Annotated in this window: 49 protein-coding genes, 1 tRNA gene and 1 pseudogene; 21 read left to right on the top strand and 30 right to left on the bottom strand. The window is 47.5% G+C overall.

Translation table 11 applies throughout. The features are described 5' to 3' along the window. Positions 1–25: 25 nt before the first annotated feature. From DSZ37_RS04275 to DSZ37_RS04265, 3 genes are all read right to left on the bottom strand, one after another. Positions 26–214, bottom strand: a complete 189-nt coding sequence (locus tag DSZ37_RS04275) for a ribbon-helix-helix protein, CopG family (protein ID WP_109725716.1) — start codon at positions 212–214, stop codon at positions 26–28. A 15-nt stretch (positions 215–229) separates the two neighbouring features. After that, positions 230–406, bottom strand: coding sequence for a transcriptional regulator (locus tag DSZ37_RS04270; protein WP_109725715.1), 177 nt, complete (start codon positions 404–406; stop codon positions 230–232). A 125-nt stretch (positions 407–531) separates the two neighbouring features. Further along, positions 532–744, bottom strand: a complete 213-nt coding sequence (locus DSZ37_RS04265; RefSeq protein WP_109725714.1) for a phage repressor protein — start codon at positions 742–744, stop codon at positions 532–534. A 187-nt stretch (positions 745–931) separates the two neighbouring features. Between DSZ37_RS04265 and DSZ37_RS04260 the strand changes: the two genes are divergently transcribed. The 5 genes from DSZ37_RS04260 to DSZ37_RS04240 all read left to right on the top strand — a co-directional run bounded on the left by DSZ37_RS04260 (position 932) and on the right by DSZ37_RS04240 (position 4,203). Beyond that, positions 932–1,564, top strand: coding sequence for a LexA family protein (locus DSZ37_RS04260; RefSeq protein WP_109725713.1), 633 nt, complete (start codon positions 932–934; stop codon positions 1,562–1,564). 15 nt (positions 1,565–1,579) lie between these two features. Further along, the gene (locus DSZ37_RS04255) at positions 1,580–1,984 is read left to right on the top strand and encodes a hypothetical protein (protein WP_109725712.1); all 405 of its coding nucleotides are present in this window, start codon (positions 1,580–1,582) and stop codon (positions 1,982–1,984) included. Positions 1,985–2,091: 107 nt separating this feature from the next. After that, on the top strand, positions 2,092–2,349 hold the full coding sequence (locus tag DSZ37_RS04250) for a hypothetical protein (RefSeq protein ID WP_109725711.1): 258 nt from the start codon (positions 2,092–2,094) through the stop codon (positions 2,347–2,349). Between the two features lie 44 nt (positions 2,350–2,393). Further along, a complete protein-coding gene (locus DSZ37_RS04245; RefSeq protein ID WP_173328453.1) occupies positions 2,394–2,720 on the top strand; it encodes a DUF2085 domain-containing protein in 327 nt (108 codons plus the stop codon). Positions 2,721–2,766: 46 nt separating this feature from the next. Then, entirely contained in the window at positions 2,767–4,203 is a 1,437-nt protein-coding gene (locus tag DSZ37_RS04240; RefSeq protein WP_181380234.1) for a recombinase family protein, read from the top strand. A gap of 23 nt (positions 4,204–4,226) precedes the next feature. On the opposite strand, the pseudogene DSZ37_RS04235 reads toward DSZ37_RS04240, so the two are convergent. The 4 genes and pseudogenes from DSZ37_RS04235 to DSZ37_RS04220 form a co-directional block, all read right to left on the bottom strand. Next, a pseudogene (locus DSZ37_RS04235) lies at positions 4,227–4,319 on the bottom strand (manganese catalase family protein); the annotation flags it as partial. A gap of 3 nt (positions 4,320–4,322) precedes the next feature. Continuing rightward, a complete protein-coding gene (locus DSZ37_RS04230) occupies positions 4,323–4,571 on the bottom strand; it encodes a spore coat protein CotJB (RefSeq protein WP_109725708.1) in 249 nt (82 codons plus the stop codon). Beyond that, positions 4,568–4,819 (bottom strand): spore coat associated protein CotJA, encoded by a 252-nt coding sequence (locus tag DSZ37_RS04225; RefSeq protein ID WP_242978566.1) that lies wholly within the window; start codon positions 4,817–4,819, stop codon positions 4,568–4,570. Before DSZ37_RS04225 ends, DSZ37_RS04230 begins: the two co-directional genes overlap by 4 nt. A 134-nt stretch (positions 4,820–4,953) precedes the next feature. Next, positions 4,954–5,430: a COG2426 family protein gene (locus DSZ37_RS04220; protein ID WP_109725707.1), complete on the bottom strand. Its 477-nt coding sequence runs from the start codon at positions 5,428–5,430 to the stop codon at positions 4,954–4,956. A gap of 202 nt (positions 5,431–5,632) precedes the next feature. Between DSZ37_RS04220 and thrH the strand changes: the two genes are divergently transcribed. After that, entirely contained in the window at positions 5,633–6,238 is a 606-nt protein-coding gene (gene thrH, locus DSZ37_RS04215) for a bifunctional phosphoserine phosphatase/homoserine phosphotransferase ThrH (protein ID WP_109725706.1), read from the top strand. A gap of 38 nt (positions 6,239–6,276) precedes the next feature. Then, positions 6,277–7,026 carry an NAD(+) synthase gene (nadE, locus tag DSZ37_RS04210; RefSeq protein WP_109725705.1) on the top strand — a complete coding sequence of 250 codons (750 nt, stop codon included), beginning with the start codon at positions 6,277–6,279 and terminating at the stop codon, positions 7,024–7,026. A gap of 45 nt (positions 7,027–7,071) precedes the next feature. Here the strand turns inward: nadE and DSZ37_RS04205 are convergent, their stop codons facing one another. The 11 genes from DSZ37_RS04205 to DSZ37_RS04155 all read right to left on the bottom strand — a co-directional run bounded on the left by DSZ37_RS04205 (position 7,072) and on the right by DSZ37_RS04155 (position 20,029). Then, a complete protein-coding gene (locus DSZ37_RS04205) occupies positions 7,072–8,238 on the bottom strand; it encodes a pyridoxal phosphate-dependent aminotransferase (RefSeq protein ID WP_109725704.1) in 1,167 nt (388 codons plus the stop codon). Positions 8,239–8,394: 156 nt separating this feature from the next. Next, a complete protein-coding gene (locus tag DSZ37_RS04200) occupies positions 8,395–9,735 on the bottom strand; it encodes a phenylacetate--CoA ligase family protein (RefSeq protein ID WP_028521344.1) in 1,341 nt (446 codons plus the stop codon). A 164-nt stretch (positions 9,736–9,899) separates the two neighbouring features. Next, the gene (locus DSZ37_RS04195) at positions 9,900–10,802 is read right to left on the bottom strand and encodes a thiamine pyrophosphate-dependent enzyme (protein ID WP_109725703.1); all 903 of its coding nucleotides are present in this window, start codon (positions 10,800–10,802) and stop codon (positions 9,900–9,902) included. After that, the gene (locus tag DSZ37_RS04190) at positions 10,795–11,964 is read right to left on the bottom strand and encodes a transketolase C-terminal domain-containing protein (protein WP_109725702.1); all 1,170 of its coding nucleotides are present in this window, start codon (positions 11,962–11,964) and stop codon (positions 10,795–10,797) included. Before DSZ37_RS04190 ends, DSZ37_RS04195 begins: the two co-directional genes overlap by 8 nt. Beyond that, a complete protein-coding gene (locus DSZ37_RS04185; protein WP_109725701.1) occupies positions 11,964–12,254 on the bottom strand; it encodes a 4Fe-4S binding protein in 291 nt (96 codons plus the stop codon). Before DSZ37_RS04185 ends, DSZ37_RS04190 begins: the two co-directional genes overlap by 1 nt. Continuing rightward, positions 12,251–12,766 (bottom strand): 2-oxoacid:acceptor oxidoreductase family protein, encoded by a 516-nt coding sequence (locus tag DSZ37_RS04180; RefSeq protein ID WP_109725700.1) that lies wholly within the window; start codon positions 12,764–12,766, stop codon positions 12,251–12,253. Before DSZ37_RS04180 ends, DSZ37_RS04185 begins: the two co-directional genes overlap by 4 nt. 94 nt (positions 12,767–12,860) lie before the next feature. Then, positions 12,861–13,772, bottom strand: a complete 912-nt coding sequence (locus DSZ37_RS04175; protein ID WP_109725699.1) for a LysR family transcriptional regulator — start codon at positions 13,770–13,772, stop codon at positions 12,861–12,863. 24 nt (positions 13,773–13,796) lie between these two features. Beyond that, positions 13,797–14,708 carry a PLP-dependent cysteine synthase family protein gene (locus DSZ37_RS04170; protein WP_109725698.1) on the bottom strand — a complete coding sequence of 304 codons (912 nt, stop codon included), beginning with the start codon at positions 14,706–14,708 and terminating at the stop codon, positions 13,797–13,799. A gap of 8 nt (positions 14,709–14,716) precedes the next feature. Further along, positions 14,717–15,877, bottom strand: a complete 1,161-nt coding sequence (locus tag DSZ37_RS04165) for a trans-sulfuration enzyme family protein (RefSeq protein ID WP_109725697.1) — start codon at positions 15,875–15,877, stop codon at positions 14,717–14,719. Between the two features lie 24 nt (positions 15,878–15,901). Further along, a complete protein-coding gene (locus tag DSZ37_RS04160; protein ID WP_109725696.1) occupies positions 15,902–16,801 on the bottom strand; it encodes a class I SAM-dependent methyltransferase in 900 nt (299 codons plus the stop codon). 387 nt (positions 16,802–17,188) lie between these two features. Further along, a complete protein-coding gene (locus tag DSZ37_RS04155) occupies positions 17,189–20,029 on the bottom strand; it encodes a carbohydrate-binding protein (protein ID WP_242978565.1) in 2,841 nt (946 codons plus the stop codon). 205 nt (positions 20,030–20,234) lie between these two features. On the opposite strand from DSZ37_RS04155, the gene DSZ37_RS04150 reads away from it, so the two are divergent. Next, positions 20,235–21,632, top strand: coding sequence for an MATE family efflux transporter (locus DSZ37_RS04150; protein WP_109725695.1), 1,398 nt, complete (start codon positions 20,235–20,237; stop codon positions 21,630–21,632). Positions 21,633–21,705: 73 nt separating this feature from the next. Here DSZ37_RS04150 and DSZ37_RS04145 read toward each other — a convergent pair whose 3' ends face one another. After that, complete coding sequence (locus DSZ37_RS04145) at positions 21,706–24,921, bottom strand: family 43 glycosylhydrolase (protein WP_109725694.1); 3,216 nt, start codon at positions 24,919–24,921, stop codon at positions 21,706–21,708. A 306-nt stretch (positions 24,922–25,227) separates the two neighbouring features. Here DSZ37_RS04145 and DSZ37_RS17590 point away from each other — a divergent pair, with 306 nt between their 5' ends. Continuing rightward, positions 25,228–27,681 carry a hypothetical protein gene (locus DSZ37_RS17590; RefSeq protein WP_181380233.1) on the top strand — a complete coding sequence of 818 codons (2,454 nt, stop codon included), beginning with the start codon at positions 25,228–25,230 and terminating at the stop codon, positions 27,679–27,681. Positions 27,682–27,743: 62 nt separating this feature from the next. On the opposite strand, the gene DSZ37_RS04135 is transcribed toward DSZ37_RS17590, so the two are convergent. Then, entirely contained in the window at positions 27,744–28,187 is a 444-nt protein-coding gene (locus DSZ37_RS04135) for a hypothetical protein (RefSeq protein ID WP_109725693.1), read from the bottom strand. A gap of 345 nt (positions 28,188–28,532) precedes the next feature. Between DSZ37_RS04135 and smpB the strand changes: the two genes are divergently transcribed. The 5 genes from smpB to DSZ37_RS04110 all read left to right on the top strand — a co-directional run bounded on the left by smpB (position 28,533) and on the right by DSZ37_RS04110 (position 33,870). Continuing rightward, positions 28,533–28,997, top strand: a complete 465-nt coding sequence (gene smpB / locus DSZ37_RS04130) for an SsrA-binding protein SmpB (protein WP_028521329.1) — start codon at positions 28,533–28,535, stop codon at positions 28,995–28,997. Positions 28,998–29,010: 13 nt separating this feature from the next. Beyond that, positions 29,011–30,132, top strand: coding sequence for a S66 family peptidase (locus DSZ37_RS04125; protein WP_109725692.1), 1,122 nt, complete (start codon positions 29,011–29,013; stop codon positions 30,130–30,132). Between the two features lie 470 nt (positions 30,133–30,602). Then, positions 30,603–31,235, top strand: coding sequence for a TetR/AcrR family transcriptional regulator (locus DSZ37_RS04120; RefSeq protein ID WP_109725691.1), 633 nt, complete (start codon positions 30,603–30,605; stop codon positions 31,233–31,235). Between the two features lie 65 nt (positions 31,236–31,300). Continuing rightward, positions 31,301–33,232 carry a GLUG motif-containing protein gene (locus tag DSZ37_RS04115; RefSeq protein WP_109725690.1) on the top strand — a complete coding sequence of 644 codons (1,932 nt, stop codon included), beginning with the start codon at positions 31,301–31,303 and terminating at the stop codon, positions 33,230–33,232. A gap of 14 nt (positions 33,233–33,246) precedes the next feature. Continuing rightward, entirely contained in the window at positions 33,247–33,870 is a 624-nt protein-coding gene (locus tag DSZ37_RS04110; RefSeq protein ID WP_109725689.1) for a class I SAM-dependent methyltransferase, read from the top strand. Positions 33,871–34,058: 188 nt separating this feature from the next. Here DSZ37_RS04110 and DSZ37_RS04105 read toward each other — a convergent pair whose 3' ends face one another. The 5 genes from DSZ37_RS04105 to DSZ37_RS04085 all read right to left on the bottom strand — a co-directional run bounded on the left by DSZ37_RS04105 (position 34,059) and on the right by DSZ37_RS04085 (position 39,635). Next, on the bottom strand, positions 34,059–35,021 hold the full coding sequence (locus DSZ37_RS04105; RefSeq protein WP_109725688.1) for a glycosyltransferase family 2 protein: 963 nt from the start codon (positions 35,019–35,021) through the stop codon (positions 34,059–34,061). A gap of 230 nt (positions 35,022–35,251) precedes the next feature. Next, a complete protein-coding gene (locus tag DSZ37_RS04100; protein ID WP_109725687.1) occupies positions 35,252–36,295 on the bottom strand; it encodes an asparagine synthase-related protein in 1,044 nt (347 codons plus the stop codon). Between the two features lie 135 nt (positions 36,296–36,430). Continuing rightward, positions 36,431–36,913: an adenylyltransferase/cytidyltransferase family protein gene (locus DSZ37_RS04095; protein ID WP_109725686.1), complete on the bottom strand. Its 483-nt coding sequence runs from the start codon at positions 36,911–36,913 to the stop codon at positions 36,431–36,433. A 33-nt stretch (positions 36,914–36,946) separates the two neighbouring features. After that, positions 36,947–38,164: a CDP-glycerol glycerophosphotransferase family protein gene (locus DSZ37_RS04090; RefSeq protein ID WP_109725685.1), complete on the bottom strand. Its 1,218-nt coding sequence runs from the start codon at positions 38,162–38,164 to the stop codon at positions 36,947–36,949. Positions 38,165–38,180: 16 nt separating this feature from the next. Next, positions 38,181–39,635: a lipopolysaccharide biosynthesis protein gene (locus DSZ37_RS04085; protein ID WP_109725684.1), complete on the bottom strand. Its 1,455-nt coding sequence runs from the start codon at positions 39,633–39,635 to the stop codon at positions 38,181–38,183. Between the two features lie 487 nt (positions 39,636–40,122). Here DSZ37_RS04085 and DSZ37_RS04080 point away from each other — a divergent pair, with 487 nt between their 5' ends. From DSZ37_RS04080 to DSZ37_RS04060, 5 genes are all read left to right on the top strand, one after another. Further along, on the top strand, positions 40,123–41,610 hold the full coding sequence (locus tag DSZ37_RS04080; RefSeq protein ID WP_109725683.1) for a nucleotide sugar dehydrogenase: 1,488 nt from the start codon (positions 40,123–40,125) through the stop codon (positions 41,608–41,610). Between the two features lie 685 nt (positions 41,611–42,295). Beyond that, a complete protein-coding gene (locus DSZ37_RS04075; RefSeq protein WP_109725682.1) occupies positions 42,296–44,335 on the top strand; it encodes a carbohydrate binding domain-containing protein in 2,040 nt (679 codons plus the stop codon). 151 nt (positions 44,336–44,486) lie between these two features. Beyond that, on the top strand, positions 44,487–47,429 hold the full coding sequence (locus DSZ37_RS04070; RefSeq protein WP_109725681.1) for a carbohydrate-binding domain-containing protein: 2,943 nt from the start codon (positions 44,487–44,489) through the stop codon (positions 47,427–47,429). A 152-nt stretch (positions 47,430–47,581) separates the two neighbouring features. Beyond that, a complete protein-coding gene (locus DSZ37_RS04065; protein ID WP_109725680.1) occupies positions 47,582–49,747 on the top strand; it encodes a leucine-rich repeat protein in 2,166 nt (721 codons plus the stop codon). Positions 49,748–49,881: 134 nt separating this feature from the next. Next, a tRNA-Trp gene (locus DSZ37_RS04060) sits at positions 49,882–49,957 on the top strand. Positions 49,958–50,089: 132 nt separating this feature from the next. On the opposite strand, the gene DSZ37_RS04055 is transcribed toward DSZ37_RS04060, so the two are convergent. The 5 genes from DSZ37_RS04055 to DSZ37_RS04035 all read right to left on the bottom strand — a co-directional run bounded on the left by DSZ37_RS04055 (position 50,090) and on the right by DSZ37_RS04035 (position 54,472). Next, positions 50,090–51,310, bottom strand: a complete 1,221-nt coding sequence (locus tag DSZ37_RS04055) for a tyrosine-type recombinase/integrase (protein WP_109725679.1) — start codon at positions 51,308–51,310, stop codon at positions 50,090–50,092. Positions 51,311–51,479: 169 nt separating this feature from the next. After that, complete coding sequence (locus DSZ37_RS04050) at positions 51,480–52,427, bottom strand: alpha/beta fold hydrolase (RefSeq protein ID WP_109725678.1); 948 nt, start codon at positions 52,425–52,427, stop codon at positions 51,480–51,482. Between the two features lie 178 nt (positions 52,428–52,605). Continuing rightward, complete coding sequence (locus DSZ37_RS04045; protein WP_109725677.1) at positions 52,606–53,820, bottom strand: tyrosine-type recombinase/integrase; 1,215 nt, start codon at positions 53,818–53,820, stop codon at positions 52,606–52,608. Next, a complete protein-coding gene (locus DSZ37_RS04040; protein WP_081348295.1) occupies positions 53,817–54,035 on the bottom strand; it encodes a helix-turn-helix domain-containing protein in 219 nt (72 codons plus the stop codon). The genes DSZ37_RS04045 and DSZ37_RS04040 overlap by 4 nt, the downstream gene beginning before the upstream one ends. Positions 54,036–54,163: 128 nt before the next feature. Further along, positions 54,164–54,472 carry a DUF6809 family protein gene (locus DSZ37_RS04035; protein WP_242978564.1) on the bottom strand — a complete coding sequence of 103 codons (309 nt, stop codon included), beginning with the start codon at positions 54,470–54,472 and terminating at the stop codon, positions 54,164–54,166. Between the two features lie 198 nt (positions 54,473–54,670). On the opposite strand from DSZ37_RS04035, the gene DSZ37_RS04030 reads away from it, so the two are divergent. Both DSZ37_RS04030 and DSZ37_RS17480 read left to right on the top strand, forming a co-directional pair. After that, entirely contained in the window at positions 54,671–56,008 is a 1,338-nt protein-coding gene (locus DSZ37_RS04030; RefSeq protein WP_109725675.1) for a transposase, read from the top strand. Between the two features lie 265 nt (positions 56,009–56,273). After that, on the top strand, positions 56,274–57,671 hold a 1,398-nt coding region (locus DSZ37_RS17480; protein WP_109727682.1), incomplete at its 3' end, for a transposase.

The following is a 57,671-nucleotide window of genomic DNA, read 5'->3' as shown; positions in this document are numbered from 1 at the left end:
TGTATGCGGTATGGGTTGTACTGGTTTACTCGTCTTCTTCGTCCTCGATGACTACGCGCTCATAAGCGAACTCTATCATCTTATTAATGATGACGTACTGGCTGCGACCAGAGCGCTTTGCTATCTCGTCAACGAGCTCCTTCATCTTTTTGCTTACGCGGATATGTGTGCCGTCCTCAAGCTCATTCCTTGAGGGAATTATAAGCTTGTCCATGTTCTACTTCCCCTTTCAATTGATTTTCAGGTAAGAGCAGATTTTCTGCTTAACGCTCTCACGAATAACGGAACCGTTCAGCACAGCGCACATCACAGAATAGTTCACGCCGATGATTTCGGCAAGCTGTCTGCGGTTCATATTCAGATCGATAAGCTTTTTCCGAGCTCTTACATTCCATGGTTCTGACATATTCTCACCTCCGAGTTGAGTATATCATGCTCGGTGTATGGCGCCTTGCGTCATACTCGGGAAGAAATGTCAACACTTTTTTGCAAATTTCTTTGCAGAATTTTATGTTTCTTGCGTTGTTGCATTTATGCGACACAGTCGCTAAAAAAAATAGCCGAAGCCTCTTCACCAGTAAGAGCAAGAATTTCTATAAGCTTGTCCGCTTCTCTAATCTCAAAAGAATTGTTCTTGAGCTTACGATAAAAAGTAGCAGGATTTATGCCTAAATCGGCAGATACTGTCTCTACGCTCTTGCCTTTCTCGACTATTTTCCCTTTTAGCTTCTGGACATCAAGCATTTTATCACCTCACTTACATTATGTCGCATTTGTGCGACTTTTTGCATTTTTATAATACCATACAGCCTATGGTTTGTCAATACCTTTTTCGCATTTTTTTAGAATTTTTTTGAATTTTTCAAAATTACTATTGCATTTTTGCGAAAAGCGTGATATAATACAATAAAAAGCAAAGAAGGTGAACACAATGACTATTGGAGAACGTATCAAAGAACGTCGAAAAGAACTTGGTTTGACTGTCGATGAACTTGCGGAGCGTCTTGGAAAGAACCGTGCAACAATATACAGATATGAAAGTAATGATATAGAAAAGCTTCCTACAACTGTATTAGAACCGCTTGCAAAGGTTTTGAACGTTACACCTGCATATCTCATGGGCTGGAAGACAAATGACACCCCTATCAAGAAAATCCCCTACAGCGAAGCCAACTGTGTTCGTGTCCCTCTTATCGGCAGAGTAGCCGCAGGCTATAACTGCCATGCAGAGGAGAATATATCCGAATATATCATGACCGACAGCGATATACTAAAGGACGGCTATCAGCACTTCTGGCTGGAAGTCAAAGGTGACAGCATGGAGCCTGAGCTCCACGAGAAGGACCTTGTCCTCGTCCGCGAACAGGAAGTGCTTGATAAAGAATGCTACGCTGTCGTAAATGTCGACGCTGAAGACGGGCTCGTCAAGCTCGTTGATATAGAAAATACCCGTATAACTCTCAGCTCTGTCAATCCTTACTATCCCCCGAGAGTTTTCGAATTTGAAGAAATGAACCGCGTGAAGGTCATCGGTCCTGTCATCGAAGTCAAACGCAGGTTCTGAGAGGAGGTCATTCCGATGAATATAATAAAATATCCCTCCGAGGAAGACGTAAACAAGGCTATGGCGAATGATGAACCGCTCCTCATACTCATATCCTTCGACGGTAAGACTGCCATTATGAGCCATATCGATGAAGGCGTTGAGCACCACATACTTCTCATGAATGTGGGCTACAAAGACACCGATGTGGATAGGTTCTTCCGTATCGTTCTGGACAGGAGCGGAGCTGACTGGACTTTCGTTTGTCCGCCCGATTACAAGAATATCCCCTTCAAGGATAAGCGCATCGAAGCCTTCTACAAGGACGGATTTGCCGTTATTTCCGACTTCCTGCACTCCATAGGGTATCTTGTAGGCATAAACATTCCCAAGCGCTACAGCCGCCATCTGAACGTCCTCGGAGACGATGGGAGCTTGTAAGCGACAAAATGCGACAACATTCGATATTTTGGACATATTATATTATAGATTTAGTGGATAAGTGTATGATATTATATAAATACAATCTTTCTTCAGGAGGTATTTATATGAATTGTCCAAAATGCGGAAGTTCAAACATTCAAGCGGTCAATCAGCAAGTTGTTAAAGGAAAAGTCACAGATACAAGGAAAACAAAGGGCTTTGGCTGGTGCAAAGCTTGCATTGGCACCTGCCTTACAGGCGGTATCGGTTTTTTCTGCGGATTATGCGGCATGGGAAAAACTAAAGGTAAATTCAAGGATAACAGAAAAGTTTCAAATGAAATTACCTATTGCTGTCTTGACTGCGGCTATCAATTCAAGTAATGCGTAATATCTGGTATTACACACGGCTCTTATGGGTCAGGTCTATGAAAGCAGGAGCAGCTACCGGGTGTCATCAATTACCTGAGCGAAGTTTTTTCTTTCGACAGTATCAATTTCCTGTCTGCGCTCGCTGCTGCGGAGTACTTGTCGGCGAGAGCTTAGCAATTATCACAGCTGCCAAAAAGGTTACAATAAGACCTGAAATAAGCCTTTTAGCTGCCGAAACAATGTTTCTTGATTGGTTCATGCAAAATACCGGAAAACTTGAATCGACCAATGCTCGCCGATTTGTAAGCGGAATATTAGGCGGTTTTGGCTGTTGGTCTCTCGAAATCGCAGCCGTAAAAAGAATACTGAAACATAATAAATAAATAATCCCCTGCTCCAATGCAGGGGATATCACTAAGGAGGGATAATATGAAAACAGCGGCAGCATACATAAGAGTATCTACCGATGACCAGATAGAATACTCCCCCGACAGTCAGCTGAAAGCTATACGCAAGTACGCCAAGGAACATGAGCTGATACTTCCCGAGGAGTTTATTTTCATCGATGAGGGCATAAGCGGCAGGAAAGCCGACAAGCGCCCGTCCTTTCAGCGCATGATCGGCACGGCAAAGCTGAAGCCAAAGCCTTTCGATGTGATCCTGCTCTGGAAATTCAGCCGTTTTGCCCGAAACCGTCAGGACTCTATCGTGTACAAGTCAATGCTCCGTAAGCAGTGCGGCATAGACGTTGTGTCCATCTCCGAGCAGCTGGGTGAGGACAACACTTCTATCCTCATAGAAGCTCTGATAGAGGCTATGGACGAATACTACAGCCTGAACCTTGCAGAAGAGGTCAAGCGCGGAATGAATGAGAAGTTCAGCCGCGGCGGAGTAGTCTCACAGCCGCCCTTCGGCTACAAAATGGATAATGGCATATTCGCTCCCGATAAAGCCAATGCGTCTGTTGTGCAGATGATCTATGATGATTACCTCTCGGGAATGGGAGCCCGTCAGATTGCCGCGAAGCTCAATGATATGGGAATACGCTCCACAAAGGGCAACAAGTTCGAGAACAGGACCGTTGAATATATCCTCACAAATCCCACTTACATCGGCAAGCTCCGCCGAAGCAGGAACGGAAGGGACAGCCTTGACCGCTTCCACCAGAACGCTGAAAACACTCTGATAATAGACGGCAAACATCAACCGATCATCTCAAAGGAGATATATGAAGCCGTTCAGAAGCGTCTGGCAGACAACAAAAAGCTGTATACTCGATATTCTCGCCATGAGCCTGTGGAATTCATGCTGAAAGGTCTTGTTAAGTGCGATAACTGCGGAGCTACACTGACTATGATAGCTTCTCACAAATCTCTGCAATGTCACCAGTACGCAAAAGGAGTGTGCAAGGTATCACACTGCATCAAGATAGACAAGATCAACACATCAGTCATCGAAAAGCTGAAAAGCGATTTTGAACATCAGAGCTTTGAAGTTTCTGTGGAAAGCAGATCTCCTGTCAGAACGTCCCCCGATGTCGCGGTCATGATCGAGCGCGAAAAGAAAAAGCTCTCCCGTATCCGCGAAGCCTACGAAGCCGGTATAGACTCGCTGGAAGAATACCGGGAGAACAAGCAGAAAATACAGTCCCGAATAGACGAGCTGACTGCTCAGGCTGAGGTCTCCGCGCCAAGATCGGAAGCTGATATAAAAGAGCTGATCTCAGGCAGGATAAAAGCAGGACTCGACATACTCGAAAGTGACGAAACCAGCGAAACACTGAAAAACATGACTCTCAGAAGCTTTGTCGACCGTATCATCTTCATGAAACCCAAGGGAATAGTGGAGATTTTTTATAAGCTATAAAATTATAACTTTCTGGAACTCAGACCGCCTAGCTGAGATATGATTATCTTCGCAAGCTTCGCATTGGGCGTCTTGATCTTAACAGGATACTGTAATTTCTTTTCATATTGCCACATAGCTTATCTCCTTTCCCACGGCCACGGATCTTCCACCCATGTCCAGTTCTGCGTATCGCTGACCTGTTCGGGAGTAATGGGACCGAACCTTTTTGTGAACTCCTCAACGGCGTCGCTGCGGAGTTCTTTATACTTTCTGAACATAGCCAGAGCGCGGCGGCAGTTGGGGTGAGTATCAAGATAGAGGTTCAGCTCCTTCAGTGTGAAGTCGTACTTCTTTATCCGACTGAGAAGCATATTGCGTTCATTCACCTGTCAGCGCCTCCTTTCGAGAATGGAAGGTCGAGTTCGGGAAAGAGCGTTCCCCTGCTGAGCGCCTCATCATCACCGTAGGTCTCTCCCCACTGCTGAAACGGCACATATGCCATAGCGAGAGGAGTATTCTTCGGAAACCGCGTCATACTGCCGTTTCCGTTATTATTCTTCATATCGGATACAAGAGAGGCTTCACGCTCATGGAGAATGATTCCCTCCATATCGTCAAAGAGATCGAGATTCATAACATAAGTCCTCCTTTCCTGCGCGGAGAACCTGTGCGAAAGAGCTCTCCGCACGTTTTATATTATGAGTTTGCGGAAAGCTTTGTTACAATAAAAAACGGCACCTGATATCCATCAGATGCCGCGTAATATTTTTAGCCTTTGACAGCTATGAATGCTTCTACGCCAAGGAGCGAGGCTATTGTCATGATAGTGGCTGCAAGGGCTACTCCCAGAGTAACTGCAAGAATGCTCTTCTTGAAGTCAAGGTCAAGCAGACTTGCTGCAAGAGTGCCTGTCCATGCGCCTGTGCCGGGAAGCGGGATGCCCACAAAGAGAAGAAGTGCCCAGAACATTCCCTTTCCTGCCTTAGCCTTGAGCTTTTCGCCGCCGCTGTGTCCCTTTTTAAGGCACCATGAAAAGAACTTGCCGATCACGGGCTTGTCCGAGCCCCATTCAAGTATCTTTCTCGCAAAGAAGAAGATAAAGGGTACGGGCAGCATATTTCCTATCATGCATATAGGAACTGCGTAATACCATTTTATGCCCATGCTCACACCAAATGGGATACCGCATCTCAGCTCTACGATGGGAACCATTGATATAAGAAATGTAAGAATATACTTTAACATAACAAAACTCACTTTCATAAAAAATCACATACAGCTTATTATCTCATATTCTTCGGAAATAGTCAAGCCTTTTCCGAAGTTTTTTTTATAAATTCTCAGGAAATATAATAATTCACACCGACTGCCCTTTTTGGTGCTTTACAAAAAGGATAAAACGTAGTATAATAGTAGAGTAAGAAATCAATTCAATGGAGGAATTCATATGTATATAACTTGTCTTGACCTTGAAGGCGTACTCGTTCCCGAGATCTGGATAGCTTTTGCGGAAGCAAGCGGCATTCCCGAGCTGAAGAAGACCACCCGTGACGAGCCCGATTACGATAAGCTCATGAACTGGCGTCTCGGCGTTCTCAAGGAGCACGGTCTCGGACTCAAGGAGATACAGGACACCATCGCAAAGATCGATCCCATGCCCGGTGCAAAGGAGTTCCTTGACTCTCTCCGCGAGCTGGGTCAGGTCATCATCATCAGCGATACATTCACACAGTTTGCTGCTCCCCTTATGAAGAAGCTGGGCTGGCCCACTATCTTCTGCAACTCACTTGAGGTTGCCGAAAACGGCGAGATAACAGGCTTTAAGATGCGCTGTGAGAAGTCAAAGCTCACCACAGTAAAGGCTCTCCAGTCCATCGGCTATGACACTATCGCAAGCGGAGACAGCTACAACGATCTCGGCATGATAGAGGCAAGCAAGGCAGGCTTCTTATTCAGAAGCACGGAACAGATCAAGAAGGATCACCCCGAGCTTCCCGCATTCGAGACTTACGATGAGCTTCTTGGCGCTATAAAGAAAGCAATGGCAGACTGAGCACACGCTCGGCAGTCACACTGAACGGAGGTAAAGTTATGAGCTACAGCTTCAACGCAGAAAAAGTGACAAATGAAGTAGTTGAATGGGTAAGAGACCTGTTCGAGAGAACAGCTTCTCCCACAACAAACGCCGTTATCGGCATATCAGGCGGCAAGGACAGCTCCGTAGCCGCAGCGGTATGCGTAAAGGCTCTCGGCAAGGACAGAGTCATCGGAGTCCTCATGCCTCAGGGTGAGCAGGCAGATATCGCCTACAGCCGCCTTCTGGTGGACACCCTCGGCATAAAGAGCTACACTATCAACATCGGCGATACGGTAAGCACATTCATGAACGAGCTCAGCAAGCACATGGAGCCCTCGGAACAGGCAAGGGTTAATACTCCCGCCCGTGTCCGCATGACCACACTTTACGCCGTGGCAGCCTGCCACAACGGCAGAGTTGTCAACACCTGCAACCTCTCTGAGGACTGGGTGGGATATTCCACCAAGTTCGGCGACGCAGCAGGCGACTTCTCTCCCCTTTCCGACCTTACGGTAACAGAGGTATTACAGGTGGGCGATCTTCTCGGACTTCCCCATGAGCTGGTACACAAGGTGCCTATCGACGGACTCTGCGGCAAGACTGACGAGGAGAACTTAGGCTTTACTTACGCTATGCTGGACAAGTATATCCGCGGCGAGGACGACCTTAGCTCGGTCCCCGAGATAAAGGAGAAGATAGACCGTCTCCACAGGGCTAATCTGCACAAGCTGCAGCTCATGCCCAAATACGAAATGAAGTTATGATACAGAAAGCCCCTGAAAGACCGCTTGATCTTTCAGGGGCATTTTTTATGCTCTCGGCATTTTCTTTCTGATATCCGCAAGGCGCTCCAGCGCATTGTTCAGAGTATCGTTCTTCTTTGCAAAATGGAACCTTATGTACCTGTTCTCGGGCTCCTTGAAGAAGCTTGATCCGGGAACGGCTCCGACTCCCACATATTCGGCAAGCTTTTCGCAGAAATCAAGGTCGCTCTCATAGCCGAACTCCGAGATATCCAGCAGTATGTAGTAAGCTCCCTGCGGCACCGTATGGCTGAGACCTATGCGGTCAAGCCCGTCGAGGAAAAGCTGTCTCTTTTCGGTGTATTTATCCTGAAGCCACTGATAGTAGTCCGCACCGAAGCGCAGTCCCGTAACTGCCGCTTCCTGCAGGGGTGCCGCAGCTCCCACGGTAAGGAAGTCGTGAACCTTCTTCACGGTGTCGATTATCTCTGGCGGAGCTATAACATAGCCCAGTCTCCAGCCTGTGATGGAGTAGGTCTTGGACAGTGATGAGCAAGAGATGGTCCTCTCCCACATATCGGGCAGAGAAGCAAAGTAAATATGCTTATGGGGTGCATATACGATGTGCTCGTAAACCTCGTCGGTGATGACGAATGTGTCGTACTTCTTTGCAAGATCGGCTATTGTCTGAAGCTCCTCCAGTGTGAACACCTTTCCGCAGGGATTGGAGGGATTGCAGAGGATTATTGCCTTAGGGCGCTGCTTGAAAGCCGCCTCGAGAACGTCCGCGTCAAAGCTGAACTCGGGAGGGATAAGGGGAACGTAAATTGGCTCGGCTCCCGAAAGAATGGTATCTGCGCCGTAATTCTCGTAGAAAGGCGAGAACACTATGACCTTGTCCCCGGGGTCTGTAACAGTCATCATGGCTGCCATCATAGCTTCGGTGCTTCCGCAGGTAACGACTATCTCGCCATTGGGGTCTATTTTCCTGCCCATGAGAGCGGACTGCTTGTCCGCAAGAGCTTCACGGAAATTCTGAGCTCCCCATGTTATGGAGTACTGGTGGAAGTCCTCGTTTGTGACCTGTGCAAGGCGGTCAAGTATCTCACGGGGCGGCTCGAAATCGGGGAAGCCCTGAGAGAGGTTAACTGCGCCGTATTTATTTGATATCCTCGTCATACGCCTTATGACTGAATCTGTAAATGTCTCTGTTCTGCTTGAAAGCTTTGGCATATTTTTCCTCCTGAATCATATAAAATGTAGGGGCTGGCGTCCTCGACAGCCCACTCAGTTTACCGTTGGGACGTCGGGGACGCCGTCCCCTACAAGAACAATTCGCATGGGGCGATGCTCACATCGCCCCTGCATACATCTTTTATTATACTACGATCAGATGTTATAGTCAATATTTCTCTCATCGATAACTCGTCTGGACTTGTGCTCTGAACGTGTATCAAGTCCGCCGTCGGGGTGAACTACCACCTTTGCAGGCTTAACACCGATACGAGCCTTCAGTGCTGCGCTTATCTCAGCTGCAACCGTATCATCGTCCTTGGGATTATCTGCGTTCTTCTCGATCTCAACAGCATACTTGGCTGTGAAGTCCTTCTCGAAGATACGGATAAGGTACTCGCCTGTGATACCGCTCTGCTCACGGATAACAGCCTCGATATCGCTGGGGAATACATTTACAGCGGAAACGATGAACATATCATCCTTTCTGCCGAGGATGCTGATCCTGCCGTGTGTACGTCCGCACTTGCACTTTGTGGTGTCGATGCGTCCGATATCACCTGTCTTGAAACGGATGAGGGGACGGGCGTGCTTGCGGAGAGTTGTGAATACAAGCTCGCCTACCTCACCGGGCTTGAGAACTTCGCCTGTGTGGATATCAACTGTCTCCACAAGGATGTGGTTCTCAGCGATATGGAGTCCGTCATGGTACTCGCACTGTGCAGCGCAGGCACCGAAGATATCGGACAGTCCGTAGAAGTCATAGACCTCAGCGCCCCACAGGTCCTCGATAGCCTTTCTTGTGGCGTCGATTGAGCCGCCAAGCTCGCCTGCAACGATGATCTTCTTGATATTGAGGTCCTTCTTGGGATCGATACCTGCTTTGAGAGCCTTTTCACCAAGCTGCCATGCGTATGAAGGGGAGGTCCATATTACAGTGGGCTGATAGGTCTTGAGTATGAAAAGAAGTCTCTCGCTGGGGAGTGTACCGCCCCAGATGCACAGTGCGCCTAAGTTCTGAGCGCCGATAACATCAGGACCGCCAACGTAAAGTGAGAAGTTGAGAGCGTGAACGTAGCGGTCATTGGGTCTCATTCCGACCTGCCAGAACCAGCGGCTCTCTGTCTCCTGAAACTCGTCGAAGTCCTTCTTTGTGAAGGGGCTCATTGTGGGAACTCCGGTAGAGCCCGACGATGTGGATATAAATACAACGTCCTCCTCGGGAACTGCACACAGCTCACCAAGGAATGAGCCGACGCCCTGAGTGTCACGCTGGGTCTTCTTGTTGATGAAGGGGAACTTTTCGATGTCCTTGAGGGTCTTGATATCCTCGGGCTTTACGCCTGCTTCATCGAATGAACGCTTGTAGTAGGGAGCGTTGTCGTATGCGAACTTAACGATCTCCTTCAGGTCTTCAAGCTGTCTCTTTTCCAGTTCCTCGCGGGGGAGGGTTTCCAGCTCCTCGTCCCAGAATTTGTTGTTTACATCTCTGCTCATGTCTTTATCCTCCGATTTCTATTATTACAATTTCGATATATCCTATCGGCTTTCTATGCTTTTATTATACACCCTTTATGCTTATCTGTCCAATACGAAAGGCTTATCATTTGTTATAGGCATTCCCTATAACTGTTATACAGTATTATAAGCCCTCTCGGGGACTATTTCCCCGAGTATTCAAATGTGCTGTTTATATGCTCCCACTTCTTGTCGCGGGACTCCGTTATGACTCTTATATCATCATCATCAAGATGCCTGAAGCGTCCCTGCTTTTTAAGGTAAACCTCAACGCTTGTGAACTCCCTCGGCTTGTGATTGAGAGTAAATCTGCCGTTCTCGTACTCCGCAAGATACCACAGACCGCTGTCCACCACTTCTTTCGCTATCTCAACGGTCTCATCGGGAGCGACTCCCCAGCCCGTGGGACATGGAGCGATAACGTGGATATACTTGGTGCCCTGTATCTGCGAAGCCTTTTTCACCTTTGCAATGAAGTCGGGCAGATAGCCCACGCTTGCAGTAGCTGCATACGGAATATCATGGGCGGCAGCTATCTCGAACATATTCTTCTTGGGACGGATATTTCCGTGGATATTCCTGCCTGCGGGAGTGGTAGTTGTCTTTGCGCCGAATGGTGTAAGACCGCTTTTCTGTATGCCCGTGTTCATGTAGGCTTCGTTGTCATAGCAGATGTAGATAATATTGTCGTTGCGGTCGATAGCTCCGGAAAGAGCCTGTATACCGATATCTGCGGTGCCGCCGTCACCTGCAAATCCGACTGCGGTGAAGTCCTTGTATCCCTTGGCTCTGAGACCTGCCTCAACGCCTGTGAGCATGGAGGCTGTTCCTGCAAAGGTGGAGATTATGGAGTTGTTGGAGAAGCACAGCTGCGGGAAATTAAATCCGACTGCCGACATACAGCCGGCAGGCAGCACTGATACTGCGTTTTTGCCCAGAACTTTGAGTGCAGCTCTTACTGCAAGGCTTCCGCCGCAGCCTGCACACGCCTTGTGGCCGTAGAAAAACTCCTCACGGGAAATGCTTTCCGCCGTTTTATTAGCCATTGTCCGAACCTCCTATGCCAAGGAAATGAACGCCGTCCTTACCGTCGGCGATGTCGGCAAATATACCCTCGATATCGGCAGCGGAGATATTTCTTCCGCCAAGACCGCCGATGAAGTTGCCGCCCTTTATGGTGAGCCCTGCTTTTTTCAGAGCCGAATTTACATTGGTATATACCGCGCCCTCATTGCCGAAGCTGATGTCCTTTTCCAGAACTCCGTAGCCCTTGGCATTTTTCAGCTCGCGGGCTATCTCCTCATTTGGGAAGGGACGCATATAGCGAATCCTCAGCACTCCTGCCTTCACTCCCCTGCTGCGGAGCTTGTCTGCTGTCTCGCGGCAGAGTCCTGCAATGCTTCCGAGGGTGATGAGTATGTAGTCGGCATCCTCGGTGAGGTAGCTCTCTGTGAGTCCCGTATACTGTCTGCCAAATATCTCCGCGAACTCCTTCTCGGTCTCGGTGATGACGGATTTAGCTGCCAGAACTCCCTCATGCTCTCTGTACTTGAAGATGTAGTTGGTATCGGGACCTGCGGAGAACGCCATATTCTTCGGATTATCGAAATCGATGCGGTTATCGGTCTCGTAGGGTGGCAGGAACCTGTCTGCCTGCTCCCTGTCGGGAATTTCCACGGTCTCATATGTATGTGTCAGCACGAAACCGTCAAGATTTGCCATGTAGGGAGTTGAAACAGCCTTGTTCTCGGCTATCTTATAGCTCATGAGTGCGAGGTCCAGAGCTTCCTGTGCATTCTCTGCGTAAGCCTGTATCCAGCCGCTGTCAAGCTGTGAAAGACTGTCGCGCTGGTCGCCGTAAATGTTCCATGGAAGTGCTGTTGATCTGTCCGCATTCATCATAACTATGGGGAACCTGCCTCCTGCGGCATAGTAAAGACATTCCGCCATGTAGAGAAGTCCCTGTGAGGAGGTAGCCGTGAAGGCTCTCGCTCCTGCTGCACTTGCACCTATTGCACATGAGAGTGCTGAGTGCTCCGACTCCACATGGACGTACTCAGCCTTGAGGCTGCCGTCCTCCACCATCTCGGAAAGGCGCTCCACAACGATGGTCTGGGGAGTTATGGGGTATGCCGATATGACCTCTGGGCGTGCAAGTCTTATGCCCTCGGCAAAAGCCTCGTTGCCCGAAAGAAATTTTCTGCTCATCAGCGCTCCGCCTCCATTCCTATGGCACCTATCCTGCATATTTTCGCGCATATTCCGCAGCCCTTGCAGAAGTCGTAGTCGATCTGTGCCTTGCCGTCTTTTATTGAGATAACTCCGTCGGGACAGTACAGATAACACTGCTCGCAGCCCACACATTTCGCGCTTTCCACCACGGGGCGTATACTTCTCCAGCCGCTGTTGACAGTGACCAGATAGCCTGCCTCGAATGAGGTGTTCACAGGCAACTCGTCAAAGCCGAAGGCGGTCTTTTCTCTGATATATGGTCTCATGAAAGCACCTCCTCAACAGCTCTGCTGAGAGCGCCGATGTTGCGCTCCTGAATTTTCTCGGGCATATATCCCTTTATGGAGCCTATGGCATCCTCTGCGGAAACGACTCCCGAAAGTCCCACAAGCAGACCGTACATGACCGTATTCACCGTAGGCAGCCTGAACTCCGCGGATATCTTCTCGCCGTCAAAGGTGAGAGCTCCGTCAATGCTGCTCTTTGAGTTGACGATTATCCTGCCGTCGTCCTTTAAGAGCTTCTTCAGCTGAGGACTGTACAGCGTATCGTCAAGAATAACAATGTAGTCAGCCTTTTCGGTCTGGCTCCTGTCGGTGACAGGCTTGGTATCGAGCTTTGTGAAGGCTCTCACGGGAGCACCTCGTCTTTCGGGGCCGAATGACGGGAACGCAAGAGCGTATTTATCGCTGTTTTCGGCAGTATAGGCAGCTCCGAGTAGCTTTGCGGCGGTGAATGCGCCCTGTCCGCCTCTGCCCAGCCAGATTATCTCTTTCATGGGAAATCTCCTATCGTTTTGGTATGTTTTAATTATACACCCACAGCGCTTCTCTGTCCAATACCGAAACGCTATGATGTGTTATAGGATGAGCTTATAACCCGAGATAACTCTTTATCTCACTGATGTATATTTCCGCCATCTCGCTGAGTATCACGTTTTTCAGCGTGATATAGCCTATCTCCATTATCTCGTCGGCAGAACCTCCGTCAAAGGGAACTGCTATATAGTCGCTGCCGTTGAGCTCCTCGCAGATAATGCCCGAGCAGAGAGTATAGCCGTCCAGACCTATCATGAGATTAAGCATGGTGGCACGGTCGTTTGCCTTGATGATGCGCTGGTACTCGTTTGTGCTGAGTATCTCCTCCGCAAGATAGAAGGAGCTCTTGTCCCCCTGTTCAAATGAAAGGCAGGGATAGTCGGCAAGCTGCTCAAAGTTTATGGACTTTTCTCCTGCCAGCGGATGTCCCTTCCAGAGATAGACAAATGGACTGCACTTGGTAAGGGTATGGAACTCCAGACCGTTGGAGCTGAGCAGCTTGGTCAGGGACTTGCGGTTGAAGTCGTTGAGGTAGATTATGCCTATCTCGCTTCTGAGAGTCGCAACATCGCTGATTATCTCCGCAGTCTTGGTCTCGCGGACAGCAAATTCATATTCCGAGGTGTCAAAATGCTTTACCATCTCCACGAAAGCCTTTACCGCAAAGGAGTAGTGCTGGGTGGAAACGCCGAATTTCTTCTTTATGCCGCCCTTGCTGATGTATTTCTCTGCCAGAACATCGAACTGTCCCACTACCTGTCTTGCGTACTGGATAAACTCGGCACCGTCATTGGTGAGAGTAACTCCCCTGCCGCTCCTGTGGAATATCTTTATTCCTATTTCCTTTTCAAGCTCCTGCACTGATGAGGTCAGTGAGGGCTGGGACACATAGAGCTGCTCCGAAGCCTTGTTCATAGAACCTGTTTCGGATATGGCAAGAATGTATTTTAGCTGCTGTAAAGTCATTATAACACCTCATTATTTATTATATCAGTCGTAAAGCCCCGTACTGAAATATCTGTCTCCGCGGTCGGGGAATACCGTTACTATGTTGCCCTTTGCACCGCTGTCGATGAGCTTCAGCACCGCCGCCATAGCCGCTCCGGAAGATGAGCCTGCGATAATGCCCTCCTTTGCGGCAAGAAGCCTTGCGGTGTCGAATGCTTCGCTGTCATTTATCTTTATGACCTTGTCCACAAGTGACATATCCATGGTGTCGGCAATAAAGTCGTTGCCTATGCCCTCAATGTTGTAGTCGCTGTGCTCACCGCCGCCCATGGTGGAGCCTACGGGGTCAGCCAGAACGCCCTGTGCTGAGGGTACTCTCTCCTTGATATACCTGAGTATGCCCGTATAGGTGCCGCCGCTTCCTGCGCCTGCCACAACGTAGTCGATCCTGCCGTCCAGTCCCTCGAATATCTCCCTGCCCGTGGTCTCGTAATGAGCGAGTGGGTTGCTCTGGTTCTTGAACTGCTCCAGTGAGATAGAGCCCTTTATCTGCGACTTTATCTCCTCTGCCTTTCTGACAGCTCCCAGCATTCCCTCCTCGCGGGGAGTATTGATGACCTCAGCTCCCAGTGCGCGGAGCAGCGACTGCTTCTCCGCCGAGAACTTGGTGGGGACTACGAAGATGATACGGTAGCCGCGGTTCAGAGCGGCAAAGGCTATGCCCAGACCCGTATTGCCTGCGGTAGCCTCAACGATGGTGCCGCCATCTCCGAGGAGTCCTTTTTTCTCAGCGTCGTTTATCATGTAGAGACCTGTGCGGTCCTTGACGCTTCCCGAGGGGTTGTAAAGCTCCAGCTTGGCAAAGACGTTAACGCCCTCTGCCCTGACTATATTGCCCAGTCTCACCAGCGGAGTATTTCCGATGAGTGCCTGCATTGAATCATAGTACTTCATATATTATCTCACTTTCTTTCGGATTTTGCAATAGCCTGAGCCACATCTTCAAGAATATCGTCGATCTGCTCAATACCTACCGAGAGACGGATAAGTCCGTCGGTTATGCCAACTTTTTTGCGTATATCTGCCGGAATTGATGCGTGAGTCATTGACGAGGGGTGGCATACGAGGGACTCAACTCCGCCGAGGCTCTCCGCAAGAGATACAAGCTGAAGGCTCTCAAAGAATGTGTTGATATCATAATTGTCCTTCAGCTCAAATGAGATCATAGCACCGCCGTTCTTTGCCTGTCTGCGGTTCACCTCATAACCCTGACTGTCGGAAAGACCCGGATAGTAGACATTCTTCACGGCGTCGTGCTTTGACAGGAAGTCTGCGACCTTTTCCGCGTTGTAAACGTGTCTGTCCATGCGGACCGCAAGTGTCTTGATGCCTCTTATGAGCAGGAACGAGTCAAAGGGTCCGAGAACTCCGCCTGTTGAATTCTGTATGAATGCTATCTTCTCCGCAAGCTCCTTGGAGTTGACCACTGCAAGTCCCGACACCACATCGCTGTGACCGCCGAGGTACTTTGTTGCGCTGTGTACCACTATATCCGCCCCCAGTTCAAGGGGCTTCTGGAGGTAGGGAGTCATGAAAGTATTGTCCACGATAACGAGGAGACCGTGTCTGTGTGCAGCCTCTGCAACTGCCCGTATATCGGTAACAGTCATGAGAGGATTTGCGGGACTCTCGATGATGACAGCCTTTACGTCCTCTGCGATATCACTTTCAAAGCTTGCGATATCGGTGGTATCGGAGATGGTATAGGTGATGTCGAAGTGATCGAATACCTTGCTGAGAAGTCTGAACGTACCACCGTAAACATTGCTGGAAATGAGAACTCTGTCTCCGCTGTGAAGCAGGCTGAGGACAGCTGTCAGAGCTGCCATTCCCGAGCCGAAGGCAAATCCCGCATAGCCGCCCTCCAGCTCGGCGATGAGGGCTTCGAGAGCCTCTCTTGTGGGATTTCCCGTGCGCGAATACTCATATCCGCGCATTTTTCCGAGACCGTCCTGCTTGTAGGTGGAGGTCTGGTATATGGGTATATTCACAGCGCCTGTGCGCTCGTCAATGGAGATACCTCCATGTATAAGTGCTGTTTCTGTATTCTTGAAATTACTCATGATAATTCTCCTTTATAAATATGTTTATTCGTAATCATAGCCTGCGGTATAGGTAGCCGATATCAGGCTGACATTTTCAAATGCTCTCAATCCGTCCTGCCTTCCGCCGAAGTACAGCTTCTGCACCTTTTCGGGGGGCATATATGTGTCTATCTGAAATCCCAGCGCATAGAGGGCACGGGATACCTCGTTATAATCAAAACCGCCGCGCATGACCTCTCCGAGTGACTCTGTTATCTGTTCAAGTCTCTGCACTCGCCTTGGAAATGTGCCCGTTTTTATGGGATAATCAAAGGCGACCGCACTTCCGAGGGCTGACAGCTCAGCTATCTGGGAAAGTGTATCCGAGAAAACGTCCAGCGTAAGATAGTAGGAAACGCCGAGTATACTGAAAAACGCCTTTTTCTCGGGATCAAAGCCTGCTTCTATTAGCTTGTCGCACATTCGCTCCTTCTCGAAGTCCACGGGAACGAACCTGACGTTTTTCGGGATATTCCACTGGAGCTGCTGTATCTTTTCAAGCTTATAGCGCTGGGTGTCGGGGTGATCCACCTCGAAGACGGTGATGTTCTCATTGGCGTTGCGGAATGAGAATGTATCCGAACCGGCTCCACAGATGACGTACTGTATCTCACCGTTCTCCTCCGCAAATCGTTCCAGCCTGCTCTCGGAGAAATGTATCCTCGAAAGAGGTATGGGAGCTATATACTCATTGATGATCTGCTCCGTGTCCTCCCTTGAAAACTGCGGTATATTGCCGCCGAAACCGCGGCTTATCATGTCGTATACTGCGTCATACTCCTCCTTGCCCATAAGATCATAGGCAAGATAATCGTCATATATCTTCTCGCGTGATCTGTTTGAGTGCCAAGCTCTTGCAAATGCGCAAAGCTTAGCGGTCACGCTTTCTCTTTCATCAACCATAGCGACCTCCAAAAATAAAGCGCGGAACGCATTCCGCATTCCGCGCAGTTACAGACCCTCAGGTCCGGTTATATGCCGTAAATGTTTCAGAAAGAGCAACATCGCTGAGCATAAGTGCGCACTATACGGAACATATAATTGCTATTCATGCAACAGCAGCAACACATTGAAAAATGTCTCATGTTCAGCTCTCCTTTCTCATTTCCTTGTATTCCTATCGGAACTATATGTATTATATCACTCATACCATACTTTGTCAATAGGTAAAATCTATATTCGGCAATAATCACAAAAATTCAGCATATTATTAAAAACTACACACAACAGCACACAAAAATCGCCGCAGTACCCTTTCGGATACTGCGGCTGCTTACTTATATAAATGTATCAGAAGCTTTTCAGTTCACCTGAGATGAACTGTTTCAGCAGCTTCAGATCGTTCTCGTCGATCACATCGTCACCGTTGATATCGGCAGCTCCGAAGCGCTCCGCATCTCCCTCCACAGCAGCTCTGCGCATACTGCACAGGTCGAATACATCCACTGCTCCGTCACCGTTGAGGTCACCAAGGAGGTACTCCTCATCGGGACGGTCGGGTCTCCACCAGTTGACGTTGAAGAGGTAGCCCTCTCCGCCTTTAAAGACAAAATATACATCATGCTTTCCGCTTACAGCTTCGATGGAACAGCTCTGGGTATTCCATGTCTGCCAGCCACCTGTGCTCTTCACGTCCATTTTGCCTATGAGCTTACCGTCGGGAGCGTCAAGCCTTACCTCAAGGGCAGCTTCTGCGCCGTTGGAGCCCATACGGAAATCAACAGTGCTGACATCGGTAAGGTCAATGTCCTTAAAGCCGATATAGTCGCCGTTTTCGATGTACGCAACATCGCTTCCGCCCTCCGAGCAGTTTTCCACGTCGATACCCGACTTATAGTCACAGCTCTCCGCCTCTATAACATCTCCGCTGCTGTTTCCGCTTAGTCTGAGAATGTGTGAGGACTTGCTCTGCACCTTGCCGTCAGCATCGAGGACGTATATTCTGTACTCGCCCTCCTCCGAGGGAGTCTTTATGCTTCCTGCTGAGCCTCTTGCCTTTGTCATGTCCGAGCCTGCCCTGAAGCTGTCTGTGCCGTCGGGAGCTATCCATACAGTACCGTCCACCTTTCTGACAGGAAGCTTGTCACCGCAGGCTGCCGCACAGCTTGCAGGGAATGCATAGTCCGCAGCGGACTTCAGCCACAGTGGCATGAGACTGCGGTACTCGTCGGATATTCCCGAATTGAGACATATCCTGTACTGCGGCATTGCCCATACATTGTCAGACACCACTATTGGGTCGTCAATGCGGCTGTCGGGAGGGTTCTTGCCCATTTTCCTTACAGTGGCATAGGTCCTGAGGATAGTCAGGTGGTGCTTCTGACCGTAGTCCTCGCAGTTGATAGTATAGGTAACATTGGGGCTTATCTCGAGAACATTGTCGTTCTCCTCGATATATGCGGTTCCCTCGTCATTGTGCAGTCCGTAGGTGGGCTGGAATGAACCCGCTGCAGGGATGCCCTGAATGTAGTTTTCATTTATTACTGTCCCCGGCATCTGACCTATGGTATAGATACCGCCGCTGTCGTGGAGTCGGTTAAGAGAGTTTATGACTCTGTTATAGCATATCATGTTGTCGCGGCAGGTGGTGCTGTCCTTGAAGTTGCACCAGCCCCAGCCCAGATGTATGCCGTTATAGGCGGTCTTTTCGATGGTGTTGCTGAGTATCTTCACTGAGTCGGCATAGTAAGCGGTAATGGCTGCACAGCCGCCGAAGCCGTGTACCACGCTGATATCGTAGAGAAGATTCTGTGTGATAAGGTCGTTCTTGCATATGCCCTCTACTCCCACTGGGAACTTCTCATGATTATTGGGAGCAGCGTCACCGATGTAGATATGCTGGGGATGACCCACGGTAATTCCGCTGGAGGTGATATCCGTGACAAAGTTGCCGCTGACCTCCGAGTTGATAACGTCATTGGTCATGGAGATACCGTCAGCTCCCGTATGCTTAACCACATTTCCCGTGAGCTTTATGCCGTCGCTGTTGGTGATATGGACCGCCGCAGGAAGTGTATCCGCCATCTCGTACTTTTTCGAGTGCCAGTTGGAGTCTGCAAAGGCAGTATAGCTCTGTGCAGCCTGACAGGTGGTCTTGCCATGGGAGCCAGCAACGTTTGTGAGCTGATAATCCGTATTGGCAAAGGTCAGACCGCTGAATGTGATATTCTCCACGCGGTCGGAGGTGGAGCTTCCCGAGATATTTATAAGTCCCTCAGCTATGGGAGCTTCAACGTCGGCGGTGGTCATATCCTCGCCGCTCCTCGGGTAGTAGTACAGAATCTTGGCAGTCTTGTCAAAGTAGAACTCGCCCTCGCTGTCCACAAAGGAAAAGGCATTGTATATGGTATGCGTGCCTCCTGTGGAGAACCCTGCTCCCCAGCCCGGAGTCTGGGCAATAGCACCGTAGGGCTGCTGCATGAGGAGTATCATGCTGCCGCCGTCATATTTTATATCACGGGAACAAACTATATTCTCGTTCCATGTGGTGCCGTTGACAACTTCAAGGTCGTCGAAATTGGAGGTAATACGGGGCATATCGCCTGCTCCGTAGACTATGCCGTCGCTCTTTTTTCCCGAGTCCCACGCCCAGTCTGCCTGACCTGCGGTGATGTTATAGTCTCCGTAGCCGCCCTTAGCCTGCACGGTAACACTGCCCATATTAGCGCGGCGGTCATTGACATAGAGGTTCCTGAGCTTTATATCACGGTCGAGAGGAGCCGCCCAGAGCTTGTCGTTATATTTTGTCCAGCCTGTGACCTTTACCGCTCCGTTGATGACGGGAGACTCTCCTTCGCAAGCCTCATATCTTACGGTAAATCCGCCTTTTCCCGAGTCCCTTGTGTCGAAGTCCACAGGCTTGGTGATACGGTAGTCTCCGCCTCTGAGCCTTACCACGATATCACCTGTCATGCTGCCGTTTATGGCTCTGACAGCATCCCTCGCCCTTTCGAGGGTGGCGAATGGAGCGCCCTCCGAGCCGTCCGCGCTGTCGTCTCCGTCGGGAGATACATAGAAAACAGCCTGTATCCCGTCAGCTGCGGTAACTCTCCCCACAAATGCTCCCGTATCCGCAGCAGAGAGCATTGCAGCCGCCGCAGTGAGCATTGCGGCAGTTTTTTTCAGTGTCATAAGTATTCCTCCTTTAATTATTATTCCCCTTATTTTTGCTGTCGATTTGTGCATGACAGCTATTTTTATTTATCATATTCTTATTATAATCCCACAAGCTGCACAATAATACAATTATCATAGCTTTTTTGGTAATATAGCCGCTTTTCGCTTGATTTTTTCCCGAAGCTGTGTTATAATATTCCCTATTCAACAGGAGGTAATTATGTCATCACAGTTCAGAAAAAAGTATATCGGCTCCAGAGGCTTCTACAAGTCCGTCATGGTCATGGTAATACCCATGATATTACAGATGATGGTGACCAATCTGGTAAGCCTTATCGACAATATAATGGTAGGCAGGCTGGGCACCGAGCCCATGAGCGGTGTCTCCATAATCAATCAGTTCGTATTCGTATTCAATGTCACTATATTCGGTGCCGTTGCAGGTCCCAGCATATTCGGCGCCCAGTTCTTCGGCAAGGGCGACCACGAAGGTCAGAAGCACACATTCCGCTTCCGCCTGCTGGTCTGCACGGGCATCATAGCCATCGCCGCACTTATATGCAGCATTTTCGGCTCCTCACTCATCTCCCTTTTCATCAGCAAGGAGAGCACTCCACAGCAGAGGGACGCCATAATGACAAGCGGTATGGACTATCTGAAGATAATCATGCTGGGCTTCATACCATTCGGCATTGGTCAGGCTTACTCCAGCGTGGTCAGGGAATGCGGCTTCACCAAGGCGCCTATGGCAGCTGCCATGTCGGCAGTTGGCATAAACGTACTTCTCGACTGGTGTCTCATCTTCGGTAAGCTGGGACTGCCCGAAATGGGCGTAAGAGGTGCCGCGTGGGCTACTGTCATCGCCAAGACCATCGAAGCACTGGTGGTCATAGTCTGGGCACACACTCACCCCGACAAGAACAAGTACATCAGGGGACTTTTCCGCGGCTTCCGCATACCTGCCTCACTTATGGCGGACATCACCAAAAAGGGTATCCCCATGCTGGCAAACGAGTTTCTCTGGTCATTCGGAATGTCCGTGGTAATGCAGTGCTATTCCGTAAGGAGCACCGAGGTCGTTGCCGCGCGAAATATATCAAGCACTATGACAAACCTTTTCAGCTCGGTATATCTACAGATGGGAGCCTGCATCGCAATAATTGTCGGCGCAAGGCTCGGTGCCAACAAGCTTGAGGAAGCCCGTGACACAGACAACAAGCTGCTTTTCTTCGCAGTTGCGGCTGCTGCGGCAGTGGGACTGGTCACACTGCCGTTCGCGCCAATTTTCCCCCACATCTACAACACCGAGCCTTCGGTCAGGAGCCTTGCCGCATACATGATAGTTATACAGGCAATGGCAATGCCGCTGTGGGGCTACACCAACGCCTGCTACTTCACACTGAGGAGCGGCGGAAAAACAGGAATCACTTTCCTTTTCGACTTCGGCTTCACATGGGTAATAATGATACCTCTTGCCGCCGTCCTCGCCTACTTCACAGACCTTGATATCCGCATTATATTCGCAGCCGTGACCTTCTCGGAGATAATAAAGGTAGTCATCGGCTATTTCATGGTAAAAAGCGACATCTGGGTCAACAACATAGTAAAAGATATCTGACGGTACGAAATACCGCAGCTCCCCTATACGGAAGCTGCGGTATTTCTTTTTAAGAGGAAAGAATGTGTTGACCTCATGCTTTGAACAATGTTCTTACGAAGTTGTAAAGGTGGGCGTGGATGGAGTTGTCTCCGTGATAGCCGCCCTCTACATAGTGCCAGATATGGGGCACACCGTTCTTTGTGAAGCTGTCGTTATATCCGCTGGGGATATTGTATACGGTCTTGTCGTTGCTGCCTGCGGTGATGAACAGGAGATGGGGCTCCTCGCCGCTCTTCCAGCTGAAGCTGCCGGTTACTCCCGGTGCAGGGCAGATAGCTCCCACATAGCCGAAGAGATCGGGGCGCTGAAGTCCGATGAGAAGTGACTCTCGTCCGCCCATGGAGAAGCCTGTGATGGCAGTATTGTCCCTGCCGGTCTTAACGCTGTAATTCTTCTCGATATAGGGCATCAGGTCCTTGGTCAGGTCGTTGATGAAGTTGTCATAGGCGGCATTGTTGGCATCATCCATAGCTGAGCAGTCAGCCTGTGTAGCGCTGGAATAGATGTACGGGAACACCACTATCATATCCTCAGCCTCGCCCTCAGCAACAGCATTTCCGATTATCTGACGGGTGTACATGGTGCCGTTGCCCTTGATTATCATTCTGTCCTGATTTTCCCAGTAGCCGTGCATACAGTACAGCACGGGATACTTCCTGTTCTCGTCATAGTTTGCGGGAAGCAGGATATTATAGGGCTTATTGCGCTTGCAGGTGGTGGAGTAGTAAGTACCGCTCTTGACAGTGCCGTACTTTACTCCCGACTTCTCCTGATGGGAGCTGTCGGGCTCTCTGTTGACCACCTTTTCCTCCACCAGCTTTGTGTACTCAGCCATGGAGTAGCGGACCGAGGGTCCCTCGGTAACGATCTCCTCAACGGGGAACTCGCTTATCTTGCCGAGAACATACTGCTGAATGAGGATAAGATCTGCAACATCGCAGGTGCCGCTCTTATTGACGTCGAAGGACTTTTTCAGCCTTGCGTCGTCGAACTTGCCGGCGAGGAGAGCCTTTCTTGCGGCTGTCATGTCGAAGCTGTCAATGACCTCATCGCCGTTGACATCGCCAAGGATAACAGGAACTGCCTTAGGACCGTCAATGACTGTGCCTGCAGGAGCGCCGATGGCTTCGTCCACGCGGAAATCGTACTCGTCTTTAGCTGTTTCAACATAGAACTGGAGGTTTGAAGCGCCCTCGGGTATCTTGTAGTTTGTATTGCTGAGCTGGACCCACTCGCCCTTGGGGACGAAGTCCACAATGGCTATCTTGTCGTAAATAGTATCATCGTCCTTGTCGTACTGTAGTGTCAGATAGAAGGTCTGTGAATCCGGACCCTCGTCGTACTTCACCACAGTGCTGAAGCTGTACTCCTCACCTGCCTTGAAGGTACCTGCTGACAGTGAGCGCACAGCGCCGTTCCAGTTGGCTTCTCTGCCGCTGCAGAGAAGTGAAGCTCCGCCTGCATAGCTGTCCTTGCTGTCGGAGACAACGGAAGCCGAGCCTCTGCCGCTCCACTTTTCGGTGCCGCTCTCAAAGGTATTGTGGAAGAAATATCCGTCGGGGTCGGGCTCCACGATATTGGGAGCGTTCCACTCCTCACGCTCATAGTCGAAGAAGTCAAAGTCGGCATAGCCGCCCGTGGTCTTGGTGGGGTAGCTGTAAATGGCGTTTCTGTAGCCTGTGAACAGCTTCAGATCGTAGGTCATGCCTATCTCCTTGCCTATCTTTGTCCAGCTGCTTCCGTCATAGGAGTAATAGAAATTGACCTTGTCGATGTTGTTGGAGGAGCTTCCGTCGGATGTGACATTTGCAAAGCGGTAATCCGCCTTGAGGTATATCTCGTTTCCGCTGAGCTTGGTCTCCTCCACTATACTGTTGCGGCTGTCGGTGACATTGGCATCATTGGAGTAGCCGCCGTTGTTCGCCATGTAAATGCGCTTCTCGCCGTTGTCTGCAACGTAGACTCCCACATTTCCGTAATTGAACTGGAATGCGGAAAGTCCTGCGTAGTCTCCCACCTTCATGTTTGAAGCGTCAAGCTTGACAACTCCAGAGCAGGCAGGACCCTCTGTACGCATGGTGAGGGTATTTCTCGCCCTGAGCAGCTCAGAAGCGATGTTTTTGTTCTTGAGTCTCAGCCAGCCCTCACGCTCTGTGACCGACCATGCCGAGTTATCGGGATTATGGTTCCACTGCCATTCCAGCTTCAGCTTGTTCTCGCTGTAGCTGAAATCGTCGTCCTTGGCAAGCTGAGTTCCCGCAAAGCCGCCGTCTATCTCAAAGGTCACGGGAGCCTTGCCGTTCACGCCCATCATGGGCCAGCCGTTCTGCCATGTTACGGGCACGAGTACGGGTATTCTTCCCACCGAGCCGTGATCCTGAAACAGCATTCCGTACCACTTTCCGTCGGGAGTATCAACGATGCCGCCCTGTGCAGCGCCGCTTCCGTAGGAGCCTACACCCGAGCTGAGCACAGCCTTGCTCTCGTATGTTCCCAGCAGATCCTTTGAACGGTAGCAGTACTCTGTACGTCCGCTGCCGCTGGGCCATGCGATGATGAATATGTAATAGTAATCCCCTATTTTCTGGATATGTGAGCCCTCACCCGAGACGTAGCCCTGAATATTTGTCTTGAACAGGGTCTTGTCCACGCCGCCCTGCTTGAAGCCTGTCATCTCGGAGTTGAGCTCCTTTATCTTTATTTCTCCGCCGCCGTAAACAAGGTAGTTCCTGCCGTCGTCATCGAACAATATCGAAGCGTCGTGGTACATACCGTTGATCTCGCTTCTTGTCCACGTTCCGTTCTCGATGTCATCGGTCTTGAAGATGTAGGATTTGCCCGTGCCGTAGCTTCCGAAGAACACATAGTACATTCCGTCATGATATCGGAGACTTGCTGCCCACTGTCCGTGGGAGTAGTCGTGCTTGCCGTTTTTCAGGCTCTGTACATCGCCGTCAGCAAGGGTATCGTAGACGTAGTTGCATATCTCCCACGATACAAGGTCCTTGGACTTCATAATGGGAGCGCCGGGGCTGAAGAACATGGTGGTGCTGACCATATAGTATGTATCGCCCACTCTTATAACGTCCTCATCGGGTACGTCCGCCCATATGACAGGGTTGGACACCGTGGACGTCTGTTCCGCAGCGGTGCTGTCAAAACGCAGGGAAGGCACTACCGCTCCCGTCGTAAGGGCAGCCGAAAGGAGCAGCGAAAGTGCTGCTCTTTTTGCTTTTGTGTGTTTCATTTCCAATTCCTCCTTCTATAAATATCCCCTTTATTTCTATTTTAAGTTTGAAGGCAGTTACCGTCAACTGTTTATCGTGCACGGCATATAACATTTTGACGATTTCTTTCGCCTTGTTGATTATTATTTTATCATATTGACGAACTTAACGCAACCGACATTTTGCAGATTTGGTGGACAAAATATATAAAAACTCAGCTATTTTAACAAATTACAGCAATATTTTTCTATAAAATCGCTTATATTGACATCTCTATATAATTATGCTATAATAAATTATGAACATTTTGTGAAAGGAGCTTTGCTATGGCTCACTCCGATAATATCATCCGCAGAGCAGCCGCTCTGCTCGTATCTTTAATTATGATCTTTTCCTGCTGCTTCTTTGCCGACAGCGGTCTCCGCGCAAAGGCAGCAGTTCTCAATAACCCCAACGGGGTATTTCTCAGCGAGGCATTCAATATCGCAGGCGGCAACCGCTACCACGAGCCCCGCTCTCAGTGGATAAACTTCCTCGACCGCTACACCAAGTCCGATTACTACCTCGGCACCTCCTTCGATTACTGGCTGTATTCCGCTTCTCCGAGAGGTGATGTGTGGCAGGTGGACGAGGGCTACGGCAGCTACCTCGTTGATGGCGGCGGCTCCTATACGGACGGCGGTCTCAACAGCACAGGCTTCATCTGGCACGCCGCCGCAAAGAGCCTTTCAGAGGGCTCGGGACTGGATATCTCCGTAACGGGCAAATGGGTACCTATGCTCAACGGCTTCAACAATGCAGGCTTTTCAAGGCAGTGCTGGACAGGGGGCAACAATCGCTGGTACGACTTCATAAAGACCTATAATGTAAAGTACTATGAGTTCAGCACCAAGTCTGAAATGCTGTCCAGCGGAGTCCTAACAAAGGGCGACATCATCTGGACCGTTGACGGCGCAGTTGGCACCCTCATGAACGGTCTCAGCATTCCTGCCGACAACCATCATGTGGGTATCTACATGGGTGACGGCTCCACCGACAGCTGGTGGCAGACAGGTCCCACTACCGGCGACGGAGACTACTCCGCTCAGTATAACAGCATCAATCCTATTTACGGCTGTGCCGCACGAAACACCTACATCGTCCTGCCGTGGGACGGCGTAAGCGGCTGGCAGCCTGCTGTGACCACCACCACCACATCTGCTCCGCAGCAGCCCGTAACAACGACATCCACCTCAACCGTGTACCGCGAGAGGAGCACAAGGACTGCAACTCTGGGGCTGAAAAATCCAAGCGGCGGTTACTTCAATGACGCCATTAAGGCAGCCTCGGGCGGTCAGACAAGCATCTCTCTCAGCCAGTGGCAGAGCTTCATAACGGAGTACGCCTCCAATGATTACTATATCGGCACCCCCTACTCCACATGGCTCTATGCCACATCCCCAAGGGGCGACAAGTGGCAGTACGCAGAGGGGTGCAGGGACACTATCGTAAGCACGGGCGGCTCCGATACCGACGGCGGTCTCAACTGTATGGCTTTCGTATGGCACGCACTCGCCAAAGGAATATCCGTAAAAACAGGCTGTACTATCAATTATGCAGGTACACTGGTGCCTTTCAACAGCACCTTCAATACACTGTTCACCAGAAGGTCATGGAACGGCGGAAACGGTTGGCTCTCCTACCTGAGCACCTACAACATCAGGTACTATGAGTTCTCCACAAAAGCCGAAATGCTGGGCAGCGGCGCTCTCAGAAAGGGTGACATCATCTGGTGCGTGGACGGCTACTACGGAACGGGTCTTAACGGTCTCAGGCAGCTCTCCGATAACCACCACATAGGAATATATACGGGCAACGGCTACACCGACTGGTGGTGGCAGTCAGGTCCCACTCTGGGCGATGCAGTATTCACCGACCAGAAAAACAGCGTAAATCCCATTTACGGCTGCTCCGACAGAAATACATATGTAGTTATCCCCTTTGGTGACGAGATAGTAAGGGATATCGTGATAACGACTCCCAAGACAACGACAACGACAACAACAACAACAACTACTACTACTACGACAACTACCACGACAACGACAACTACTACCACTACAACTACAACGACGACAACCACAACCACGACAACTACCACGACGACAACCACAACTACAACAACTACCACTACTACAACGACATCTACTACCACAACAACTACATCGACAACTTCAACTACAACCACAACAGAAGCAGCTCAGTCCGCAGAGACTACCACCTGCCCCGTGGTCCTCAACTCCTCAGCCCCTCAGGTCATCTTGCGGAAAGGAATAGCTCCCAAGGACATAGTATCCTCCGCAGAGATAGACGGCGAAGAGCTGGAGCCCACAGATCTCAGCTTCGGAAGCTCAGGTGAACCCGAACTGGAGTTCCGCAGAGTTGACGATACATTTATATGCACGGTAAGTCTGTACCTCGGCGACGAGCTGCTGGCTTCACCGTCAGTTGCCACCATCCTCAAGGGCGATGTCAACATGGACGGACAGGTCAACGCTTTAGATGCAAGCGTGGTTTTAAGCTGCTATGCACAGCTGTCGGTAGGCAACAGCTTCAGCTTCACCGACTCCGACGACGAGGGCGATATAATGGAGCGGCTCGCTTATCTTGCCGCCGATATCGACACCGAGTCAGCCACCATGTGCAGCGAGCCCGACAGCAAAATAGACAGCGCGGACGCTTCACAGATACTTGCTTATTACTCACTGCTTTCAGTAGACAAGAAACCACAGTGGGATTGAAACAGAGATACCCCTGAACGATAATAACATCGCTCAGGGGTAGTTTTCTGTGTATAAGATTTTTAGTCGCTCCAGAAGCCGTGAGAGTTATTTCCGCCTATGCCGCCTCCACTGCCTTTTGGCTCCGTCTGAGGAGAGCCGCCAAGCTCGGGGGCTCCTTCATATTCCTGTCCATAGGGCGAGCTGTCAAAACTCTGTACAGTCTGAGGAGCGGCATTATTCTGCATTGCCGAAGCCGTAAAAAGGTCATCCATGCCTGCATTCCTGTTGCTGAAGTTGTAGTTATTGCGCTGCTGCTGTTCGGTTGACTGACGCATAGCCTTTTCATTTTCCATGTCAATGCGAAGCTGCTCTGCAAAATCAATAGACCTTTTGCCGCTTATGTCTCCGAGGTAAACGTTGTTGCGCTGCCTCTCGCCGCGCTTTTCGCGTCTTTCATCGGCGATGTAGTCGGCTGCCGCAACTGCTCCCTCAAAGAGCAGATCAAGTAATCCATAACGTCTCATAGTGATACCCCTTTCATTAAATTCCATATCATTAGGACCGTCCCCACGGTCTGTGCCCATATTATAACATAAAAGCATTATAATTGCAAGGGGTGCGGAGAAAAACTGCCGTTTTATGATACTTTGCCGCGAAACAGCCTGCGGGGGCTCCCCGCTTATAACATGAAAGTCTGAAAAAAGCAATAGGGAGAATAGTTATTAGTGGTCAGTGAAGGTATCGCCATCATAACTACGCACTAACGGCAAACTTCTCATGCCGACTTTATTCGTCAGGGGACTACATCTGACGCTGTTGACAATTTCTCCCGTATAGTGTATAATTTTATGCAGACAGGAGATGATATTATGCGCTCAAAAGGTACTAAAACTATTGCCGAGAACCGCAAGGCACGCCACGACTATTTCGTACTCGAATCCTATGAAGCAGGCATCGAGCTTGTGGGTACAGAGGTAAAATCCATTCGTCAGGGCGGTGTCAATCTCAAGGACTCATGGTGCTCCATCGACAAGGGCGAGCTTTTCGTCCGCGGTATGCACATCTCCCCCTATGAAAAAGGCAATATCTTCAACCGCGATCCCATGAGAGTGAGAAAGCTCCTCATGCACAAGCGCGAGATCAATAAATTATACGGAACTCTCAAGCAGGAGGGACTTTCCCTCATCCCCCTCAGCCTTTATTTCAAGGACTCACGGGTAAAAATGCAGCTTGGGCTCTGCAAGGGCAAAAAGCTCTACGACAAACGCGCCGACATCGCAAAACGCGATGCGAACCGCGAAATAGACCGCAATCTCAAATCACGCAACAGATAAGGAAGTGTACTCCATGCTGACACCGCAGCCACTCAAAAATGGCGACAAGGTCGCTGTAATTTGTCTTTCAAGCGGCGTTATCGGCGAACCATACTGCGCTCACGAAAAAGAGCTTGGCGAGAAAAAGCTTCGCGAAATGGGTCTGGAGCCTGTCTTCACCAGACACGCTCTCAGGGGGGCTGACTTTATCCTCAGTCACCCCGAGGCTCGTGCCGCAGACCTTAAAGAAGCCTTTCTTGATGACTCGGTAAAGGGCATTATAACTTCCATCGGCGGTATCGAGACCTTCCGCACCTTCCCGTATCTCATGGAGGACGAGGAGTTCATAAACGCTGTAAAGCAGCACCCGAAGTTCTTCCTTGGCTTTTCCGATACCACCAACAACCACCTCATGTTCCACAGGCTGGGCTTGCAGACCTTCTACGGACAGGCTTTCATGTGCGATATCGCTGAGCTTTCGGGAAATATGCTCCCCTACTCAAAGGCACAGTTCGAGAGCTGTTTTGCCCCATATCACGGCAGGAAGATAACGCCTTCCGATGTATGGTATGAGGAGAGGAAGGACTTCTCCGCCGCCGCTGTGGGAACTGCTCCCGTTTCGCACAAGGAGGAGCACGGCTATGAGCTGCTGCAGGGCGCTCCCGTATTTGAGGGCGTGCTGTTGGGCGGCTGTATCGAAAGCATGGGTGAAATGCTCATTGGAGGAAATACAGAGCGGTACGACAACGTTCTCGCCGACCTGTTCAGGGCTTGTCCGCAGCTCAGAGAGGACTTCCTGAGACAGGCTGAGATAACAGAAAAGTACAATATTTTCCCCACCGCCGAGGAGTGGAAAGGCAAGATACTCTTTGCAGAAACAAGCGAAGAGATGCCGCCTCCCCAGCGCCTGAGAGAATGCCTTGAAGCACTGAAGGCACGGGGCGTTTTCAGCAATATAAACGGGATCATCGTAGGCAAGCCCATGAACGAGGTAAACTATGATGAGTACAAGGAGGTATGGCGTGACGTGGTGAACGATCCGCAGCTTCCAATACTCTATAACGTAAACTTTGGTCACGCCGCACCGAGAGCTGTACTCCCATATGGAGCTATGGTGCGCGTTGACGCTGACAATCAGGAAATAACGCTGCTGTAACAAATACCGACACTGTTTGCAGCTGGCAAAAGGCTTAGAACAGCCATTTTGCGAGCTTATTCATTATAAAAGCTCTTTCAATCACTTTTTAGCAATATCAGACGCTCCGCAGAGTTTTCCCTCTGCGGAGTTTTTTATGCCCTTGTCAGAGCACCATATTGTATTCCTTCGGCTCGTCTGTGACCATTTCAGCCTTCTCAGCAGACCTGCTTTTCACGTTATTCCACTCTCGGAAAACCTCAGTGCATTGGTTACAGAATCGCAGTTTCCGTCTCTTTCATACTGAACAATTATTCATGATGCTCGTTAGCTTGCGATAATAAAGTATGAAGAATAATCAACGCAAAATCACACATTAGTACAATATTGTTTGTATACAATAACAAATTTTGATTACGACTATTGACATGAGAATGATTTCGTGATATGATATGCAACAGTGTTGCAAATAGTAAGATAGGAGAAGTACAGTGGCTAACAGGATAGAAGGTGTTACCGAAAAACTGCTTGAACAGGCTATGAAAGAATTTCTTGACAAGGGCTATACTGCCGCTTCATTGAGAACTATCGCCGAAAATGCAGGCACTACTCCTCGTTCCGTATACACAAGATACGGCGACAAGGAAGGGCTGTTTGCTGCTCTTGTCTCGGAGTGTGCCGATAAGCTGAAAAGGATGTTCACCTCCTACATGGACAGCTATGACACCCGTCCTGTTGACGAGCAGAAAAATCTCTTTCACGATGATAAATTCGACGCAGAATACAAGGACTACATATACTCGATCATCGACTTTATCTACGATAATCTCAATATTTTCAAGCTTCTGATATGCTGCAGCAAGGGTACTCGTTTTGCGGATTTCGTAGATGAGATAGTTTCCGTTGACGAACACCATACGCTGATGTATATTCAGCGCACAGGCAATCAGGTCATCAGCTCGGGCAGAGCGACTCCACAGCTGATACATCTGCTGTGCAGTTCCTATGTACACGGCTTTTTTGAATTTGTCCGCCATGATATGGAAAAGGCTGAGGCGCTCAGGTATATCCTTCAGCTCAGAACCTTTTTCGCCTGCGGCTGGGATCATTTATTCAATATATGATCCCTTATTTTACGCCTTAAAGTTAGTATATTCTAACTTAATAATATTTCCCAAGGAGGATATTTATGAAAAAAAAACTATCACTTTCCATTGCTTCTGCAATGGTCATTTCTCTGTGTGCCTGCGGGACGAAATCAGATTCTTCCTCAAGCAAGCCCGAGTCATCTTCGGCTGTTGAACTCAGTTCTGCCGAACAGCTTCTCGAAGATGTAAGAGGTACTTATGACGAGCTGTTCACAGTCATCTGCGACGATAAATACGATCAGGTCTGGCTGGATAAATGCGAAGCTATCGTAGGTGCTGATATGGCTGCTGACTGTGCCGAGATGCTGAAAAATGCCTGCACAGGCACTGTTTACGGCGAGGACGCTGTAAAGAAATACACTGCCCCCGAGGAGGCACAGTTCGACTGCTATTTCATCAACGGCGTTGATCAGTTCGTTTTCGACGGAAGCACCATCTCGGGCCTTGATGAAAAAGGAGAAAAAGTTTTCGAGCATGAGTATTCATATGTTAAGGACCTTTCTCTCGGCGGAATGATGGACGGCTTCCTCTATGAAACGTCCGACGAAGATGCAGGCGAATTCAGATATTTCTTCATGATGCCCGATACGCCAGCAACTACATATCACATCGAATTCCGCTACGGAAGCGATGAAGCAGCACTTGCCGAATACGCTGAGGGCGACTATGCTTACTGGCTGGCAGCAGGGATACCCGCAGACTGCGACGACAAGCTTATAGATAATGTTATCGGTCTCTTTGTTGAAGAAAACCTTTCCGAAACGGGCGATGAAGCTTCAACAGGCTCCGAAGGCGATACTCTCGAGATAGGCACTGCCGAGGAGCTTGTATCTTTTGCAAAAAGCGTAACCGATGGTTCTATGGGCGGATACGCAGGCAAGACCGTTGTCCTCACTGACGATATCGACTGCACTGACATTGAGTGGACTCCTATCGGCACTATGGACCTTGAAGATATGAGCAACCATGATTGCATGTTCCAGGGCGTATTCGACGGTAACGGACACACTATCTCAAATGTAACCTTCGACAGCAATACCCCGATCTGCGGTGCAGGTATCATAGGTATGAATCTGGGCGAGGTCAAGAACCTTACTGCCAAGAATATCAATATCCACTGCACAGATACCTACTCAATGGCTATCGGCGGTGTTGTCGGATACAACATGGGCGAGATACACGATGTAACTCTCACAGGTGAAAATGAGATCGCAGGTGTCAACGCTATCGGCGGTATCACAGGCGGTTCAACAAATCACGTCCACGACTGCACAGTTGATGGTACTACTATCAGGGTACTCGGTGACAACGATTTCTCAGACGGAAGAATAATCCAGTGCGACGTTGCTGAGTGCGGCGGCCTCATTATCGGAGGAAGCTTCGGCGGAACTATCGAAAACTGCACAGCAAAGGGAAAGATCATAGCTGAGGGCAATGAACCTGTTGGTATGGGCGGTATTGCAGGCTGCCTTGAAATGATGGACAGCGTTACCGACTGTACAGCTGATGTTGAGATAATCTCTGCAAAGGGCGGTCATGCTATCGGAGGTCTCTGCGGATACAGCGGTACTCACTCGGTAGGAGATATCGCTCTGGCTACAGAGGGCGTTGAGTCCCACGCTTATCCCGGCATTATCAAGAACTGCAGCGTTACTGTCAAGATGAACGTTCCCGGTGCGACCCATGTAGGAGGTCTTATCGGAACAGGACTTTACTACTACGGCGAGGAGACAGCTTTCAGGATCGTTGACTGCTCAGTCAAAGCCGAGATCACAGGTGCTGTAACTCCGGGTGCTGTTGCAGGACGTGCCGAAAACAGCGTTATCGAAAGCTGTAAAGCCGAGGTAACTCTGGACGGTGCTGAACTCACCGATGAGATAGGCAAAACCGACAAGATGTATGAAAGTGCCGATCAGGAAGGCGCAGAAGAAGCCGAAGGAACTCAGGAAGCTGAGAAAAAAGATGCTGCATAAAATGAGGTGATAACATGGGGCTTTTCAGAAACTACGTTAGTCAGACAAGAAAACCCGAGGGTGTTCTCGGCAAAATGATGCTGAAAGGAATGAACAGCGGCCATGCAAAAATGGCTGACTGGGGAATGAGTCACCTAAAAGACTTGTCACCGAGAGCGATCGCTGAAATAGGATGCGGCGGCGGCAGAAATGCAGGCGAACTGCTTAACAGATATCCCGCTGCAGAGGTGACAGCTATTGACTACTCTCCCCTTTCCGTGGAAAAATCACGGGAATTCAACAAGGCTATGATCGAAGCAGGCAGGTGCAGTGTCAGACAGGGCGATGTGTCAGCTCTCGATCTGGAAAAAGATCACTACGACCTTGCAACTGCTTTCGAGACCATCTATTTCTGGAAGGACCTCGAAAAATGCTTCTCTCAGGTAGCCGGCATTCTGAAAAAAGTCGGCACTTTTATGATCGTCAACGAATCAGACGGAACTGATAAAGCAAGCCTAAAATTCGAGGAAATAATCGACGGTATGAAGTGCTATACCACAAAGCAGATAAGCTCTGCTCTTAAAACGGCAGGCTTCTCAAGTGTGAAGACCTCCCACCATAAAGACAAGCCGTGGATAACGGTTATCGCTGTAAAATAAAAAATGAAAGGTCACTTAAACAAGTGACCTTTTGTTATTCTTTCAGACAGATGATCATTTACCTTTTGCTGTTATCCCATGACATTTGCATATAACCATAAGGGTTCCTTACCTGATAAAACTGTACATGGACCTATACCCTGTTTAGAAAGATGCTCGGTCAATGCCTCATTATGTCATATTAAGCTCTATCGGTGATCAATAAGTTTGTATGCCTTTCTGAAAAATCCGTAGAATAAATAGCATAAAAGCGAGATGATCTGCAAGCCGTTTATTTTAAGCTTCGGTTTTATTTTTTTCTCCGAGTCTATGATCTCCTTCAGGATATTGTTGTCATATCCATTGCAAGCCTCTATGTATTTATGATACTTTTCTTCTTTTAGATGAGTTCTTCTTTTCCTGCAATATGAAAGCGGCTTATAATAACGTGACAGACTGCCGGAGATCATTTTCTTTTTATTCAGAACATCTTGCAGCAGCATCAATTCAATAATAGATAGCTCCAGCTTATCAGCCTTGTGCATTATACTTCCATCTCTCTGGCGATACGCCATTGTTACGCTTGGAAGCGTATGCCACTTCCCGGCAATAGCGATGCTGTATGTCAAGCCGGTATCGTCGCACATTTTATCCAAAAGCTGATTGTCTTCATAAATCTTTTTCCGAAAAGTAAAGCACGATATATGCGCATACATTCCGCTCCAGAATAAACTTCTCCAATTACAGTATGAACCTGCAGCAATAGATCTCCGGCTTTTTTCATGATATTCCTCATATTTTGAATAAACAGCCGAATATGCGCTGTGTGTGTCAAGAAATTCGGTATGCTCTCTGAACCTTCCCATATCAACAAAAAAATCGTCGCCGGATAATACACAAACATATTGACCGTCAGCAATTTCAAGTGCCCTCTTAATAATATCAGATACTCTGATAGACGGAATGTAATACTTTGCATTTCTTTCCATAACAAAATATTTAATATTATTTGTTTCGGCATATCTCTTTATTATATCTACCGAGCCATCGTCAGAACCATCATCCCCGATAATTATCTCGTAATCATCATAATCTTGATCAAGACACGATCCCACAGCCTTTTCAAGAAATCGGCTCTCATTGTAGGATACAATTATTATTGATAACTTCATTAAACATCACCTGCAGCTATTGAATTAAAAAGGAACATGGCGATCTCAAACTCCAATATTATTAGGACCATCACCTGTGCATCCAAGGCAGCCTTCAAACACTTTGTACGCGCATCCCGCCATGTATGGCAAAGAATAAAGCCGTTTGCTTGTTACCGTTGTCAACGGCTCAGGGCTTGCCATTAAACACCGACAAGGATATTTTATTTCATAAATACAGTTCCTTTACGTTATACCTTCTCATTGATATCCAAAAATCTCTCAAGGCAATACATCTGCCACTTCTGATTGCCGTTGAATTTGCTCATATCAATATCTCTGCGGAATTCCGGTCTTGAAGGTCCCTCCCATGTTTTGAAATAAGCATCAACAGGACGAGGCATGGGAACTTTGTTCGGAACAGGGATATCAGGATATTTCTTTGCCATCAATGCTCTTATCAGGTATTTCGGTTCGCCGTTACGGATCCTGTGAAGATCAAGCTTATCCGCCATTCTGAGTCTTGCATAAGGATCATAATAGGGCATATCGGCAACCGCAAATGCGTTCAGATAAGAACCCGAGGATTCTATAGCGAACACGTCATCCATGAAACGAAGATAATCGATCATATTACCGTCTTTACGGTAGCGTTCAAAGAGATACTGCATAGACACAGGCTCATTGAGAACATCTTCCGGCTTCGTAAAGATATATCGATCCATGAATTCATCAAAAGCCCAGTCTTTCCCAAGCAAACCATCCATGCCGCCAAAGACCAGATCGCTGCTTTCACCGACAAACATCATTTCGATACCATCAGCTTTTGCCTGAATCGCTGCTTGCAGTATCTGCGGCTCGATCGAATGTACCGGAGCACACTTCGCTTTCATGACCGGCTCGAGATGCGATACAACGGTGTCCCAACTGATATCTACATAATGCAGGTTCAATCCGTAATACGAAGAATAATACTCAGCCCGTGCGAGTTCCTCAGGTTGGAACTCTCCCCCGAGAAATCTGAATGTATAGGCATCAGAACCGGAAAGATAAGAGGCAACTATTGCAGAATCCATTCCGCCTGAAAGGAGGACTCCCTTCTTCTTATCCTTAAACTGTTCCATCTGCTTCCCGATCTCACGATCAATATCATCGGCGGAATGAACAGGAATGCGCTCGCTATCTGCAAAGGGTCTTATATTCTCATGATGCATTCCATCATAAAAATCCCTGTCATCATCTTCAATGTAACGGAAAGCCATATATGAGCTCATGCAGTATTCTTTATCAACCATAATAATATTTCCTTTCACATTTCAGTAATCAGATCAAAAACTGTCGGGATACCATATGTCATTCTCATTACGTTAACGTTCAAATACATACTTTACACTAACAAGATCGTTAAAAACATAATACTTAATCTTCTGTCAGCCATTATTACTGTTCTCCTCAGCGATCAAGTGGGCTTTCGCAGCTGCCTCGCTTGCTTCACTTGTCCAGCCGCGCACCTGTTTCAATGCATTTGTAATTCTGGTAGAGGAAATTCCTTTCGTATATGGGAAATAAACGATCTTGATCCCCTCTCTTTCAAAATCCTCCTCATATTTCTTCCATTTGTCAGTTCCGTACCAATCGTCGCCGACAAAAAGAATGGATGCGCCAAGCCGTTTGCAGGCTTTCAGTTTATCCATATCATATTGAGGAACTGCAGCATCAACATATTTGCAAGCGCGAACGATCTCAATGCGGTCCTCAAAAGGTATCATAGCGTGTTTCCCTTTATATGCAACAAGTTCATCAACAGTAACACCAACGATAAGTTTATCGCAAAGTCCCTTTGCGTTCTTTAAAAGATTGAGATGCCCTATATGAAAAAGATCATATACGCCGGTTGTATATCCAATAACCATAAAACACAGCTCCTTAAAATCATACTTTCATTGTTATGAAACCGAAAGTAAGCAATCAACAATACGCTTTGCTGCTCCTATATGTTGCAGTCTATATTTTTCGATCAACGCTTTTCTTTTCTCTGCTAACGGGTCTTCGCCATTCAGGAGCATTGCTATATAGGCTTCGATCTGCTGCTGATCTTCAGCTACATACAGACAGCTTTCAATTTTAGAATACTCTTCATTCAGCTCATAATCTGCCTTGCAATAGATTATGGGCTTTCCGGTCAGAAAATAGTTGATAATTATAGATGAATAATCGGTTATCAGGAGGTCAGAACGACTGATCGCCTCCGAAATAAGTGTTCCCGTATCATATGCTATGGAAGCTTCTCTGATACGCCTTTTATAATCATCTGCTTCCTGCTGTTTCATCAATCCCTGTTTAATAAATTCATCAAACATCAACGGATGCGGACGGAAAACAACATCAATACCGGAATAATGACTTTTAATAAAAAACGGTAAGTCCTTATACTCAAAAAAATGAGAACCTCCCATTTCAGGGTCATAAGACCATCGCGGAGTCCAAAGAATATTTTTTTTCTCATCTCTTGAAGGAATATCAAAATATACTTCAAGATCAGGATAGCCCAAAGTTTCATATTTTTGGTGCTTAAACATAGATCTATTATTGAATGATCTCCTGAATATCCCTTTCATATACTCGGACTCTAAAAAAACAAATGACATATTCCTGAAAAACGGCAGATTTGTATTCCCCCGATTAAAAACATCCGAACCTGCATATCCATACGGCACATAACAGCATTTAGTGTGTTTGACCAGTTCGGTACTCCTAAGCGGCTTGGGAAGATACTGATCATAGGGCCTTTGGAAGAATACATAATCCAGATTGGATTTTCTGATATCGATCCAGTTCCCATCGGGCTGCAAAGCCTTTATTGCCTCAGGGTATATGCTGAGAAAGGGATCGTTTTCGTATGACAGTGTATTTTTATCTGTTTTCAAATCATACGGAGGAACCACTATCAGAAATGTCTCAACATCAGCCCTTGTCCTGAGTTCCTCATAAATACGGACCTCCTTGTCCCATACCTCTGCCATCTGAACGATAAACCCTATTCTTATTACATCTGTATTCTTAACCCTGATATTTCGTTTTATATAATAAGCAGACCTGATATCCATCACTCGCTCTCCAATGATCCGAACCGGCTTTTTTATCAGCTTCTTTATGCTTTTCATAATGCCAATCCACTTCCTATTTATGTTTTACGGTATTATTTACAAACTTCATAAGTTCTCTGCGTTTGATCACTGCGGCGATCGCCCCTGCCAGAACAATGGCATATCGCACAATAATTAATTTATAGGTTGCCATCATTATAAAGCAGGCAGCAGTAAATGCAATAAAAATCAATAACAGCATTTTTATATCAAGTGCTTTCATAGAAAAGCCTGATTCCTTAGCCACTTTTCTCATTGTATAATAATTCATAGCTGCAAAAATAATATAGCTGATCATGGTTGTGTACCCGGCAGCAATATAGTTGACATGAGGTATCAGTATGGCATTGAGAATAATATTTGCTGCTGCCGCACCAATCGAAGCGTATACTAAATCCTTCTTTTTTTCATAGTAAAACTGTACATTGATGAACAGCTGAGCGTAAAACAGCAATAAAAGACTTATTGCGACCGGTGGGATGGACCAAATAGCCTCAGCATATTTTTCACCGCCTATGATCAGTATTACTTCCGGAGCCATAATAACGATACACATTATCAGTCCAGCCATTAATACTGCGATGCCGTTTGCGACCTTTGCATTTTCTTCCTCCCTGCCTTCTTTGATTTTTTTATAAAACCACGGAACATAGGAATTATTAATCGCATTCAGCACAAAAATCAGAACCATTGCCCAAGTATAAGCGACTCCATATATTGCAGCCTTGCCTTTTCCGCAATAATGATTGATCATTAATCTGTCGCTCTGATTAAAGATCATTTGTGACAGATAATATGCCAGCAGCGGAATATTAAAGCCTAAAGCATATTTCCAATACTCTTTATGAAAGACACTTTTACCGCGAACAGCATTCAAGCTGAAAATAATAATGCCGAATGCTGCCGTTACAACAACATGGCCCCATATTCTTGCAGCACCTTTCTGTTCACTCAAAAGAACAAATGCAAGCGAAACAGCTGTATTAGCTACAGACATCAGAAGTGTCAGCGCGACCACAGGCTTATATTCATAATCAAATCGTTTTTTTCCGCTCCATAGATTTATGGAATTGATCGATAATGTCTCAAGAATAAGAAAGATCACGAACAATGTAGGCAGATCTAAAATATCATTCCAGAACCCCTGAAGCGGAAGATATATCATTAAAAAGAATCCTGAAAGAACCAGCCATATACCTTGAATTGAAGAAATGTACCTGTCTCTGTCTTTTTCAAATTTCAGCATTGCAGGTGAAAACGATCCGTAAGCCAGGTTGAGTGTCAGAACGATCGAAAAAATACCGGACCATGACGAATACACCGTCATTTCGCCATATTCATCAGTAGACATAAGCCTTGTAAAAATAGGCATATTTATGAACGAAATGCATTTTTGTACAATACTGCAGAGGGCATAAGCAACCGATGCCCTTGCTTCCTTGGACATCGATCCCCATTTTTGCCTCAGCTTAGGAATTGATAAAGTCAAACACGTTTCCTCCAATTTTAATAATTCTCATTTATTTATAAACTTCAGGAACTCATCATGATCCACGATGTTTTCTGCCTTACAAGGATCAGGAACAGCAAAATACTGCACAATCCCTTTTTCGGCAGGAGAAGAACTCCCGATCCGGTAGGAAAGCACCGGAAATGTCTTTTAAAGCGATATGACAAACATGATAAACCAATATAATAATTATACTCCCTAACGTATACAAAATCAAGCTGTTAAGACATAATTCATATTAATTCAGCAATTTAACTAAGCACCGCATCGAATACTTCACTATCCGTAAGCCAGCTGTTGCTGACAGCAGCAAAAGAAGGGCAGTATCATTTTTTTCTGCAATATTATGCAACAATCAATCACAAAACTATTGACGTTATCGCTCCCATATGGTATAATGGATTTGTTATAAGCAGCTATTCTTTTGTTGCTATCAGCAACACTACTATATAGGAGGCAGATTTATATGAAGCATCTCTCAATCGCTAAACTGGCAGAGACTGTGGTCGGTAAGAGGAAGGCATTAAAGCTCTCGCAGAGCGCTCTTGCTGACAGGACAGGCATCAACCGTTCACTGCTGTCCAAGCTTGAAGCCCTCGATTACACGCCCTCTGTTGATCAGCTTCTGGCTCTCTCCGAAGTTCTCGGCTTCGATCATAATGAACTTTTCGTAGACGATGAGGCGGAAGTAAAAACTGTTGAACGTAAGAAGATCGCGGTCGCAGGCACCGGTTATGTCGGACTGTCCCTTGCAGTTCTCCTTTCACAGCACAACGATGTTACTGCTGTGGATATCGTTCCCGAAAAGGTCGAGAAGCTGAATAACTGGCAGTCCCCTATTCAGGACGACTTCATCGAGCAGTATCTTGCGGAGCATGAAGAGCGTCAGCTGTCTCTCACTGCTACGACAGACGGCGAGAGTGCATATAAGGATGCCGACTATATTATAGTGGCTGCACCGACAAACTACGATCCCAAGACCAATTTCTTTGACTGCTCTGCGGTAGAGGCAGTGCTGGAACTCATCAAAAAGGTAACAGCAAAAAAGAAGAACAAACCCACCATCGTCATAAAGTCCACGATCCCTGTGGGATACACTGTGCAGGTTCGCGAGAAAATGGGTATGGACAATATTATTTTCAGCCCTGAGTTCCTCAGAGAATCAAAGGCTCTCTATGATAATCTGTATCCGAGCCGTATCATTGTTGGCTCCGATGAGAAGAACATGAAGGCTGCCGAGGAGTTTGCTGCACTTTTACAGCAGGGTGCTGTAAAAACAAATATCGATATCCTTTTTATGGCAACAACCGAAGCAGAGGCAGTAAAACTGTTCGCTAATACTTATCTTGCACTTCGTGTCAGCTACTTCAACGAACTCGACACATACGCCGAGGTCAAGGGACTTAAAACCGCAAACATCATCAGGGGTATATGTCTTGACCCCCGTGTGGGCGACTACTACAACAATCCGTCTTTCGGTTATGGCGGTTACTGTCTGCCGAAGGATACAAAGCAGCTTCTTGCGAACTATCAGAATGTTCCTCAGAACATGATGTCTGCAATTGTTGAGTCAAACAGGACCAGAAAAGATTTCATCGCCGACCGTATTCTCGGGATCGCCGGAACTTACAGCTATTCCGACGGAGGTTTTAATCAGGAAAAAGAGAAGGAAGTTGTGATCGGCATTTATCGTCTGACTATGAAGTCTAATTCGGATAACTTCCGCCAGTCCTCCATACAAGGCGTTATGAAGCGTATTAAGGCTAAAGGTGCAACAATTATCATTTATGAACCGACACTTAAAAACGGCAGCACATTTTTCGGTTCACTCGTTGTTAATGACCTGAAAAAATTCAAGAAGAAGTGCGGCTGTATCGTGGCAAACAGATATGACAGCGTCCTCGATGATGTTAAAGAAAAGGTTTATACACGAGACCTGTTCAGAAGAGATTAATGCAGATCATGCACATACTGCGATTTCAACAGACATGACAGTACAGATACAATACTGTGTATTTGGCATAAACACGGCGGTTCGGTTTTACCGAACCGCTTTTTTAATAGCAAATCTGTATTCATTTTGTCCACCAAGCACAATAATATAACGCCAAAAGGCTTATGTACTCCCGTTGACAGCGGGTGTTATTCTTTTCAGCACAAATGTTACATTTTTGGAGCTGCATTTCAATAATTTAAGATATATAAAGGAAAAGCCCCTCTGCTCTTTCAGTTCAAAAGCAACATTATTTAAGAAAATATTATAATTATAAGATGCTTTTCCAGTTTCATTTTATCCACCTCGCAATTTTTGGGCAATGCAAGTAAACAAATTATTACCAAACAGGCAATCAAAGTAAAAATATTGGTAAAATTCTTTGATGAACAGCAAGAAATTGCGCTTTTTCTGACCAAATCTTGCTGAGTAATAGTCAAAAATTGCCGTCTTGTTAATAATTGCTTTACAAATTCAGCGTTTTATTGTATATTAACATCAAAGATAATAAACAATAATGCCAAACTAATGGAAAGAAAACTATACATTTTCTACTAAAGAATAAATGAGGAGGGATCATAAAAAACACGCTTCACGGCATTATTCAATGAGGATGTTTTTTAATTAAATTATTCAGGAGGGAATTATGAAATCCAAAAATCTTTCTTCGCTTTGTCTGGCAGCCCTCGTTTCTTCCGCTGTATTATGCGGCTCTACCGCAGCTCTCGCAGCCGATGATGAGATCGTGACTCTTATCGGCAGCAGCTTTGAAAGCGGTGAAGACGGCTGGTCGGGACGAGGTGCAGCTTCCGTTGCGGTAAGCAAGTCTGTTGCACATGAGGGCTCAGCTTCTCTTAAGGTCACAAGCAGAACTGCTTCATGGAACGGCGCTACTATCCCGCTGGACTACTCGTTCTCGGCAGGCAGCACATACGGCTTTGAAGCCTATGTAAGATACGACACAGGCACCGATACCGACAGCTTCAAGCTTTCGCTCCAGTACAATGACGGAACCACGACCCAGTACATGGATATCGCAAAGGGTGATGTCAAGAAGGGCGAATGGACAAAGCTTTCCAACGACAAATTCACCATTCCCGCAGGCGCTTCGGATATGTCATTCTACGTTGAGACCGAGAAGAGCACCATCGACTTCTTCTTTGACGACGTAAAGGTTACAGGCGTGAAGGGCGCAGCTCCTTCAATCCCCTCAACTCCCACGGTCACTACGACAGGCAAGCCACAGCGCGGCGATCTTAACAAGGACGGCGTTGTGGACTCACTTGACCTGATCCCAATGAGAAGACTTGCTCTCCAGTCGGAATTTGACAAGGATTCTCTCAAGCTGGGCGACCTTAATAATAATGATAAGATCGACTCTGAGGACATAAAGACACTTACTTCATTCGTAAGAGGAGAGGATGTAGAGTTCCCGCCCACAACAATACAGGACGGTCCCGGGGACTATCCCAAGAGCTATGACTTCCCTGCTGTAAGCCAGCTCAAGAGCTCCAACGACGTTCCCGATCCCTTCATCTTCATGGACGGCTCAAAGGTACAGTCCGAGGAGGACTGGTGGAGACGTCAGGCTGAGATCAGCTGTATGTACGAATACTATATGTACGGCAAGTGGATCGACGGCTCGGACGATGAGACTTCTTACAAGATCAGCGGCAACAAGATGACTATCACTGTTAAGCGCAAGAGCACAGGCAAGACCGCTTCCTTCAACATGGTCATCAACAAGCCTGCAACTGTACGCCACGAGGGCGGTGCTCCCGTTATCCTTGGTATGCACTCCATGCAGTCAACTCCCTCCGCTACCAAGAGGGGCTATGCTGTAATAACATATGACTGCGACGGTATGTTCACTGCTCCCGGCACAGCACAGGATAACAACTCGCACAAGGGCGCATTCTACGACCTCTATCCTTACGGCAACAGCTTCGAGACTCAGACAGGCGAGCTCATGGCTTGGTCATGGGGTCTCAGCAGAACTCTCGATGCTCTCTATGCAGGCGCTGCAAAGGAACTGAACATCAATCCCGAGAACGCTATCTGTACGGGCGTTTCAAGATACGGAAAGGCAACAGCTGTATGCGGCGCATTCGACAAGCGCTTCAAGATGTGTGCTCCTTCCTGCTCCGGTGCAGGCGGTCTCGCTCTGTATCGTTATATGTCACAGGGCAAGTCATACGACTTCAGCTCAAAGGGCGCATCAAGCTCATACAGATACGGTGACAACGAGCCTCTCGGAAGTCTCCAGGCTTCAGGCGAGCAGGCATGGTTCAACGGAAAGTTCATGGAATTCAGAAACGCAAATCAGTTCCCCATGGATCAGCATATGCTGGGTTCACTCTGCTGTGATCCCGACAGATACCTTTTCATCATCGGCTCTTGCGTTGGTGAGGACTGGGTAAATGCTCCTTCAATGTGGATGAGCTACTGCGGCATGAAGCACATCTGGGATTACGTCGGACTCAGTGACCACCTCGCTATCAATATTCATAAGGAAGGTCACGCCGTTATCGACGAGGACATGGAAAAGATGACTCAGTACTTCGATTACCATGTTTACGGTATCCAGCCTACTATGGATCTCAAGCAGCTCCAGACTTCAGTTTTCGAGCTTCCCAAGAACAAGGATCCGTATCAGGATACATTTACATCTAAATGGCTTTATTAATAGAGACATTTAACCATAGTAGAAAACTTCTGCATAAAACGTTATAGTTTCCGCACTTTTAAGGTTAGTTTAAGATTATTTTAAGAATTATTTATTATTATGTAATCATCTATTAATAATAGTCACCACGCTATTTAGGAGGATGATTGAAATGAAAAAGAAAAGTTTACTGGCAGGTATCATGTCTGCCTGTATCCTCAGCTCAGCAGCCGTGGCAGTTACTGCGGCTGCAGGAGCGTCAAATGATATAGTATACGGCGACGCTAACTGCAACGGTACCCTTGAGCTGTCAGATGCTATACTTATCATGCAGAGCCTTGCCAACCCCTCAAAATACGGTGTTGGCGGTGAAGACCCGACTCACATGACCGAACAGGGCAGGGTCAACGGAGACGTCTATGAGCGCGGCGGCGGACTTACAGGAAACGACGCACTCGCTATACAGAAAAGGCTCCTTAACCTTATCCCCTCTCTCCCCGAGTCATACGCTCCGGGCTATTCCGAGACAACTACTCAGACAGCTCCGATCCAGACCACTACTACAACAACTACTACACAGCCCGTTGTGACCGTTCCAAAGGAGGATGTTGAGACAAAGATCCACCTGACAGGTTCATCGGCAACTGTAGAAGGAAAGTACGCTGTTGCAAACGGTTCAAACGTTACCATCTCACATTCGGGAAGCTACTACATCGACGGTACTCTCAACAACGGACAGATATATGTTGAAGTTCCCGACGACAAGGCTGATCCCGACACAGTAAAGCTCATCTTCAACGGCGTTAATATCACAGGAAACAGCGCTCCTGCTGTTCTCGTAAAGAACGCTGACAAGACCTCTATCACCATCTCGGACGGCACAGAGAACACACTCTCTGACGGCACTTCTCCCTACACAGGTGATAACGAGGGCTGCGCTGTTATCGAAGCCAAGGACGATCTTACTATCAAGGGCGGCGACGCAGGAACAGGTACACTGAACATAAACGCTAACGTTCAGCCCGGCGTTGTCTGCAACAACGATATCAAGTTCACAGGCGGCAGCATCAATATAAATACCCTTAATGAGACCGAGGGTCAGGACGCCGTTAAGGGCAAGACCTCTGTCACAGTAAAGGGCGGCACTGTCATCATCGACTCAAAGGGCGACGGTCTCAAGTCCTCAAAGGGCAACGTTGATATCGAGGACGGTGTTGTAAGCATCAAGTCAAGCAAGGACGCTATTCAGGCTGAGACAGCTATCAATATCTCAGGCGGTAATATCGGCGCATTCGGAGACAGAGGTCTCACCAGCGTTGGTACTATCAACGTTACAGGCGGAAGTCTCCTTGCTACAGCAACAGACAATCAGTACGAAGGAACTCTTACCGCTCAGCAGTCAGTATTCGCATTTGACTTCGTCAAGGAGTGGTCAAAGAACAATCCTATCGCACTGACAGATTCCTCCAAGAAGATATTCTTTGAGGAGAACACCCTCAAGAAGTACAGATTTGCAGTAGTTTCATCTCCCGACCTCAGCACATCGGGCGACTATAAGCTCTTTGCAGGCGGCATCAAGATGAAGCACAGCACAGGCAGCACCTTCAAGGGCGGCACTCCCGCTTCTTATACCGAAGTAAACAACGACATGGATGATCAGGATCAGCTCTACGGCAGCCTTTTCAACCAGAAGCTCGTTCATAAGATCGAGGTCAAGATGTCAGACAATGACTGGAACAACTTCATGAAAGTTGCTCAGGAAGAGCAGTGGGCTCCCTGTGATGTCGTTATCGACGGCGAGGAGTTCAAGAATGTCGGCATCAGAACAAAGGGCAACAGCTCTCGTATGAGTGTTTCAAACGGCAAGTACAGCTTCCGCTTCAAGATGGATAAGTACGACAAGTACACCAACTATCACGGTCTTACAGAGTTCTGTCTGAATAACTTCTACTCAGACGCTTCATGCATGAGAGATACCATCTGCTATGACGCTATGTATACTATCGACGGCGTGGCTCCCAGAACAAGCTATTCGGATATGTACCTCAACGGTCAGCTCTACAGCTTCTACCTTGCTTGTGAGCAGCCCGGTACAACTCTCGCAGAGCGCTATGCTATCGACGATGACTCTGACCTTTATAAGGCTACAGAGAGAAGCAATCAGGGCGGCGGTCTGTTCTCATTCGGCGGAGACAGCTACAGTACATTCACATCATCTATGCCCGTCAGCAATCTGGACCTCAAGTTCGGCGACGATGAGCAGCTCACTCACCTTGAGGAACTCAAGACTGAGATCAACAAGCTCACTCCCCAGAACTACAAGTTCATCGAGAATATCATGGACGTTCCCAGCTTCCTCAAGGGCTTCGCAGTTAACTCGGTAATGTGCAACTACGACAGCTACAACGGCTCACTCGCACATAACTACTACCTGATCTACACAGGCGGCAAGCACTACTTCGTAGGCTGGGACTACAACCTTAGCCTTGGCGCTTTCATGGGCGGTACAGACGCTGTTAACTCAGATGTCAAGACAAGCCTCTATCAGGCTGAGATACAGAATCGTCCCTTTGCAAAGCTTCTGCAGGTTCCCGAGTACTACGATATGTATGTAGGCTACGTTAAGGATATACTCAACAGGTTCAGCGATCCCGAGCAGTACGCTTCAGAATACGTTTCACTTATCCGTCCTCACGTTCAGGCAGACCCCCGTTTCTTCTTTACTCTCGATCAGTTCGACAACACCACAAAGAAGACAGCAAACGGTCTCCAGGTAGGCACCGGACAGCAGAATCCTTGGGGTCAGCAGGACCCCGGTCAGCAGCAGAACCCTTGGGGTCAGCAGAATCCTTGGGGACAGCAGGGCTGGAACTGGCAGTCCGATGAGAACTCAGACGATTCAGTCGTTACAGAAGAAAGCTGGGCATTTGAAGGCGGCTTCGACTGGGGCGGCGGCGGCGCTCAGTGGGGCGGCGACTTCGGCGGCGGCTTCGGCGGCGGCTGGGGCGGAGGCGGCTTCGGCGGCGGCGGAATGATGTGGAATTCAGAGACAGTCTCTGTTGTAGACTTCCTCATCAAGCGCTTCGAGATAATCCACTCCGCACTTAACTTCTGAGCCATATAAAGCTCATACCCTATAAGAAACAAAGCCATAGTGCTTCCCGAAAGAGAAGTACTATGGCTTTTTCTTGACATTATATATATATATATGCTATAATGAAAGTGACAGTTATGATACGGACATTCAAATGAAAAGGAGGTTTTGATATGAAAAAGTCTATTGCTTTATTTACGGGAGCTTTAATGCTGTGCGCTCCCCTTTCGGGACTTACGTCAGGCAGCCGTGCAGCCGCCTATCCCTCGTACTATTATGAGGGACTTTGGGACAATTTCCTCAGGTATGACCTGTGCATCACCGACTATGACTCCCTCACCGAGGAGCAGCAGGAGCTGTGTCACTTTATCTTCGACACGGAGACATCTCAGAATGATGACATAGTCTGCGAAAGAGCAAGACGTATCCTTGCAGGCGATGACGTTGGCGAGCGGCTTACCTTGCAGCAGCTGGAAAATGCCTACGGTATTGCGGATCAGATGTCCTACTATAAGACCGACAGCTGGCTGACGTATATCAACTGCGTCCCCGATGTTGTCCATCTGGAGCTTGGTGACCTGCGGAATAATATCGTCGATCAGGCCATCGAATACTGGCTTGACGATGAGCGGAACAGCTATGTGGTCTATCGTATGCAGACCTCACCTGATACCAAAGGCTGTTTTGAGGTCTATAACAAAAAAGACGAGCTGATCGAGACTATCCCCACCGTATTCGACTGTCCCATGAGAGATTTCAGAGGCGATGCCGAGTACATGGAGAAGTTCGGCTTCATTGAGAAAAACGGCGGCTACTACTACAAAAAGCCCGACGGTACGGCTGTTCTGGCGTGGACGGACTATACATATACATACAGCGATACCCCCATTACAAAGCCCTTTACTGTGGAAAGAGAAATAGACGGCTGTCCCGTGACCGCCATTGAAAAAAATGCCCTTACACAGACCCCGTTTACTGAGATCAGACTTCCCGATACTATCGAGATCATTGACAGCGGCGCCTTTGCAGAATGCAAATACCTTAAAAGTATAAACTTCCCTTCGACTCTGAAATACATGGGAGTGTTCAGCTTTATAGACTGTCTCTCACTGACCGAGATAAAGGTGCTCTGCCCTGAGCTCAATATACAGAAATGGGCTTTCTCCAACTGCACGGGACTTAAAACAGCGCAGCTTCTTGTCAGTGAGATCGGCGAGAACGCCTTTGACAGCTGCACTTCCCTCGAAAAAATTGACTTAATGAACGGCATAAAGCGTATAGACTTACAGGCGTTCAAAAACGTCCCCCTGCTTAATGAGCTTACTATCCCCCGAAGCGTAAAAGCCATCGAACAGGACGCTTTTCAGAGCAATATCACCTCTGTGACCATACCTCCCGAAGTTGAGGTCATCGGCGCATATCCGCATAAAACATTTCAGGATTTCACTTCGGGCATCGAGCCGCCTCCCCCAAGACGTCCACTGACAGATGAGCCAAAATGCGCTTTCGACAGCAGCTGCGTCATAAAGGGCTGCAAGGGCACGGAAGCGGAGCGCTATGCCAACGAATGGGGACTGGAATTCGTTCCCCTTGACTTCATCAAGGGCGACGCAAACTTCGACGGTACCATAAGTATCGCCGATGTAGTAACTGTCCAGAGCTATCTGCTGAATAAACACGGCTCAAAGCTCAACTGCTATGAAGCTGCCGACATCACCGAGGACGGCGTCATTGATGTATTCGACCTGCGCAGGCTGAGAAGCTCCCTTGTCAGCAAGCTGAACAGCCGCAGTATCGACATTTTCGGTCTCACTCCCTCAGATAACGGGGTGGAGGAGTTCCTTAAAACCGCTGTCATTCCTAAGTACATATCCGAAAAAGAAGACTGCTTCAACGTGACCCCCGAGGAAATAACCGAAAAGTACGGCTTCCGTGTCTTCAAGTTCGAGAGCAGCTGCGAGAGCTTCCTCGTCTATAACGGCGAGATGTATGTCCTTGGCATGGGCTTCGGCGGTAACGGAACGGAGTCCTTTGCCGCTGCAGATATAAACGGAGACGGCGCAGAGGAGCTTTACTTCACATACTCCTGCGGCTCGGGCCTCCACCGCACCTCTGTCGGTTACTTTGATACCGCCACAAAAGAAACAGGCGGCTTTGACTTCTCATCCCTTATGGACGATCTTACATTTGACCTCCGCGACGGAAGGCTGGAGCTCTGCAAAGCAAAACTGAACGTCCGCTCTTTCGTTGATATTAAAGCAACTCCCGAAGAAAAGCTGGGCGAGATAGTCTGCGAAAACGGTTCCATCGTACTGAAAACCGTGGACGCTCCCCAATAATGATAAAACGGTCTCAGAGAAATTCTCCGAGATCGTTTTATCATTAATTAAAAAATAAATTTTTCTCGAAACTGTTGACAAGTCCCCCTCTATCTGATATAATTATTGTGTTGCAGTCAGCAACGATAATAAATAGGGGTATAGCTCAGTTGGTAGAGCAGCGGTCTCCAAAACCGCGTGCCGAGGGTTCAAGTCCTTCTGCCCCTGCCAAAAAATGCCGTAAACTCGCCGTTTACGGCATTTGCCATTTATGAACGGCTGTTCATTTCTAACACTTTTCTAACACTTGGATATTTTGTGCGTCCTGTGCGGAACTGTCAAAAGTTCTGTGCAGGACTTATTTTATTCGCTGATTGCAAGCAGCTGTGCCATTTTTGCCGCCGAGCTCTCCTTGCTTGAGTAGTCCAGATGAGCATAAATGTTGGCTGTTACCTCGAACGTTGAGTGTCCCAGCCACTCCTGTATCGCCTTCATGGGTATGCCGTTCTTCAAGAGCAGGCTTGCACAGGTGTGACGCAGGTCGTGGTAACGTATGTGTCGGAATCCGTTGTCCTTGAGCAGCTTTCCGAACTGCACTGATATGAAGTTCGGACGCATAATCTGACCTGTGGCATCAGTGCAGACGTAATCATCGAAGTCGTGGCAGTATGCACCTCGAAGAACTGCCGCATTCATGGACTGCTGCTGTCGGTGGTAAAGCAGTTCATTCTCGACATCTTCGATGAGCGGAAGCGTCCTGTTGCTGGACTGGTTCTTCATTCTGTCGAAGCCCTTTGCCTGATATTTGCCGTTCACATTAGCCTCAATTACCTTGTGGGATATGGAAATGGTCTTGGACTGGAAGTCGATGTTGCTCCATTTCAGCCCGAGAGCCTCGCTGCGTCTGAGTCCATAGTAAGCCGCAAGCATTACTGGAATGTATATGGGACTCTCCCTCGCCGCCATAAGCAGGTCTCTCAGCTCGTCCTCACTGTAAAATGAGGCTCGGTAGCGCTCCCTCTTCGGGTGGTCTGCGTGGTCGCAGGGATTATCGTCGAGGAGCTCCTTCTTCACCGCATAGCTGAATGCTGCGTGGATAAGTCCGTGATAGCGCAAAGCTGACGCTCCCGACAAGCCGGAGTCTTCAAGATAGGCATAGAAGTCGTTGAGGTCTTCGCCTGCAAGGTCACCTATCGTTATACCGCTGTTCCCGAAGAACTCGGTTATCCTGCCGTTCACCATTTTCATATAGCCGTCTATCGTGGACGGCTGAAGCCTGCCTGACGACAGGTTTATCCAGTCCGTGAGAAACTCCGTCAGCGTCTGATACTGCACCTGCTCTCGCTGCTGAATGAACTTCTCGGGAGCTTTCTTCTTGCTGATAGTCCTCAGCAGCTTCCTCTGACTGCGGTTGTACTCCTCCAGCACCTCCGCCATACGGGCTTTTGCAGCCTTCTTGTTGCCTCTTGCGTCCAGTCCCAGCGCTACCCACTTTATGGAACGCTTGCCGCTGCGGTCGTACAGATTCACAAGCACATAGTACTTGCCGTTTTTTACTTGCAGATTTCCTGTTACTTCTTTCATTTTTACCTCCTGTTTCGGAAATCCGCTTCAGCGACTACAGTATACCACAACCTGTCCCGAAAAGCAATATTCGGACTCAGAATTAAGATTTCAGACACATTTGCGGGAGCAAAAAATAAACCGGAAAGTTGTTAGCTTTCCGGCTTATAATCGTGTAAATCAGAAGTTATCACTTAATATTACCAATAAATTCTTTCATTTCTTCACTTATTTGCTCCTGCTTATAATTATGAACATAGTGTCCGCAATCAAGTTCAACAATAGTTGCATTTGACAGTTCAGAAGCATACTCTTTTTGTATCTCCGACCACTTTTCAATGCCTGTTTCTTTTCCGTCAGATATAAACATTAACATTGGTATATCAGGTTTAGGCGCTCCGTCGATTTTTTTGACGGCATCGTGGATAGCAAGACCTTCATTTATAACGTCATCGTTCACAGCTATTTTACAGGCTATGGCTCTATATAAACTTTTTTCAGCTTCTGAAAGTCCTTGAGGAAGCGAGCTGTCAGAATAGTAAAACCTGATAATCCCCAACTCTCGTCCAATAGCTGCAATTTTTTCAAATCGCTCTGTTTTTGAATAATTAAAGTTGTCATAAGAGCGTGGCAGAGACATATCAAGACCTACAATTGCTTCGACTTCATCTGGATATTCTTGTGCCCAAAGTATCGCTTCAAGTCCAGACATTGAGTGAGGGCAGAGGATAAACGGAGCATCAATTCCAGCCTTTGAAAGAGCTTCTCTGTCCTGCCTCAGTATTGTATCAAATGACCTCTCAGTATTTACTACATCACTGAAACCGTAGCCGAATTTTTCAACAACTACTATCCTATAATCATCAACTAACAAACTATAAAGACTTCTGAAATCAAGTATAGGAGAGGCAGTTCCTGAACCTGAAAGAAATACTAATGTATGTTTACCTTCTCCCTCAGAGTATATGCACATATTATGTCCGTCAACCTCTATCATTTCGCCAAGAGGTTCGTCCAATAGTGCCTTTTCCTTATTCATCATAATTTTATTGTATGTGAACACTATTAGCAAGAAAATGATTAGTAATATTATGATTACAAGAAGTACCTTTCCAATTATCTTAAATGCTTTTTTCATATGAACATTGCTCCGTAAAATTCCGATTTATATTAGTATTGCCGTAAGCGAAAGCAGACTATGACTTGTAAGCAAAGTAAGCGAGCTTGCGAGCGGCAACGTGAAAAGCGCAGCCTTCGGCTGCAAATTCCGATTTTTCTTACTTAGATTATACATCACCACACTGATTATGTCAACCTCACACCGCCAGAACATGGGAGATTATCTCCGCAGAATGCTCCTTGCTGCTGAAATCAAGATGAGAATAAACGTCGGCTGTTGTGCGATAGTTCGAGTGTCCCAGCCACTCCTGTATTTCTTTCATCGGCACTCCGTTTGCAAGAAGCAGACTGGCACAGCTATGGCGAAGGTCATGATAGCGTATGTGCTTCAAGCCGTTTTCTTTCAGAAGCTCACTGAATTTCGCAGTGACATAGTTTGGTCTGAGAAGCTGACCTATCTCATTCACGCAGACGTAGTCATCGTATTCGTGAACGTAAGAATTACCGCATAAACAGCGCTGCTCGTCCTGATGGAGCTTCAGCCTCCGCAGTGCCATTGCCACTTCCTTCATCAGCGGAAGTATCCTGTTGCTGGACTCCGTTTTCATTTTGTCGTGACCGACTGTCTGGTATTTGCCGTCCACCTTCTGCTCCACGACCTTGTGAGCAATACGGATAGTGCCGTTCCCGAAGTCGATATTGCTCCACTTGATACCGAGGACCTCGCTGCGGCGAAGTCCGTAATATGCCGCAAGAAGCACGGGAATGTATATCTCGCTCTCTTTCGCAGCACGGAACAGTTCCGTCAGCTCCGACTGATTATAGTACGCTCCGCGGTACTTCTCAGCCTTTGGACGGTCGGCAAAGTCACAGGGATTGCTGTCAATGTACTGGTGCTTCATAAGAAAGCTGTATGCGGAATGTATCAGTCCGTGATACCTCTGCTGAGACGCACCTTTCAGTCCCTGCCTTGTAAGGTAAGCGTAGAACTCGTTCAGGTCCTCGCCTGTGAGATCATAAACGGTAGTTCCTCGGCTCTCGAAGAACGTCCGTATCCTTCCGCCACAGAGCTGTCTGTAACCATCAATAGTAGTCGGCTGGAGCTTCACAGAAGAGTGGTCGATCCATTCTTCGATGTATAAAAACAGGGGCAGAGCCATTATTCGGCTCTGCTCCTTTATAAACTGCTCGGGGTGCTTCATCTTTGAGATAACTTTTAGTGCCGCCTGCTGTTTCTTGTTGTAAGCTACAAGCAGCTCGTCGAGGAAGGCTTTCGCAGCTTTCTTATTACCTCTGATCTCATATCCCGTGGATACCCATTTCTGTTTTCGTTTACCTGTGTGGTCGTATAAATTCAGCACAGCATAGTACTTGCCGCGTTTGGTTTGCAGACTTCCTGTCACATTTTTCATAGGCAGCACCTCCTTGCTCCGAGTATGTATTCAATAACTTTTATCTTCGGTATCCTTATATTTTTACCGACTTTGAAGCTCTGTATCTCGCCGCTGCTTACTAATTCATAAGCAGCATGGCGGCCTACCGACAGCATTTTCATCAGCTGCGGAACACTCACCACGTCGGGGTAATCGGTAAACATCTTGTCGTACATCTTTTCAATATCTGCCAATAGCTAACACCTCTCTTTAATATTCTAAACATGATCATTATCATTGAATTGTTCATTTTAACTTTCTCCTTTTTGATAAAGTAAAAGGGTACGATTTTTTACCGTACCCATTCCGTTTAATTATTATGTTATTTCAGGTTCTTGCTCCTGCCGAACATAACATCTATGACAAGCTCGGCACAGTCACGGAAACCTTGTATGTAGCTCTCTGCTACCATCGTTTCGGACAGCATTCCCTGCATATCCGTTATGTCGCCTAACAGCTTTCTATCGTCAGCCGACAGTCGTTTCTCCAGTCTGTCGCACATTTCAAGCAGCTCCAGACTTCGCTTTGCATAGTCGGAGTCCCTTCTCACATCGTGCTGACACGGTATGACGTTTCCATAGTATAGATCCTGCAACTTCATTGCCGCGGTCACCTCCTGACCAACTATCATACCACAGCTCGCTGTCGAAATCCATTCATCAGACTGGACCAATGTTGGCTGTTGATACTGAGCACAACCACTACAAGGGTATCGGTTTTCACGATACCCTTATTGCAAAGGATGTCACGTTTGGGTGCTGTTGACAAACCATCGACAATCGCAAGGAAATATGGTATAATAATATCATAGAAAGCGAGGTCGAGAGCAATGTTAAAAAGATCTGAACCGCGGCAAATGAAGATGGCATTTGTAACACTGGATGAGCTTATGCCGGAAACACATTTCCTTCGGGAACTGGACAGACTTGTCAGCTTTGACTTTATCTATGACAAGGTTTCCGACCTCTACTCATCTACCGGAAGGCCGTCTGTTGATCCGGTTGTTTTGATCAAGATGCTGCTGATTGGATATCTGTACGGTATTGATTCTGAACGCAGACTGGAACAAGAAATTACGGTAAACATTGCTTATCGTTGGTTCCTCGGAATTGATCTTGACGAGCGCGTTCCTGATCATTCTACCATCTCTCAGCTTCGGCGCAGAAAGTTTGATGGTACTTCTGTGTTCCGTGATGTATTCGATGAGATTGTTCGCAAATGCATTGAAACTGGTTTGGTTAGCGGAAAATTGCTGATGACAGATTCAACGCATATAAGAGCCAATGCCAATCATAAGATGCGAGAGATCATTGAAGTTCCGGATACTCCCACAGAATATATGCAGAAACTTGATCGTGAGGCATATGAGTTGGGTTTTATCAAAGAACCCATCGAATACGATACCTCAAAAACCAAGTCTGTTACAAAAAGCAGTACGGATCCTGAATGCGGAATGATGAAACGCCCCGGAAAGCCGGTCGGGTTTCATTATCTTGATCATCAGACCTGTGACGCTGAAAATGGGATTATCACCGATGTGTATGTTACCGCCGGAAATGAGCATGACAGTACACCGCATACGCAACGCCTGGAATACCAAATCGACAAATTTGAAATGAAAACAGAAGCGATATGCGCAGATGCGAGCTATGACAGCGGTGAAGTACATAATGCTATGCTGAACAGAAATATAAAAACTTTCATACCTGAACGTACTCGGTCCGGAACACCGAATTATAAACCGGCTTTTGATCCCAAAGTGTTCACCTACGATGAAGAGCGGGACATTTATGTTTGCCCGGCTGGCAAAGTGCTGCGCTATTCAGGATATAGAAAAAAGGACAGACGTAAAAGATATACAGCAAAAAAAGCAGACTGTTTATCCTGCCAATACAGAGAACAATGTAATGGACACACGAAAAATCCACGAATGATAGATCGTACGCTGCATGAAAAAGCAAGATCAATTCAACGGCAGAATATAGGTACGCCTGAATACCGTGCTGCCATGCGGCTGCGGAAAATATGGTGTGAGGGAAACTTCTCACATCAAAAGGCGAATCATAATCTGACACGAACACGCAAAAGGGGCATTGAACGCGTCACTGAGCAATGCCTCTTATCGGCGTGCGCCCTGAATTTAAAAAGGCTTGTAAAATGCCTATGAAAGGGGCTGTTTATACTGCCAAATCTTTGCAAATCGGCCTGGTAAAAACTACGGGCTGCTTTTTTATGTCCGAAAACACCACTTTGTCAACAGCACCATTTCGTTCAGCGTTCATTTCAAAGGGGTGTCCATTTCGGTCACCCCTTTGCTGAGCCTGCGATTTGCCGACTCAGGTGGCGAGGTGGCGATTCGGTGCTGTTGACAAACCCTCGACATTGAGTGCTGAATATGGTATAATATAAGTGTCGAAAGTGAGGTAGCAGCGATGTTAAAAAGAGCTGAAAGCAAGCAAATGAAAATGTCATTTGTGACACTTGAAGAACTAATGCCACAGGAGCATTTTTTGCGAGATTTGGATAGACTTGTAGATTTTGATTTCATCTATGACAAGGTAGCTGACCTGTATTCAAATACAGGAAGACCTTCGATTGATCCTGTTGTAATGATAAAAATGCTATTAATTGGATATATCTACGGTATCGATTCTGAGCGTAAGCTTGAACAGGAGATCACCGTAAATATTGCTTACCGCTGGTTCTTAGGAATTGACTTTGATGAACGTGTTCCGGATCACTCAACTATCTCACAGCTCCGTCGCAGAAAATTTGATGGTACAACAATTTTTAGAGATGTCTTTGATGAGATCGTTCGTAAGTGTTTCGAGGCAGGTCTTATTGACGGAAAGCTCCTTCTGACTGACTCTACACACATCAGAGCGAATGCACGTAATGACCTGCGTGAAGTCATTGAAGTACCTGATACTCCAAGTGAATATATACAGAAGCTTGATCGTGAGGCATATGAACTCGGTCTTATCAAAGAGCCTGTTGAATACGATACTACTAAAACTAAAGAGATCACCAAAAGCGTTACAGATCCTGAATGCGGACTGATGAAGCGTCCGGGAAAGCCTACAGGATTTCACTATCTGAATCATCAGACCTGCGATTCAAAGCATGGAATGATTACTGATGTTTTTGTTACTGCTGGAAATATCAAGGATTCTGTTCCTCACGTTAAACGAATCGAGTACCAAATTGAAAAATTCGGTTTCAATCCTGATGCAATCTGTGCGGATGGCGGATATGACAGTCGAGAAGTATATGAAGCAATGATAAAAAAAGATATTGCAGCATATATACCGCAACGAGAGAAACCTACTCCTAACTGTAATTATACTGAAGAATACTCGCCAAATAACTTCATATATGATACCGACAATGATTGTTATCTTTGTCCCGCAGGGAGAATACTAAAGTATTCATCTTATTGCAAAGGTAAAGGCGTAAAACGTTATGCTGCCAAAAAATCAGAGTGTCAAAACTGTCCACATAAGGAAAAATGTATAGGTAAGTCGAAAATTGGAAGACGGATTGAACGTCATCTTCATGAAGAAGCCAAAGAAAAACAAATGCAACATGCCGGAACGCCTGAGTACTATGAAGCTATGCGGCTGCGAAAAATATGGTGCGAGGGAAATTTCTCTCATCAAAAAGAACGACATAATTTAAGACGCACCCGAAAGAGGGGCATTGAACGAGTTACTGAGCAATGCCTCTTATCGGCATGCGCATTAAACTTAAAAAGGCTTGTAGAGATACTATTTTTACTTCAATATTCAGCTATTATTCCAGTCCGAAAGCTATTCGGACTGTTTTTATTG

Source organism: Ruminococcus flavefaciens (genome assembly GCF_900116855.1).
Taxonomy (GTDB): Bacteria; Bacillota; Clostridia; order Oscillospirales; family Ruminococcaceae; genus Ruminococcus; species Ruminococcus flavefaciens_R.
Note: the sequence above shows the minus strand (reverse complement) of the source record. Positions and strands in the feature narration are given on the sequence as shown.

Bases quoted from the DNA above. Each gene is read 5' to 3' on its own strand.
- DSZ37_RS04155 (WP_242978565.1), bottom strand. From the start codon at position 20,029: ATGACACTGAAAAAAACTGCCGCAATGCTCACTGCGGCGGCTGCAATG.
- DSZ37_RS04100 (WP_109725687.1), bottom strand. From the start codon at position 36,295: ATGGTTGATAAAGAATACTGCATGAGCTCATATATGGCTTTCCGTTAC.
- DSZ37_RS04055 (WP_109725679.1), bottom strand. From the start codon at position 51,310: ATGAAAGAAGTAACAGGAAATCTGCAAGTAAAAAACGGCAAGTACTAT.
- DSZ37_RS04050 (WP_109725678.1), bottom strand. From the start codon at position 52,427: ATGAAAAAAGCATTTAAGATAATTGGAAAGGTACTTCTTGTAATCATA.
- DSZ37_RS04045 (WP_109725677.1), bottom strand. From the start codon at position 53,820: ATGAAAAATGTGACAGGAAGTCTGCAAACCAAACGCGGCAAGTACTAT.
- DSZ37_RS04220 (WP_109725707.1), bottom strand. From the start codon at position 5,430: ATGTTAAAGTATATTCTTACATTTCTTATATCAATGGTTCCCATCGTA.
- DSZ37_RS04165 (WP_109725697.1), bottom strand. From the start codon at position 15,877: ATGAGTAATTTCAAGAATACAGAAACAGCACTTATACATGGAGGTATC.
- DSZ37_RS04200 (WP_028521344.1), bottom strand. From the start codon at position 9,735: ATGAGCAGAGATGTAAACAACAAATTCTGGGACGAGGAGCTGGAAACC.
- smpB (WP_028521329.1), top strand. From the start codon at position 28,533: ATGCGCTCAAAAGGTACTAAAACTATTGCCGAGAACCGCAAGGCACGC.
- DSZ37_RS04185 (WP_109725701.1), bottom strand. From the start codon at position 12,254: ATGAGACCATATATCAGAGAAAAGACCGCCTTCGGCTTTGACGAGTTG.
- DSZ37_RS04255 (WP_109725712.1), top strand. From the start codon at position 1,580: ATGAATATAATAAAATATCCCTCCGAGGAAGACGTAAACAAGGCTATG.
- thrH (WP_109725706.1), top strand. From the start codon at position 5,633: ATGTATATAACTTGTCTTGACCTTGAAGGCGTACTCGTTCCCGAGATC.
- DSZ37_RS04145 (WP_109725694.1), bottom strand. From the start codon at position 24,921: ATGAAACACACAAAAGCAAAAAGAGCAGCACTTTCGCTGCTCCTTTCG.
- DSZ37_RS04125 (WP_109725692.1), top strand. From the start codon at position 29,011: ATGCTGACACCGCAGCCACTCAAAAATGGCGACAAGGTCGCTGTAATT.
- DSZ37_RS04260 (WP_109725713.1), top strand. From the start codon at position 932: ATGACTATTGGAGAACGTATCAAAGAACGTCGAAAAGAACTTGGTTTG.
- DSZ37_RS04065 (WP_109725680.1), top strand. From the start codon at position 47,582: ATGAAAAAGTCTATTGCTTTATTTACGGGAGCTTTAATGCTGTGCGCT.
- DSZ37_RS04225 (WP_242978566.1), bottom strand. From the start codon at position 4,819: ATGAATCTCGATCTCTTTGACGATATGGAGGGAATCATTCTCCATGAG.
- DSZ37_RS04030 (WP_109725675.1), top strand. From the start codon at position 54,671: ATGTTAAAAAGATCTGAACCGCGGCAAATGAAGATGGCATTTGTAACA.
- DSZ37_RS04070 (WP_109725681.1), top strand. From the start codon at position 44,487: ATGAAAAAGAAAAGTTTACTGGCAGGTATCATGTCTGCCTGTATCCTC.
- DSZ37_RS04160 (WP_109725696.1), bottom strand. From the start codon at position 16,801: ATGGTTGATGAAAGAGAAAGCGTGACCGCTAAGCTTTGCGCATTTGCA.
- DSZ37_RS04180 (WP_109725700.1), bottom strand. From the start codon at position 12,766: ATGAAAGAGATAATCTGGCTGGGCAGAGGCGGACAGGGCGCATTCACC.
- nadE (WP_109725705.1), top strand. From the start codon at position 6,277: ATGAGCTACAGCTTCAACGCAGAAAAAGTGACAAATGAAGTAGTTGAA.
- DSZ37_RS04190 (WP_109725702.1), bottom strand. From the start codon at position 11,964: ATGAGCAGAAAATTTCTTTCGGGCAACGAGGCTTTTGCCGAGGGCATA.
- DSZ37_RS04075 (WP_109725682.1), top strand. From the start codon at position 42,296: ATGAAATCCAAAAATCTTTCTTCGCTTTGTCTGGCAGCCCTCGTTTCT.
- DSZ37_RS04240 (WP_181380234.1), top strand. From the start codon at position 2,767: ATGAAAACAGCGGCAGCATACATAAGAGTATCTACCGATGACCAGATA.
- DSZ37_RS04265 (WP_109725714.1), bottom strand. From the start codon at position 744: ATGCTTGATGTCCAGAAGCTAAAAGGGAAAATAGTCGAGAAAGGCAAG.
- DSZ37_RS04150 (WP_109725695.1), top strand. From the start codon at position 20,235: ATGTCATCACAGTTCAGAAAAAAGTATATCGGCTCCAGAGGCTTCTAC.
- DSZ37_RS04080 (WP_109725683.1), top strand. From the start codon at position 40,123: ATGAAGCATCTCTCAATCGCTAAACTGGCAGAGACTGTGGTCGGTAAG.
- DSZ37_RS04135 (WP_109725693.1), bottom strand. From the start codon at position 28,187: ATGAGACGTTATGGATTACTTGATCTGCTCTTTGAGGGAGCAGTTGCG.
- DSZ37_RS04245 (WP_173328453.1), top strand. From the start codon at position 2,394: ATGAAAGCAGGAGCAGCTACCGGGTGTCATCAATTACCTGAGCGAAGT.
- DSZ37_RS04035 (WP_242978564.1), bottom strand. From the start codon at position 54,472: ATGATAGTTGGTCAGGAGGTGACCGCGGCAATGAAGTTGCAGGATCTA.
- DSZ37_RS04105 (WP_109725688.1), bottom strand. From the start codon at position 35,021: ATGAAGTTATCAATAATAATTGTATCCTACAATGAGAGCCGATTTCTT.
- DSZ37_RS04195 (WP_109725703.1), bottom strand. From the start codon at position 10,802: ATGGCTAATAAAACGGCGGAAAGCATTTCCCGTGAGGAGTTTTTCTAC.
- DSZ37_RS17590 (WP_181380233.1), top strand. From the start codon at position 25,228: ATGGCTCACTCCGATAATATCATCCGCAGAGCAGCCGCTCTGCTCGTA.
- DSZ37_RS04250 (WP_109725711.1), top strand. From the start codon at position 2,092: ATGAATTGTCCAAAATGCGGAAGTTCAAACATTCAAGCGGTCAATCAG.
- DSZ37_RS04090 (WP_109725685.1), bottom strand. From the start codon at position 38,164: ATGAAAAGCATAAAGAAGCTGATAAAAAAGCCGGTTCGGATCATTGGA.
- DSZ37_RS04270 (WP_109725715.1), bottom strand. From the start codon at position 406: ATGTCAGAACCATGGAATGTAAGAGCTCGGAAAAAGCTTATCGATCTG.
- DSZ37_RS04175 (WP_109725699.1), bottom strand. From the start codon at position 13,772: ATGACTTTACAGCAGCTAAAATACATTCTTGCCATATCCGAAACAGGT.
- DSZ37_RS04275 (WP_109725716.1), bottom strand. From the start codon at position 214: ATGGACAAGCTTATAATTCCCTCAAGGAATGAGCTTGAGGACGGCACA.
- DSZ37_RS04205 (WP_109725704.1), bottom strand. From the start codon at position 8,238: ATGCCAAAGCTTTCAAGCAGAACAGAGACATTTACAGATTCAGTCATA.
- DSZ37_RS04115 (WP_109725690.1), top strand. From the start codon at position 31,301: ATGAAAAAAAAACTATCACTTTCCATTGCTTCTGCAATGGTCATTTCT.
- DSZ37_RS04095 (WP_109725686.1), bottom strand. From the start codon at position 36,913: ATGGTTATTGGATATACAACCGGCGTATATGATCTTTTTCATATAGGG.
- DSZ37_RS04170 (WP_109725698.1), bottom strand. From the start codon at position 14,708: ATGAAGTACTATGATTCAATGCAGGCACTCATCGGAAATACTCCGCTG.
- DSZ37_RS04110 (WP_109725689.1), top strand. From the start codon at position 33,247: ATGGGGCTTTTCAGAAACTACGTTAGTCAGACAAGAAAACCCGAGGGT.